Below are 40,562 nucleotides of genomic sequence, written 5' to 3' on the forward strand. Positions count from 1 at the left end.
CGGTGTAGAGCCAGCCGACCGGCAGCGGCCAGGGCAGCCAGACCGGGACCTGGGAGCGGGCGACGGCGACGCCGAGGGCCTCCACACTCGGGGGCAGCACGGGCTGCATCGGGTGCACGGCTCCGTGCCGGTCGCACTGCCAGGTGTCTGAGAACAGACCGGGGGCGCGGACCCGGCCGGCGCACCTCGGGCAGCTTGGCTCGCCCCTCATAGCCGTCAACGCTCCTCCCTCCGGTCCGCCGCGTCAAGGACGATCACCCGTACGGAGGGCTCGGCGGAGCCTGTCGGTGGCGGACGCCCGACCGGCGCCGGGTGGGCACGGTGCGGGCGGTTCCCGTTGGGGGATGTCCCGTCCCGGGCGGCGGCAAACGTCCGGGGCGCCGGCCCCGGACACACTGACGCCCCGTCATCGGCGAATGCGGTGACGGGGCGTCAGTCGGGTATCGGAACGTCCGGATCGGATGCTCCCGGCTCGTCGGCGGCGGGTGAGGGCTCCCGGTGGGAGGCGCCGCGCCGGGTCAGACGGTCGGGCACGGGCGGATGAGCAGGCGCTCGCCGGTGCGGGCGGCGGCCTCGACGACCTCGCGCACGGTGGCGGCGTCGGCGATCAGGCGGTCGGCGGCGGAGCCGTTGGCGTCGTCGAGTCGGACGATCTCGAAGCGCATGGTCTTCGTCATGGGCGTCTCCTTTTCTGACCCCGCGGGGCGGGGCGGTCGCGGCTGAGTCGGTATCAGCACTTTCGGGCTCTTGCGGATCCGGCGGTGCGGCCGGACCGAGCGGGTCGTCGTCGCGCGTGCGGCGGTCTGCTGTGGCAAGGGCTTCCCCCCTGCTTGCCTGATGGGTCCAGTACCTCGTGAACCACGGTGACGTGGCGGTGCTACCGGGCCGTTGCCCGTCCGTAACGTCCAGGTTTCGGGTGGTTGGCACCGGAGTGGAGGCCGGCGATGATTCCCGGACAGAATCAAAGATTACCGTAACTAACGAATTTTGTCCTGCGTTGAAGCCGGTCGAAGTCGAAGAAGTGGTACAGACCACTTCTGGCGGATCGGGGGAACCGGCCCTGCTCGGCGCGGTCCGGTGCGGGCCGGTCAGGCCCAGAACGCGGCCAGCGTCTCGGCCGTGGCGGCCGGCTGCTCGGCGTTGGGGGAGTGGCCGGCGTCCGCGACCACGACCCGGCGGGCGCCCAGGCGCTCGGCCATCGCGGTCTGCTCCGGCACCGGCCAGGCGTAGTCCCGCACCCCGGACAGCACCAGCAGCGGCAGCCCGGCGGTGGCGGCGGCCAGCTCCGCCACCCGGTCCGGCGCAGCCACCAGGTGGCCGCCGGTGACGGACAGCGCCTGCGGCACGTTGGCCAGCCAGCGCCGGTGCAGGAACTCCGCGACGGCCGGCTCCAGGCTCGGCCGCGGCTGCCCGCTCTCCGCCTCCAGCTGCTGCATGACCTGCCAGATCTGCTCCAGGTCCATCATCTGCAGGGCGTCCAGCAGCAGCTTGGTGCGGGCCGCCTCGGCCGGGTCGATCGCGCCCGGGCCGGTGGACATCAGGGTCAGCGACCGCCAGGGCAGCGGGCCCTCGGCGGCCGCGGCGAGCACCGCCTCGCGCACCACCTGGCCGCCGAAGGAGTGCCCCAGCAGGTGCACCGGCCCGCCGTCGGTCGCCAGCGCCTCGGTGAGCGCCCGCACGTCCGCGCCGAGCGCCCCGACGCCGTACGCCGCCGGGTCGTCCGGGCCGCCGGTCTGGTACTGCCCGCGCTGGTCGACGGCCGTCACCCGGTACCCGGCGGCCGCCAGCGGCTCCAGCAGCGCGATGAAGTCCTCCTTGCTGCCGGTGAACCCCGGCACCAGCAGTGCATCGCCGCGCACCGGACCGGCCGGCTCCGCCCGCAGCGCCGCGAACTCCCCGCGCCCGGTCACCACCCGCTCGGCCCGCGCGCACCCGGGAAGTGTCAGAAACGGCGGCGTGCTCATGGGCTGTTCTCCCTGCTGTCCTGCCGGTGACCTGCTGTCCCGCCGGCGACTGCCCGGCTACCCGAGCTTAGAGGGGGCCGCGTCCGCCGTGCGGACGTACCCGGGAACGCCCGAGGGGGCGGGCCACGTGGCCCGGCCCGCCCCCTCGGGGGAGACACCGGGTGTCAGCTCTCCGGGGTGGCCTCCACGGGCGCGGCGGCCTTGCGGGTGCGCTTGCGCGGGGCCGGGACCTCGGCGGCGGCCTCGGCGGCCGGAGCCTCCGGGGCGGTCTCGGCGACGGCCTTCGGCTTGCGGGCCCGGGTGGCCTTCTTGGCCGGGGCGGGAGCCTCAGCGGCCTCGGTGGCCGGGGTCGCCTCGACGGTCTCGGCCTTCGGCTTGCGGGTGCGGGTCCGGGTGGCCTTCTTCGCCGGGGCCGGAGCCTCGGCGACCGCCTCGGCGGCGGCCTCGACGACCACGGGGGCCTCGACGGTCACCGGGGTCGCCTCGACGGTGTCGGCCTTCGGCTTGCGGGTGCGGGTCCGGGTGGCCTTCTTCGCCGGGGCCGGAGCCTCGGCGACGACGGGCTCGGAGGCAACGGCCTCGGCCACGACGGCCTCGGCGGCCGGAGCCGTCTCGACCGCCACCGCGGCCTCGGACGTCGCGGCACCGCCGCGCGAGCGGCGGCGACGACGGCGCGGCGCGGCCTCGCCCTCGGTGCCCTCGACGGCCGGAGCCGCCACGGCGGCCTCGGTCACGGCGGCAGCGGCCTCGCCCTCGGCACCGACCACCGAGCCCCGGCGGGTGCGCCGGCGCTCACGGGTGCGGCGCGGCTTCTGCTCCTCGGTCTCGGCCGGGGCGGCACCGGCGCCCGGACGGCCGGGGCCGCCCTGGCCGCCGCGCCCACCGCGACCGCCGCGGCCCGGGCGGGCGCCGCGTCCGCCGGTCTCGCCGAGGTCCTCGACCTCCTCCGCGTTGAGCCCGGCGCGGGTCCGCTCCGAGCGCGGCAGGATGCCCTTGGTGCCCGGCGCGATCTTCAGCAGCTCGTACAGGTGCGCCGAGGTGGAGTAGGTCTCCTCCGGGTCGTTGAACGGCAGGTCCAGCGCCTTGTTGATCAGCTGCCAGCGCGGGATGTCGTCCCAGTCGACCAGGGTGACGGCGGTGCCGGAGGCGCCGGCCCGGCCGGTGCGGCCGATCCGGTGCAGGTAGGTCTTCTCGTCCTCGGGGCACTGGTAGTTGATGACGTGGGTGACGCCCTCGACGTCGATGCCGCGGGCCGCCACGTCGGTGCAGACCAGCACGTCGACCTTGCCGTTGCGGAAGGCCCGCAGGGCCTGCTCGCGGGCGCCCTGGCCGAGGTCGCCGTGGACCGCGCCGGCCGCGAAGCCGCGCTGGGTCAGCTGGTCGGAGACGTCGGCGGCGGTGCGCTTGGTGCGGCAGAAGATCATCGCCAGCCCGCGGCCCTCGGCCTGCAGGATGCGCGCGACGACCTCGACCTTGTCCAGCGAGTGCGCACGGAAGATGTGCTGCTCGATGTTGGCGACGGTCGAGCCGGTGTCGTCCGGGGCGGTGGCCCGGATGTGGGTCGGCTGGCTCATGTACCGGCGGGCGAGGCTGATCACCTGGCCCGGCATGGTGGCCGAGAACAACAGGGTCTGCCGCTTGGCCGGCAGCATGGTGATGATCTTCTCGACGTCGGGCAGGAAGCCCAGGTCGAGCATCTCGTCGGCCTCGTCCAGGACCAGCGCGCGGACCTTGGACAGGTTCAGCTTCTTCTGCCCGGCCAGGTCGAGCAGCCGGCCCGGGGTGCCGACCACGATGTCGACGCCCTTGGTGAGCGCCTCCACCTGCGGCTCGTACGCCCGGCCGCCGTAGACGGCGAGGACGCGCACGTCGCGCACCTTGCTGGCGGTCTGGAGGTCGTTGGTGACCTGGGTGCACAGCTCGCGGGTCGGGACGACGATCAGCGCCTGCGGGAAGTCGGAGAGCTGTTCCTCGGTGGCCCGGCCGGCGTCCACGTCGGCGCGCACGACGACCCGCTCGATCAGCGGGAGGCCGAAGCCGAGGGTCTTGCCGGTGCCGGTCTTGGCCTGGCCGATGACGTCGTGGCCGGTCAGCGCGACCGGGAGGGTCATCTCCTGGATCGGGAAGGGGTGGACGATGCCGACGGACTCGAGCGCCTCGGCGGTCTCCGGGAGGATTCCCAGCTCTCGGAAGGTCATCTTGATGGGTTCAGTGGTGGTGGACAGGGTGCTGCCTCTTCCGTGTGGAGGGGCCGAGAGCGAGCGGCGGGCGGGCAGCCGCGCGGCTGCCTACGGGCCTGGGCGGCCCTGTTACAGCTGCGCGAACGCACAACCGCGCCGGTCCCTGCGGCCGGCCGGTGCGCGCTGCCCTGGTGCGGGGCGCGTCGCCGGCGGCGTCGGGGAGAGTTCCCGTGAGGGACCTGCGCGGGACCTCCGCCTCGGGGCGTGGTCTCGGCGGCCCTCGCTCGGCCACTGATGCGGTGCCAAGGCTTGAAGTCCAAGCCATGGTCGGAGCCGATCGGCTCTCCGACCGGGCATCCGCGTACGTGAGTACCCGTGCCTCCGGTGCGGACACGTCCGGCTGGACGGCCCCGCTACGGAGGGCTCGCGCGGGTACCGAGACGGCGGTGACACCGTGCGAACACGACGGGCTCCGTACCACCATACAGTCAGCCGACGACTCGAACACGTGACGCGTCCGACATTGCCCCCGGCAACTGCCACCGGACCGGCCGGTCCGGCCGGTCACCCGGGCGTGCCTGGTGGTGGGGGAGCCGGGCGGGCGGGACTAAAGTTGCGGGTCATGGAGACCCATGGTGAGACGCAGGACGCGGCAGCCGGCTCGATCGGGGACTGGGCCGCGTGCTCGGCCGACCCCGGCTACCGGGCGGCCGTGCTCGACCTGCTCGGGGCGCTCGCGTACGGCGAGCTGAGCGCCTTCGAGCGGCTCGCCGAGGACGCCAAGATGGCGCCCGACCTCGCCGACAAGGCGGCGCTGGCCCGGATGGCCTGCGCCGAGTTCCAGCACTACCAGCGGCTGCACGACCGGCTCGCCGAGGTCGGCGCCGACCCGCAGGACGCGATGCGGCCCTTCGTCGAGCCGCTGGAGCTGTTCCACCGGATGACGGCGCCCGCGGACTGGCTGGAGGGCCTGGTCAAGGCCTACGTCGGCGACGCCATCGCGACCGACTTCTACCGCGAGGTGGCCGTCCGGCTGGACGACGACACCCGCGACCTGGTGCTGAGCGTCATGTCCGACACCGGCCACGCCCAGTTCGCCGTCGACAAGGTCCGCCAGGCGATCGAGGCCGACCCGCGGGCCGGCGGCCGGCTCGCCCTGTGGGGCCGGCGGCTGATGGGCGAGGCGCTCAGCCAGGCCCAGCGGGTGGTCGCCGAGCGCGACGCGCTGTCCAACCTGCTGGTCGGCGGCGTCCAGGTGCAGGGCTTCGACCTGGTCGAGGTCGGCAAGATGTTCAACCGGATCACCGAGGCGCACACCAGGCGGATGGCCGCCCTCGGCCTGGCTTCCTAGAGCGGCGCTCAGGCCGCCCGGTGCCGCCGCGAAGCGCGGTGGGCGCCGGGCCGGTGCGGGTGGTGCCGGTGCGCCGGTGCGCGCCCGGCGGCGTGGTCCGGCCGGGCCAGCAGCGAGGTGAGCACGCCCGAGGCCACCGCAGCGGCCGTGACGGACACCGCCGGCTGGCGCCCGTCCACGCCGAAGTGCGCGACCACCCCGCCGACCAGTGCCGCCGCCAGCGCGGTGCCCAGTGTCAGGGCCCGGGCGGCCCGGAAGTACGCGGGCAGGACCAGCAGGGCGGCGCAGCCCGTGACCAGGCCGACGAGGGCGAAGGCGATCGACTCGACCAGCAAGGCTGCCTCCCGGGGGACGGGCGTGCGGCACCGGCGCCGCACCCTCGCCGTACCCCGCCCCACCCGGCCGTACACGCGACGGTGCCCCGCTCCCTCGCGGGAACGGGGCACCGGACGATCCTGTGCGGCGGCGCCTCAGGAGGTGCCGAAGCCGACCTTGCGGGCGGCCTGCTCGCCGATCTCCACGTACGCCAGGCGCTCGGCCGGGACGATGATGCGGCGGCCGTGCTCGTCGGACAGCACGAAGATCTTCTCCGAGCCCTCCAGCGCCTTCGCGATCGCGCTCTGGACCTCATCGGCAGTCTGCGAGCTCTCGATCACGATCTCGCGCGGCGCGTTCTGCACGCCGATCTTGACCTCCACGGCTTCCGTCCCTCCGGGGTTGCAGCCTCCACGCACGGGCACCCGACCGCCTGGACAAGCGTTCGCGGCGACCGCGCCGTACGGCTTCACCATAGAGCACCGGATCACCGGCCAGACGAAGGTCGTCGGATCAGCCCTGGTGGGCGGCGCCCTCGCCGGGCTGCTCGCCGGAGTGCATCGGGAAGCCCTTCAGCCCGCGCCACGACAGGCTGGCGACCAGCCGCACCGCCTCGTCGCGGGGGATCTCCAGGCCCTGCGAGAGCCAGTACCGGGCGGTGATCTGGGCCAGACCGCAGACCCCGGCGGCCAGCAGCTTGGACTCCGCCTCGGGCAGGTCGGTGTCCTCCTGGATCACCTTGCTGACCAGCGTCGCGCTCGCCTCGGACGCCCGCTCGACCCGCTCGCGCACGGCCGGCTCGTTGGTGAGGTCCGACTCGAAGACCAGCCGGAAGGCGCCGGACTCGCTGGAGACGTAGTTGAAGTACGCCTCCATGGTGTTGGCCACCCGCTGCTTGTTGTCGGTGGTCGTCGACAGGGCCTCGCGGGTCGACTCGACCAGGGCGTCGCAGTGCTTGTCCAGCAGCGCCAGGTAGAGCTCCAGCTTCCCCGGGAAGTGCTGGTAGAGCACCGGCTTGCTGACCCCGGCGCGGTCGGCGATGTCGTCCATGGCAGCCGCGTGGTAGCCCTGCGCGACGAACACCTCCTGGGCGGCACCGAGCAGTTGTTCACGGCGGGCGCTTCGCGGCAGGCGGGCACCGCGCGGGCGCTCCTGCGCCTCCTGGATGGCCGTCACGGCGCTCCTCACTTCGGGTCTGTTCGCGGCTGGCAAGATGGCCGATTCTACTTTTCGGTAACCGCGCCCGTGTTCGGCGAAGGCGAGAAAAGACGGTCGGCCTGGTTGTCAGGAGCCCACAATACGGCGCTGACCTCGGCCTCGGCAGTGGTGTGAGGGAGGCGGCCGACGGCCGGACCACCTCGGGGCGGTCGACCGGGGCTCACTACCATCGTCCACCATGAGCAGCGCTGAGCAGCAGGTACGTACGGTCGAGGTCCCCGGTGCGGTGCTCGCGGTGCACCGCCCCGCCGACGACGGCGCCGCCGACGGGCGTGAGCCCGGGCTCTTCGTGCACGGCCTCGGCGGCTCGGCCGCCAACTGGGAGGCCCTGATGGGCCGGCTCTCCGGACAGGTCGACGGCGAGGCCGTGGACCTGCCCGGTTTCGGCCGCTCCAACCCGCCCGCCGACGGCAACCTCACCGTCTCCGGACACGTGCGCGCGGTGATCGGCTACCTGGAGGCCTCCGGCCGCGGCCCGGTCCACCTGTTCGGCAACTCGCTGGGCGGTGCGGTCGCCGTCCGGCTGGCGGCCCTGCGCCCGGACCTGGTGCGCAGCCTCACCTTGGTCTCCCCGGCCCTGCCCGAGCTGCCCCCGCAGCGCTCCGCCTGGCCGACCGGCCTGCTCGCGGTGCCCGGGGTGCCCGCGCTGCTGCGCCGGCTGTCCACGGGCGGGCGCGACGTTGAGGCGGCCACCGAGGACCTGCTGCGGCTGATCTACGGCGACCCGGACGGCCTGAGCCCGGCGACCCGGGCCCGGGCGGTGGCCGAGTACCGGCGCCGGCTGGAAGTGCCGCACGCGATGCAGGCGCTGGTCGGCTCGGCCCGCGGCATCGTCTCGGCGTACACCGAGCGCGGCGACCAGGCGCTGTGGCGGCAGGCCGAGCAGGTCGGGGCGCCGGTGCTGCTGGTCTACGGGCTGCGCGACAAGCTGGTCTCCTACCGCTCGGCCCGCCGTGCCTGCGCGGCCTTCGCGGACGCCCGGCTGCTGGTGCTGCCGGAGTCCGGGCACGTGGCGATGATGGAGCACCCCGAGGAGGTCGCCCGGGCGGTGCGGGAACTGATCGCACGCACCGGGAACTGATCGCACGCACCGGGGGCCGAGCGAGCGCCGCGGCGGGCAGACCGCAGGCCCGTGCGGGGTCGCGCGGGCGACCGCGCACACCGCCCGGTAACGGCCCGGCTCGGGCCGAGGTCACGGCGGTTCACTCGATCAGGTGGCAGGCAGGCATGTGACCGATGGATCGGCCTGGGCCGGTCCTACCTTTCTGCTGTCGGACCGAACAGGTGTGGGGGAGTCGCGGCCGCCGGAGGAACCGGAGGGTGGCCACGGCCGAGGGGCCCGGCGGGTCGGGCCCGACCGCCGGAGCGGGCGGGCGCCCGGGGGACCGGAACGCGGCGCGTCCGCGACCGGGCCGCCGGCGGGCCGCACGGAGGCACCCGCGACGCCGGCCCGGGCCGACCGGGCTCCCCGGCCCCGACCGTCCCCGCCGCCGTGCGGGGGTGCCCCGGGCGACTGCCCGGGCCGTCCGGCAGTCCGTCGATCCGTCCGCGATCCCGCCCAGCGAATCCGCTCTGCCCTGGAGGTCTCCCGTGCGCGTTGCCCTGCTCACCGAGGGTGCCCGTCCGCATCCCCAGCGTGGCACCGGAGGCTGGTGCGACCGGCTGGCCGAGGGCCTGCCGGAGCACGGGTTCGAGCTGTACCTGCTGACTGGCCCGGATGGCGCGGGGCCCGAGCGGCCGTCGCCCGCCTGGCGCGGCGCGCACGAGCTGGCGCTGTGGGGGCGCAGGCCGGACGGCCGGGCGCCGGGCGCGCTGCGCAGACGCCGGTACGCCGGAGCGTACGAACAACTGGTGCGGGCGCTCGTGCTGCCCGGGGAGCGAGCCGGCTTCGGCCCCGGGCTGTACCGGCTGGCGGCGCTCGCCCGGGAGGACGGCGCGCTGCCCGCCTTCCTGGCCTCCGCGCACGCCCGCCGGCTGCTGGAGCGGACCTGGCGGCTGCCCGGCGCGGACACCGCGGCCGGGCAGCCGCCGGTGTGCGACGTGCTGGTCGCGGCGGACCTGCTGGAGCAGTGCCTGCGCCCGCTGTCCGCACCCTGGTACGGCACCGGCCCCGGCGGCCTCGGCGCGGCCGACCTGTGCCACGTGGTCGGCGGCGGCCCGGCCGCGCTGCCCGCCCTGGTGGCCCGGCACCTGCACGGGGTGCCGTTCGTGGTGACCGAGCACGGCCTGCACCTGTGCGAGCAGTACCTCGGCTACCGCGAGGCGCCGTACCGGTGGCCGGTCCGGGCGCTGCTGCTGTCCTTCTTCCGGGCGCTCACCGAGGAGACCTACCGGCAGGCCGCGATACTCACCGCCGGCAGCGCCCACGACCAGCAGTGGCAGCGCCGCTGCGGGGCCGACCCGGCCCGCACCCGGGTGGTGTACGAGGGCACGCCGGCGGTCGACCGCCCGGCCGCCGGGCCGGAGCCCGCGGCGCCGGTCCTGGTGTGGGCGGGCGCGCTGGAGCCGGGGCGGGACCCGGAGCTCGCGCTGCACGCCTTCGCCCGGGTCCGCGCCGCACTGCCCGCCGCCCGGCTGGTGGTGTACGGCGAGGAGGCGGCGCCCGGCTACCGGGCGCACTGCGCGGCGGTGGCCGAACGGTTGGGGGTGGCCGGGGCGGTGGACTTCGCCGGGCGGCCCGGCTCGCTCGCCGGGGTCTGGGAGTCGGGCACGGTGGCGGTCTTCTCGGGGCTCTCCCAGCGCAGCCCCCGGCTGCTCGCGGACGCGATGCTCAGCGGCCGGGCGGTGGTCTCCACCGACGTCGGGGTGGCCCGCGAGGTGGTCGGGCCGACCGGGCTGCTGGTGCCCGCCCGCGATCCTCGCGCCCTGGCCGGCGCCTGCCTGGCGCTGCTGCGCGACGAGGAGCGACGGGGCCGGCTCGGGCTGGCCGGGCGGCTGAGGGCGCAGGAACGCTTCGCCGTGGAGCCGGTGATCGGTGCCTTCCGGGAGATCTACCTGGAGCTGGTCTCGCAGTACCCGGCCTTCCCCGGCGGCGGGGGCGGCGGCGAGGACGGGCCGATGCCGCGCCCGTTCGCCCGCCCCGCCGAGTACTGGCTGGCCGACGGTCCGCGCGGCGGCGCGCAGGAGGCTCCGGCGGACGGTGGAGGCTCCGGCGACGAGCAGTGCGGCGGCACCGTCCGGACCGGGGTGCGGGAGTCGGCCGGGCAGCGGCCGGCCGAACTCGCGGAGGCCCTCTGATGTCCGGCGCCACCCTGCTCGGCAGCAGCGCGGATCCGGTGCGCGAGGTGATGACGGAGCACCGGGAGCTGTGCGAGCGCGCCGTCGACCCGCTGGAGATCGCCGCCGGGCTGGAGGAGGCCGGGCTCGGCCCGGACACCGCCGCCCGCTGCCGGCACGCCGACCTGTTCTCGCTGGCCGAGGAGCTGTACGCCCGGGTGCCCCGCCGGCCGCCGGTGCCCGGGCCGGTGGAGCCGCACCCGGGAGGGGCCCCGCCGGCCCGGGCCGCGCCGGCCGCCGCGCTGGCCGCGCTGCCCTGCGCGGGGGTGGCCGCGCTCGGCCCCCACTGGCCGGTGCTGCTGTCCGCCGCCGTCCCGCTGGTGCTGCTGCCCGCGCTGACCGCGCCGGCCCCGGCCGAGCCCGGCCCGCCGTGCGCCGTGCCCGCCCGAGCGCCGGATGCCCTGTGGCCGGTGCCGGCGCCCCGGCCGCGCCCCGGCTCCCGGCTGCGCCCGGCGGCGCTGGGCCACGGGCTGGGCCTGGCCGCGCTGCTGCTGCTCCCGCCGGCCGCGCCGGGCGGGGACCGCCCGGCGGCCGTCGCGCTGGTGCTGGCGGCGGCGGTGTCGGCCGGGGTGGCCGAGCGGACGGCCCGCTGGTACCGGGAGGTCGGCCGCGGCCACCTGGGCGCGGCGGGCACCCTGGCCGGGTTCCGGGCCCGGATGCGTCCGGTGCTCCCGGTCGCGCTGGCCCTGTACCTGGCGGTGCTCGGGGCGCTGAGCTTCGCCGCGCTGGCCGTGACGGCCGTGGTCGCGCCGCGCCCCGGGCCGGGCCACGGTGACGGGCTGCTGCACCTGGCGGCCGAGCGGGCCGGCCCCGCCCAGTGGGCGGCGCAGGGCGTGCTGGGCCTGTTGCTGGTGCTGTCGGTGCTGCTGGCGCGGTGCGGCCGGACGGCGGCCGCCGCGGCGGGGGCGTGCGCCGGGGCCGCCGCGGTGCTCGGACCGCTCGCCCTGGGGTGCTCCGCCGCGGAGGCCTGGCTGCTGGGCGGCGGGACCGTCGCGGTGGCGCTGCTGGCGTACGCCGGGGCGGTGCTCGGCCGGGCCGGCTCGCACCGTTGAGCACCGTCCACCTCCGTCGCAAACCCCCGTTCGACCGTTGTTGGGGTCCGGTTCGCGGTCCCCGCTGTCGTCCCGTTCGTTGAACTTCGTTGAATTCGGTCCGCCAGGTCGTCCCGAACTGGCTTCGTGGAAGGACACCCCCGATGAGGGTGCTGCTGCTGGGCGCCGACGGCTTCATCGGCCGCCGGGTCACCGATCGTCTGCTGATGGACCAGGAGTTGCAGGTGGCGGTGCTCGGCCGGCGCGACTCGGCCGACATCCGCTTCGACCTGACCACCGGGAGCCCGGGCGCGCTGGCCCGGTTCCTGGACGCGGTCGCGCCGCAGGTGGTGATCAACTGTGCGGGCGCGACCTACGGCAGCTCGCGCACCCTGATCCGGGCGAACACGCTGGCCGTCGCGACGGTCTGCGAGGCCATCCGGCGCAGCCGGGAGCCGGCCCGGCTGGTGCACGTCGGCTCGGCCGCCGAGTACGGGCCGGTGCCCGGCGGGGTGCCGGTCTCCGAGCAGGCCGAGCCGCGGCCGGTCGGCCCGTACGGGGTGTCCAAGCTGGCCGGGACGGAGCTGGTGCTGGCCTCCGGGCTGGACGCGGCGGTGCTGCGGGTGTTCGACGTGGTGGGCCCGGGGGCGCCGACCGCCTCGCTGTTCGGGCGGCTGGCCGAGGGCCTGCGGCGGGCGCTGGAGCGGGACGAGCACCAGGTGCGGATGCCGGACCTGTCCGGATACCGGGATTTCGTGGACGTGCGGGACGTCGCCCGGGCCATCCAGGCGGCCGCGGTGTCGGCCGCCACCGGGGTCATCAACGTCGGCAGCGGGCACGCCGTCCGGGCCCGGGACGCGGCCCAGCTGCTGGTGCGGGCCTCGGGCTTCGAGGGGCAGATCGTCGAGGAGAACCGGCAGGCCCTGCTGCCCGCGCAGCTCGCCGGGGCGGGCGGCGACCACCACCTGCCCGGCCACCACCTGCCCGGGCACCGGCCGGAGGGGCACCGCCCGGAGGGCCGGGCGGTGCCGGGCGAGCCGGTGCCGTGGCGGCAGGCGGACGTGCGCACCGCCCGGGACCGTCTCGGATGGCGGACACAGGTGCCGCTGGAGGAGTCGCTGGGAGACGTCTGGCTGGAGACGGCCTGTCGGGTGTGACGGCGCCGCGCGGCGCCCCGGGCCCGTCAACCACGGGCCCGGGGCGCCTTCCGGGGCCCCCGTCGCCGGTTCCACGATCCGACGCCGCCCGTCTCGCCCATCGGACGGGCTGTCTCGGAATACCGCAGGGGCGTGACACTGTTGGCCTAGAGAGCCACCCGAGTGGCGGAGCAACAACCCAACACCGAGGTTGGCCCTGGCCACCCGAACAAGACCCATCGGAGTCCCCGTGTCGTTGCCACCCCTGGTCGAGCCGGCCGACGAGCTCACCGTTGACGAGGTCCGCCGGTACTCCCGCCACCTGATCATCCCGGACGTGGGCATGGCGGGGCAGAAGCGGCTGAAGAACGCCAAGGTGCTGTGCGTCGGCGCCGGTGGCCTCGGCTCGCCGGCTCTGCTCTACCTGGCCGCCGCCGGTGTCGGCACGCTGGGCATCGTCGAGTTCGACGTGGTGGACGAGTCGAACCTGCAGCGTCAGGTGATCCACGGCCAGTCGGACGTCGGCCGCTCCAAGGCGGAGTCGGCGCGTGACTCGGTCAAGGAGATCAACCCCTACGTCAACGTGGTGCTGCACGAGGAGCGCCTCGACAACTCCAACGTCATGGAGATCTTCTCCGGCTACGACCTGATCGTGGACGGCACCGACAACTTCGCCACCCGCTACCTGGTGAACGACGCCGCGGTGCTGCTCGGCAAGCCGTACGTGTGGGGCTCGATCTACCGCTTCGACGGCCAGGCCAGCGTGTTCTGGGCCGAGCACGGCCCCTGCTACCGCTGCCTCTACCCGGAGGCCCCGCCGCCGGGCATGGTCCCCTCCTGCGCCGAGGGCGGCGTGCTGGGCGTGCTGTGCGCGTCCATCGGCTCGATCCAGGTCAACGAGGCGATCAAGCTGCTGGCCGGCATCGGTGACCCGCTGGTCGGCCGGCTGATGATCTACGACGCCCTGGAGATGAACTACCGCCAGGTGAAGGTCCGCAAGGACCCGAACTGCGCCGTCTGCGGTGAGAACCCGACGGTCACCGAGCTGATCGACTACGAGGCCTTCTGCGGCGTCGTGTCCGAGGAGGCGCAGGCCGCCGCCGCCGGTTCGACCATCACCTCGCAGCAGCTCAAGCAGTGGCAGGACGACGAGGAGGACATCTACCTCATCGACGTCCGCGAGCCCGGCGAGTACGAGATCGTCAACATCCCCGGCGCGGTGCTGATCCCGAAGAACGAGTTCCTGATGGGCGACGCGCTGGAGAAGCTGCCGCAGGACAGGAAGATCGTGCTGCACTGCAAGTCCGGCGTGCGCTCGGCCGAGGTGCTGGCCGTGGTGAAGGCCGCCGGTTTCGCCAACGCCGTCCACCTGGGCGGTGGCGTGCTCGGCTGGGTGAACCAGATCGAGCCGCACAAGCCGGTCTACTGACCGATGCCCCACGTGGAAGGGCCCGCCGTCCGGCGGGCCCTTTCCGTTGGCGCGGGGAGGTCCGGACCGGCCTGGGGGCGGCTCAGAGCGCGTTTTTGCGCTGGAGCACGTTGTAGGCGATCCAGCCCGGCAGCACCGGCAGCCAGAAGGTGAGCGCCCGGTAGAGGAAGACCGCCGGGGTGGCGACCGCGGGGGAGACGTCCGCGACGGTCAGGGCACCGATCAGGGCGACCTCGACCGGGCCGATGCCGCCGGGGGTGGGGATCGCCGAGCCGGCCGCGTTGGCGGTCAGGAAGACCACCGCGACGGCCGAGAAGCTGATGTTGCCGCCGAAGGCCTGCACCGAGAAGTCCAGGCAGGCGGTGAAGGAGAGGGTCAGCAGCAGGATGCCGCCGAAGCCGGTGACCAGCTTGCTGGGCGTCTGCATCAGGTCGAGCATCCGCGGCACCACACCGAAGAACAGCGAGCGCAGCCGGCCCAGCACGAACCGGCGCAGCGGCGCGACGGCGGCCACCACCAGTGCGAGCACGGCGGCGCTCAGCACGCCGATGATCACCGCGCGGGAGGCGGAGAGGTCCCCGTTGGTCTGGCTGCCGGTGATCAGGCCGAAGCTGAACAGCAGCAGCAGGTGCCCGGCCAGGCCCGCCAGCTGGGAGGCGCCGACCGAGGCCACCGCCTGGCCGGAGCGGATGCCGGCCTTCTGCAGGTAGCGGGTGTTGAGCGCGATGCCGCCGATCGCGGCGGGCGCGACCAGCTTGACGAAGGAGCCGGCCAGCTGGGCGGCGACGGTGCGCCGGAACGGCAGCCGCTCGGGGACGAAGCCGGTCAGGCTCATCGCGGCGGCGACGTAGCTGAACGCGGCGGCGAGCAGGGCGGCCGCGGCCCAGGCCCAGTTCATCTGGGAGAGCTTCAGTTGGGCGGGCTTGATGGTGGTCAGGGCCAGGTAGGCGGCGAAGGTGAGCGCGATCACCATGATCAGGCTCTTCGGCTTCAGCCGTTCCAGCTTGGCCGGGGCCATCGGGGCCTCGGGGGCGATCTGGAGGATCTGGCCGCGGATGCGGCTCAGCAGGTCCTCGCCGGCCGCCGCGATGTCCTCCTCGGCCTGCTGCTGGGTGCGCTCGCCGGCCGCGACCTGCTCCAGCGCCTTGGCCCGGGCGGCGGTCTTGCGCTCCTTGGTGAGCTTGGCGAGGTCGACCCGGGTGGAGCGGCTCATCCCGACCGGCTGGAGCAGCGGCAGCGCCTGGGCCACCCGCTCGGCGCCGAGCACCGCGTTGGCGGTGGCGACGGCGCGCTCCGGGCCGATCCGCAGCGCGAAGGTGGTGAGCAGCTGGGCGACGTCGATGCGCAGCGTCAGGTCGGTGGCGGCGATGTCGCCGCCGGAGAGGTTGACGAGGCAGCCGGTCCGCTCGTCCACCACCAGCAGCGACTCGCCGGTGAGCCGGCGGTGGGCGATCCTGCGCTCGTGCAGGGCGGCCACCGACTGCCAGATCGAGGCCATCACCGGGTCGGTGACCTCCTCGTCGGAGAGCTCGTCCAGGGTGCAGCCCTCGACGTTCTCGTACACCAGGATCGCGGCGTCCGGGCCCAGCTCGGAGGTGGCGACCAGCTGCGGCGCGTGGGCGCCCGAGGCGGCCGCCGCGTACGCGATCAGGGCCTCCTGCTCCAGCGCCTGGCGCAGCGACTGGGGGCTGCGGCGCACCGCCACCGAGCGCAGCCGCAGCCGCCGCCAGGCCCGGTAGAAGAAGCCGGAGGCCTGCTGCTCGCGGTCGATGATGTGCACGTCCAGCGGGGGGCCGCCCTGCTGGATGACGTGGTAGCGGCGGGTGCCGCCGGGGGCGTCGGGGGCGCGCACGGCGCCGGCCGGGGTGAAGCCGACCTTGCGCAGGCCGATCATCAGGTGCTGGCCGGTGGGCCGGATGTTGGGGGAGCCGATCGCGTACAGCGTGCCGTAGGCGACGGACCAGCCGATCAGCACGGTGAGCAGCAGCGACAGCGGGGTGGTGTAGCCGCCGAGCAGCTCGGTGATCCCGCTGAAGACCACCACCACCCACAGGGCGACCCGCCAGCGCGGTCTGCTCGACATGCCGACGGCGGTCATGTAGGCGATCACCGGGGCGAGGTAGCCGTGCACCGGGTCGGTGAGGGTGCCGTTGCTGTCCATCGGCAGCCGGGTCAGCGCTTCCCGGATGTTGTCGGAGGCGCCTTCGGCCACCCACCAGTCGATGCCGAGCGAGACTCCGTACGCCAGCACCGAGGCGAGCACGCCGTCGGCGACCCGCAGGCCGTCGCGTTTGATCAGCCGCTCGACGGCGAAGGCCAGCGGCACCGCGAGCACCGCGACGCTGGAGATCAGGCCGGTGATGGTGGAGAACACCACGGAGAAGTGCGGTGCGTTGGTGGCGATGTCCTGCTCGATGCCGGTGGTCGTCGAGGTGGCGATGCCGGCCAGCAGGAAGACGGCGACGATCCCGAGGACGCCGGCCAGGAAGCGGATCAGGTCGGACGGGCGGTGCGCGCGGGCGGCGAGCAGCGGCTCGTCGACGTCCAGGTGCGGGGCGTCGTCCAGCGGGGCGTGGTCGTCGGGCGGGCCGGCGGGAGCCTCCGGGGCCGCGGCCGCGGGTCCCGGGGCGGCGGGTTCCGGGGCCGTGGTGGTCTCGGCCTGCGGCGGGCCGGGCTGTCCGGGGGTCTTCGCGGGTGCGGGGGTCTTGATCGTTCGGTCCTTGATCAGGGAGACTTCCGGCGTCGGCCCCGGTTCGGGCCGGCCTTCGCTCTCGTTCCCGGGTGCCGACGGCACGGCGGCAGCGGACTCGTCGGAGTCCTTGTCCACGCCCACGTCAGCCGTCCCGGTCATCTGGTCTTGTCCTCGTATCACCACTCACCGCCCCGGAAGATGGTGGCATGCCCCGGCCTCCCGTGCGGGACAGGGGGCGGATCAGGCGCGGCGGATCGATCGCACGGTGCCGCGGGTTCGCCCCCATAGGGAAGGATGCCGCAGGTGACGGACGTAACACACGACGGTCTTCCGGATGCCCTGCCACCGTTCGCCGAACTGGTGCTCGACCTGACCGAGCGGATTCCACCCGGCCGGGTGATGACCTACGGCGACGTCGCCGAGTACCTCGGCCAGGGCGGCCCCCGGCAGGTCGGCCGGGTGATGGCACTGTACGGCGGCTCGGTGCCCTGGTGGCGGGTGATCCGCGCGGACGGCCGCCTCCTGCCCGGGCACGAACAGCGCGCCCTCGCCCACTACGGCGAGGAGGGCACCCCGCTGCGCGAACTCGCCGACCCGCCCCGGGTCGACCTCCGGCGGGCCCGCTGGGACGGCGAGGAGAACCCGGCGAAACCGCCACACGAGCGGGATTGACGGGGCAGGATCGTAGGCTCGATGCGGGCGGGCCCGGAGGGTCCGCCCCCGCCATGCCCCAGTTCGACCCCAGGACCACTTCGTGAGCTCCCCCTACCGGCTCGTGCGCAGCCCGCTCGTCCAGCCCGATCCGCCGGTGCTGGACGCCTACCAGCGCGCCGTGGTCGAGCACGCCGGCGGGCCGCTGCTGGTCCTGGCCGGCCCCGGCACGGGCAAGACCACGACGCTGGTCGAGGCGGTCGCCCGGCGGATCGAGGACGGCACCGACCCCGAGCGGATCCTCGTCCTCACCTTCAGCCGCAAGGCCGCGACCGAGCTGCGCGACCGGATGTCCGGCCGGCTCGGCAGCTCGGCCGCCGCCCCGCAGGCCACCACCTTCCACTCCTTCTGCTACGCCCTGCTGCGCGCCCACCAGGACCCGGAGGACTACGCCGAGCCGCTGCGGCTGCTCTCCGGCCCCGAGCAGGACGTCATGGTCCGCGAACTGCTGGCCGGCGGCGCCGAGGACGCCAAGCTCGGCAGCACCCGCATCGAGTGGCCGCTGGACCTGCGGGCCTGCCTGACCACCCGCGGCTTCGCCGACGAGGTCCGCGCGGTCCTCGCCCGCAGCCGCGAACTGGGCCTCGGCGAGGCCGAGCTGGAGCGCTTCGCCCGAGGCGTCCAGCGCCCCGACTGGGCCGCCGCCGCGCACTTCCTGGCCGACTACCTCGACGTGCTCGACCTGCGCGGCGTCCTCGACTACGCCGAACTCGTCCACCGCGCCGTGCTGCTCGCCGAGCGCCCCGAGGTCGGCGAGCAACTGCGGCGGCGCTACGAGGTCGTCTTCGTCGACGAGTACCAGGACACCGACCCCTCCCAGGTCCGGCTGCTGCGCCAGCTGGCCGGCGGCGGGCGCGACCTGGTCGCGGTCGGCGACCCGGACCAGTCGATCTACGCCTTCCGCGGCGCCGACATCAACGGCATCCTCGACTTCCCGCAGACCTTCCGGCAGGCCGACGGCAGCCCCGCCGAGGTCAAGGTGCTGCGGGTCTCGCGCCGCTCCGGCGCCGTGCTGCTCGCCGCCTCCCGGGAGGTCGCCCGCCGGATGCCGATGGGCCGGCTGCCCGCCGACAAGCTCGCCCAGCACCGTGCCCTGCTGCCCTCCCGGGAGGGCGGGAGGGTCGAGGTCTACACCTACCCGACCCCCGGCGCCGAGCTGGACTCGATCGCCGACCTGCTGCGCCGCGCCCACCTGGAGGACGGCGTGCCCTGGGGCGAGATGGCCGTGCTCGTCCGGGCCGGCGCCCGCTCCATCCCCGGCGTGCGGCGGGCGCTCGGCGCGGCCGGCGTCCCGCTGGAGATCGACGGCGACGACCTGCCGCTGCGCGAGGAGCCGGCCGTCGCCCAGCTGCTGCTCGCCCTGCGGGTCTGCGCCGAGCAGGCCGCCCGGGACAAGCAGGGCGATCCGGACGCTCCCGACCCGCTCACCACCGAATTGGCGCACGCCCTGCTCACCGGCCCGCTCGGCGGCCTCGACGGCTCCGACCTGCGCCGCCTCGGCCGGGCCCTGCGCGAGGAGGAGCGCGCCGCGCTGCGCGCCGACGGCCGCCCCGCCACCGTCCCGCGCCCGGCCGGCGAGCTGATCCGCGAGGCCCTCGCCGAACCCGAGCGCCTCGTCGCCCTCGACCCCGCGCACGCCCGCCGGGCCCGCGACCTCGGCACCCTGCTGCGCAAGGTCCGCGAGCTGCTGGCCGGCGGCTGCACCGCCGAGGAGGCGCTCTGGGAGCTGTGGGACGGCAGCCGCCGCTGGCGCGAACGCCTGGAGCGGGCCGCCCTGCGCGGCGGCGCGGCCGGCCGCAACGCCGACCGCGACCTGGACGCGCTGTGCGCCCTCTTCGAGACCGCCGCCCGGGCCGAGGAGCAGGTCACCGGCCACCGCAGCGCCCTGGACCTGCTCGCCGAACTCGAAGCCCAGGACATCGCCGCCGACACCCTCACCGTCCGGGCCGTGCGCCCCGAGGCGGTGCGGCTGATGACCGCCCACCGCTCCAAGGGCCTGGAGTGGCGCCTGGTCGTGGTGGCCGGCGTCCAGGACGGCCTCTGGCCCGACCTGCGCCGCCGCGGCTCCCTCCTCGAAGCCGACCGGATCGGCCGCGACGGCCTCGCCGAACCGCTCTCCCCGGGCGCGCTGCTCGGTGAGGAGCGCCGGCTCTTCTACGTTGCCGCGACCCGGGCCAAGGAGCGGCTGATCGTCACCGCCGTCAAGGCCCCCGCCGACGACGGCGACGAGCCGTCCCGCTTCCTGCGCGAGCTCTACCGCGAGGACATCGACCCCAGGACCGGCAAGGTGGTCCGCCGCACCCCGCCGGTCACCGTCGAGGACGTCACCCACCGCCCGCGCCGCCCGCTGTCGGTGGCCGCGCTGGTCGCCGAACTGCGCGCGGTCACCGTCGACCCCGCCCGCTCGCCCGAACTGCGCCGCGCCGCCGCCGAACGGCTCGCCACCCTCGCCGCCGCCACCGACGAGGACGGGCTGCCGCTGGTGCCCGCCGCCCGCCCCGAGCGCTGGTGGGGCCTGGACGACCCGACCACCGCCCCCGAGCCGCTGCGCAGCGCCGACGCGCCGGTCCGGCTGTCCGGCAGCGGGCTGGAGCAGCTGGAGAGCTGCTCCCTGCAGTGGTTCCTGGACAAGGAGGTCAAGGCGCGCGGCGCGGGCTCGGCCGCCCAGGGCTTCGGCAACGTGGTGCACGCCCTCGCCGACGAGGTCGGCTCCGGCCGCACCCCCGCCGACCTCGCCGTGCTCATGGAGCGGCTGGACACCGTCTGGGACGCGCTGGCCTTCGACGCCCCCTGGAAGTCCCACCAGGAGAAGACCGAGGCCCGAGCCGCCCTGGAGCGCTTCCTCAACTGGCACGTCCTGGAGCGCGGCCGGGACCTCGTCGCCACCGAGCACGGCTTCGACGTCACCCTCGACGTCGGCGGCGTCTCGGTGCGCATCCGGGGCTCGATGGACCGGGTGGAGAAGGACGCGGCCGGGCGCGCCTACGTCGTCGACTTCAAGACCGGCAAGCAGATACCCACCGACAAGTCGCTGCCCGAGCACAAGCAGCTCGCCGTGTACCAGCTCGCCGTCCGGGCCGGCGCCCTCAACGAGCTGCCCGGCTTCACCGCGCACCCGCCGGACACCGGCGGCGCCGAACTGGTCCACCTGCGCGAGCCCGCCGCCAAGGCCGCCCAGGACGCCCCGAAGGTGCAGCGGCAGGAGCCGCCGGAGGGCGAGCCCTGGATCGAGAACCTGCTCGCCGAGGCGGCCGGGAAGGTCCTCGCCGAGCGCTTCGTCCCGCAGACCGGCGGCGGCTGCGACCGCTGCGCCTTCCGCCGCAGCTGCTCCGCCCAGCGCGACGGCGCCCAACTGGTCGAGTGAGGATTGTCCGTCGCTCCGGTTACGGTTGCGGGGTGACCGCCGTGCTCAGCCATCCCGACCAGCTCAAGGAGCTGCTGGGGATCCCGTTCAACCGGGAGCAGATGGCGGCCATCGGCGCCCCCCTGGAGCCGGCCGTGATCGTGGCCGGCGCCGGCTCCGGCAAGACCACGGTGATGGCCGCCCGGGTCGTCTGGCTGGTCGGCTCCGGCGCCGTACGGCCCGAGGAGGTGCTCGGCCTCACCTTCACCAACAAGGCCGCTGGCGAGCTCTCCGAACGGGTGCGCCTGTCCCTCCTGCGGGCCGGGGTCACGGACCGGGGCGTCGAGCCGCTCGGGGACCCGGAGATCTCCACCTACCACGCCTTCGCCGGCCGCCTGCTCAAGGAGCACGGCCTGCGGATCGGCATCGAGCCGGACGTCCGGCTGCTCGCCGACGCCACCCGCTTCCAGCTCGCCGCCAAGGTGCTGCGCACCGCCCGCGGCCCGTTCCCCGCGCTCACCGGCACCTTCGCCAACCTGGTCGCCGACCTGACCGCGCTGGACGGCGAGCTCGCCGAGCACCTGGTCGAGCCGCAGACCCTGCGCGACTTCGACGAGGAGCTGCTGGACACCCTCGCCACCGTCAAGCTGACCAACGACGACCTGCGGGCCGTCCCGGCCACCGCCCGGGCCCGGCTGGAGCTGCTGCGGCTGGTCGAGGACTACCGGCGCCGCAAGCGCTCCGCCGGGCTGATGGACTTCGGCGACCAGATAGCCGCCGCCGCCCGCCTCGCCCAGCAGCGCCCGGAGGTCGGCGGGCTGCTGCGCGGCCAGTTCAAGGTGGTGCTGCTGGACGAGTACCAGGACACCTCGGTCGCCCAGCGGCTGATGCTCGCCGGCCTGTTCGGCGCCGGCCCGGACGGCACCGGCAGCGGCCACCCGGTGACCGCCGTCGGCGACCCCTGCCAGGCGATCTACGGCTGGCGCGGCGCCTCCGTGGCCAACCTGGACGAGTTCCCCCGGCACTTCCCGAAGGCCGACGGCCGCCCCGCCGACCGCTACGCGCTCAGCGAGAACCGCCGCAGCGGCGGACGCCTGCTCGCCTTCGCCAACGAACTCGCCGCCCCGCTGCGGGAGATGCACGAGGGCGTGGAGGCGCTGCGCCCGGCCCCCGGCGCCGAACAGGACGGCTACGTGCGCGCGGCGCTGCTGCCCACCCACGCCGAGGAGATCGACTGGCTCGCCGACTCGATCACCCACCTGGTGCGCACCGGCACCGCGCCGGGCCGGATCGCCGTGCTGTGCCGCGGCGGTGCGGCCTTCCCGGACATCCACGCCGCGCTCGTCGCCCGGGAGGTGCCGGTCGAGGTCGTGGGCCTCGGCGGGCTGCTGCAGCTGCCCGAGGTGGCCGACCTGGTGGCGGTCTGCGAGGTGCTGCAGGACCCGACCGCCAACGCCGCGCTGGTGCGCCTGCTGATCGGACCGCGCTGGCGGATCGGCCCGCGCGACCTCGCGCTGCTCGGCCGCCGGGCCGCCGACCTGGTGCGCACCGACCGGCCCGAGGGCGTCGAGGCGCTGGCCGCGGCGGTCGCCGAGGCCGACCCGACCGAGGTGGTCTCGCTGGCCGACGCGGTGGAGACCTTCCTCGACGCCCCGTCCGGTGAGGAGGGGAAGCCGGACGAGCTGCCGTTCTCCGCCGAGGCGCGGGTGCGTTTCGCCCGGCTCGCCGCCGAGCTGCGCGAACTGCGCCGCTCGCTCGCCGACCCGCTGATGGACGTGCTGCACCGGGTGCTGTCCGTCACCGGCCTGGAAGTCGAACTCGCCGCCTCCCCGCAGGCCCTGGCCGCCCGCCGGCGGGAGACCCTGCACGCCTTCCTGGACGTCGCCGCCTCCTTCGCCGACCTCGACGGCGACCCGGGCCTGTCGGCCTTCCTCGGCTTCCTGCGGGCCGCCCAGGAGTACGAGCGCGGCCTGGACAGCAGCCTGCCCGGCGGCGAGGACACCGTGAAGGTGCTCACCGCGCACAAGTCCAAGGGCCTGGAGTGGGACGTGGTGGCGGTGCCCGGCCTGGTGCGGGGCGCGTTCCCCTCGTCCAGCCCGCGCGAACGCTGGACGAGCACCAAGCGCGTGCTCCCGCACGCCCTGCGCGGCGACGCCGAAACTCTGCCCGACGTGCGCGGAGGGTGGAACGGGAAGTCGATGACCGCGTTCAAGAAGGAGCTGGCCGAGCACTCCGCCACCGAGGAACTGCGCCTGGGCTACGTGGCGTTCACCCGGCCGCGGTCGCTGCTGCTGGCCTCCGGGCACTGGTGGGGGCCGAGCCAGAAGACCGTCCGCGGCCCGTCCGCCTTCCTGGAGCGGTTGCGCGAGCACTGCGAGCGGCCCGGCGCGGGCGAGGTCGAGCACTGGGCCGAGCAGCCGGAGAAGGGCGCCGGGAACCCGGCACTGGCCGCACCCGTCGAGCGCCCCTGGCCGCTGCCGCTGGACCCGGCCGCCCAGCACGCCCGCCGCCGGGTCGCCGAGGTGGTGCGCGCGCGGGTGGCCGGAGCGCCCGCTCCCGAGGCCGAGGAGACGGCCCCCGAGGACCAGCGCCAGATCGCCTCCTGGGACCGCGATCTGACCGCGCTGCTGGGCGAGTTGGAGCGCTCCCGGCGCACCGCGCGGGACGTGCCGCTGCCCGCGGCGCTGTCCGCCACCCAGCTGCTGCGGCTGGCCGCCGACCCGGACGGCTTCGCGCACGACCTGGCCCGCCCGATGCCGCGCCCGCCGCAGCCGGCGGCCCGGCGCGGCACCCGCTTCCACGCCTGGGTCCAGTCCCGGATCGAGCCGCTGCTGCTGGTCGAGCCCGGCGCCCTGCCCGGCGCCGACGACGACGGCATCGAGGACGAGCAGGACCTGGAGCGACTCAAGGAGGCGTTCCTGCGCACCCCGTACGCGCAGCGCAGGCCCCACCGGGTGGAGGTGCCGTTCCAGCTGGTGCTGGCGGGCCGGGTGGTGCGGGGCCGGATCGACGCGGTCTACCGGGAAGATGACGCGTTGTCGGAATCCGTCAGTGCGTCACGCTACGAAGTGGTGGACTGGAAGACCCACCGGGAGGAGACCGCCGACCCGTTGCAGCTCGCGGTCTACCGGCTGGCCTGGGCCGAGCACGCGGGCGTCGATCCCGAGCAGGTCACGGCTTCGTTCCTGTACGTCCGCAGTGGCCGGATCGTGCGTCCGACCGGACTTCCCGACCGAAAAGAGTTGGAACGGCTCCTGATCGGGAACAGTGACTATTGAGTCACGCAGAGCATCCAAGTCATCGCGCCAGTGCCCGAAACCTGTGCGTCGTGCACGTTTCGCGCCTATTGTGGGGTCGGTAACCGGTCAACCCCCGTGCTCCGGCCGCCAGCGAGGCCCGCATTCCCTGACCCTCAGTCATCACCGCAGGTGCCCTTGGGCATCGGCGTCTTCTGCTGGAGAGACCGAAGTTGAGCGCGACCGGATGGATCAGAGAGCGGTTCGCCGGGCCGACACCGGGGCCCGCCCCGCGCGCGACCGGCACCTGGCCGAGGACGGCACTCGCGCTGCCGTTCATCGGCATGGTGCTGATCGTCGCCCTCGACTACCTCAGCGGCACCAAGGTGACGGTCGAACCGGCCCTCACCGCCGTGCCCGCGCTGGCCGCCGTGGTCAGCCGCCGTACCTGGTACCCGCTCGCCATCGGCCTGGGCACCGAGGCGGCGGCCTTCCTGATGGCCTTCCGCAGCGACACCCTCGGCGAGTCCGTGCACGCCGCCAGCGTCTTCGCGATCCTGCTCGTCGCCGCGATCGGCTGGGTCAGCGCCACCCTGAGGCTGCGCCAGGAGCGGGCGCTGGCCGACGCCCAGCTGGTCGCCTCGATCGCCCGCCGGGTCCTGCTGCGGCCCGTCCCCGAGCGGGTCGGCACCGTCCGGGCGGCCGTCCACTACGAGGCCGCCGCCGCGCACGCCCGGATCGGCGGCGACCTCTACGAGGTGGTCAACACCCGGCACGGGGTGCGGGCCGTGGTCGGGGACGTGCGCGGCAAGGGCCTCGGCGCGGTGGAGACGGCCGCCGCCGTGCTCGGGGCCTTCCGCGAGGCCGCCCACCAGGAGGCCGCCCTGGACCGGGTGGCCGGCTGGCTGGCCGTCAGCCTCGACCGCGCCCTGCACGAGAACGACCACCCGGGCGTGGAGGAGGAGTTCGTCACCCTGGTGCTGATCGGCGTCGGGCCCGACGGCGCCGCGGAGATCGTCAACTGCGGCCACCCCGCCCCGCTGCTGCTGCGCGGCGGGGAGGTCAGCCCGCTCGAACTCGCCGAGACCGTACCGCCGCTGGGCGTCCTCGACCCGGCCGACGTGCGCCCGCCGGTGCACCGGCTGCTGCTCCAGGGCGACGACCGGGTGCTGCTGTTCACCGACGGGGTGATCGAGGCCCGCGACCGCACGGGCGTCTTCTACCCGCTCGCCGAACGCTTCCCGCGCTGCGCCGCCGGCCGCCCGGCCGACGTCCTGCAGCGACTGCACGAGGACGTGGTGCGCCACGTCGGGCGCCAGCTCGGCGACGACGCGGCCATGCTGCTGCTCCAGTTCGACCCCCCGTCGGCGCTCGGCGCGGCGGGATCCCAGGTCGTGAGCACCGTTCATCTCCCACAGCAGGCCGGAGTCCTGACGCGCCAGTAGGTGCGTCAGGGCCGGCCCGCCTCTACAGCGACACCTCGACCAGCAGCGGGCGGTGGTCCGACACCGCCGCGCGCGGCGCCGCCGCCGGGCCGACCGCCGTGCGCGGCACGCCGATCGCCAGGACGTGGTCGAACTGCACCGCGGGCCGGTGCGAGGGGTAGGTCGGCGTGCGCGCCAGGTCGTGCCAGCCCTGGAGGCGGGGGCGCGGCCCGCGTGCCCGGCGCCGCTGCGGCTCGGCCAGGGCCGGGCGGGCCCGCCGGGCCGCCCGCAGCTCGCGCACCCGCACCCGGGGCGCGGTGCGCTCCAGCACCGTCGCCCCGCCGAGCACCGTGCGCGGCACCGCGCCGACCAGGTTGAAGTCGCCCAGCACCAGGTACGGCTGGGGAAGGTCGGCGATCCAGCGCCGGATGCCGGCCAGCTGCGCCATGTTCCAGCCGGGGACGAAGGACAGGTGCGCCGCCACCACGGTGAACGGACCCCGCTCGCCGTCCAGGACGGCCGCCAGCGCGGCCCGCGGCTCGTCCGGCACCGGGGTCAGCCCGCGCCGCCCGGCCACTCGCAGCGGCAGCCCGAACGGTGCCGGGGCGAACCGCCGGGCCCGCCAGTGCCGTACCGGAAGCCTCGTCAGCAGCGCCGTCCCGTAGGAGGGCGGGGAGCCGTCGTCCACCTCGTCCGGCCCGTACACCCGCAGGCCGTTCGGGCCGGACGGCTCGGGCACCCAGCCCGCCACCGGCGCCGGGCGGCCGTGCAGCGCGGCGGCGAAGCGCCAGTCCTTGGCGCCCATCGCCGAGGCCGCCACCGCCGCCTGGTCGGTGCCGCCGGAACGCGACTGGTGCCGGTCCACCTCCTGGAGCGCCAGCACGTCGGCGTCCAGGGCGGCCACCGCATCCGCCAGCGGCGTGCCGGCGTCGGAGGGGTAGGGCCGTGGGGCGCCGTCCGGGGCGAGGGGCTGGCCGTGCAACAGGTTGAAGGTGGCGATGCGCAACTGGCTCACACCGCACGACGGTACCCGCTCGCCGGGGGAGGGGTGCTCGGCTTGAGGCGGTAGGGCATACCGGGTATACATACTCGGTATGTCCATCCGTCACGGTCTGCTCGCCCTGCTCGACCAGGGCCCGCGCTACGGCTACCAGCTGCGCACCGAGTTCGAGGCGCGCACCGGCGCCACCTGGCCACTCAACGTCGGGCAGGTCTACACCACGCTGTCGCGGCTTGAGCGCGACGGGCTGGTCGAGCCCGCGGGGGAGGACGACGAGGGCCACCAGTTCTACGCCGCCACCGACGCCGGCCGGGAGGAACTGCGGACCTGGTTCGACACCCCGGTGCCCCGGACCAACCCCCCGCGCGACGAACTGGCGATCAAGCTCGCCATGGCGGTGACCGTCCCCGGGGTGGACGTCTCGGCCGTCGTCCAGGGCCAGCGCCGACACAGCATCAAGGCGCTCCAGGACTACACCCGGCTCAAGGGCCGCGCCCTGTCCGGCGAGGCGCGCCCCGGCGTGGTGCCCTCCGCCGGCCACGACCTGGCCTGGCTGCTCGTCCTCGACCAGCTCATCTTCCAGACCGAAGCGGAGATCCGCTGGCTCGACCACTGCGAGACCCGGCTCGCCCAGCAGGCCGAACTCCTGCAGAACCGCACCGCCGAGGCCGCCCGCGACGGCGCCGCGCCCGCCAAGCGCGGCCGCCGCCTGCGCACCTGAGCCCCCGCAACACCCGAACCACCAGGCCCGGCCCCGACTCCGGGCCCACACCCAGCACAAGGGGGGAATTCGTGTCCCACACCGAAGAGGCCCGGCAGGCGCCGGTGCTCCACCTGGAGAACGTCACCCGCGTCCACGGCCACGGCGCCGCCGAGGTCCAGGCCCTGCGCGGCGTCGACCTCAAGGTCCACCCCGGCGAGTTCGTCGCCGTCATGGGCCCCTCCGGCTCCGGCAAGTCGACCCTGCTCACCCTGGCCGGCGGCCTGGACACCCCGAGCGGCGGCCGGGTCCTGGTCGAGGGCGTCGCCCTCGGCGAGCTCAACCGCAAGAAGCTCGCCCAGGTCCGCCGCCGCTCCGTCGGCTACGTCTTCCAGGACTACAACCTGATCCCGGCGCTCACCGCCGCCGAGAACATCTCGCTGCCGCGCGAACTCGACGGGCTGTCCACCCGCGCCGCCCGCCGCGAGGCCCTCGCCGCCCTGGAGGAACTCGGCATCCCCGAACTCGCCGACCGCTTCCCCGATGACATGTCCGGTGGCCAGCAGCAGCGCGTCGCCATCGCCCGCGCCCTGATCGGCGACCGCCGCCTCGTCCTCGCCGACGAACCCACCGGCGCCCTCGACTCCACCACCGGCGAGGCCGTCCTCGCCGTCCTGCGCGCCCGCTGCGACGCCGGCGCCGCCGCCATGATGGTCACCCACGAGGCCCGGCACGCCGCCTGGGCCGACCGGGTCGTCTTCCTGCGCGACGGCCGCATGGTCGACGAGTCCGTCAGCCAGGACGCCGCCAGCCTGCTCGTCAGCGCCGCCACCAACAGCATGAAGGTGGACGAGTGAAGCTCAGCGCCTGGCGGGTGGCCCTGCGCATGGCCCGCCGCGACGCCCTGCGTTCCAAGGGCCGCAGCGCCCTCGTCATCGCCATGGTCGCCCTGCCCGTCCTCGGCGTCACCGGCGCCGACGTGGTCTTCCGCAGCGCCGACCTCACGCCCGCCGAGAAGGCCGTACGGTACATGGGCCAGGCGACCGGCGAGCTGTACATGACCGAACGCGGCGCCTCCGTCAAGCAGGCGCCCGACCCCGAACAGGGGTACAGCGTCAAGCGCGCCGAGGACGACGTCAAGGAGGGCGAAGCCCCCAAGTACACCCCCGCGCAGCAGCGCGCCCGGGACACCGCACCCGCCGAGCTGGCCCGCCAACTGCTCCCGGCCGGCGCCACCCTGGTGCCCGAGCTCTCGGGCCCGTACACCGCCGCGAGCAGCACCGAGGGCCTGATCAGCACCCGGGTCAGCGAGGCCGACCTGGCCGACCCGGTCTGGCGGGGCCGGATGAACCTGGTCCAGGGCCGCGCACCCGCCGCCGACACCGAGGCCGCCGTCACCCGGGACTTCCTCAAGCGCTCCGGGCTCAAGATCGGGGACAGGACCGCCGTCCGCGGTCTGGAGGCCAGCACCTTCACCATCACCGGCGTCTACGAGTACCCCGGCGACCTGCGTGCCACCGAGCTCACCGCCCGCCCCGGCACCCTGCTCAACCGGCTCCCCAAGCCGTCGGGCGACTCCAACAGCCCGACGGAGGGCCCCGGCGGCGCGACGAAGGGCCCCGACGAGCCCACCCGCTGGCTGGTCAAGCTCCCGGCCGGGGCCTCGATCGACTGGCAGAAGGTCAAGGAGCTCAACGAGTACGGCTTCGTGGTGACCTCGCGCACCGTCCTGGCCGACCCGCCGGCCCGCGACGAGGTCCCGTACTTCGTCGAGATGAAGCAGTACGGGGGCGGCACCAACTACTTCAACCGGACCGACGTCGTCATCCTCGCCACCGTCGTCGGCATGGCCCTGCTGGAGATCGTCCTCCTCGCGGGCCCCGCCTTCGCCGTCGGCGCCCGGCGCTCCCGGCGACAGCTCGGACTGCTCGCCGCCGCCGGCGGTGAACGCGCCAACGTCCGCGCGGTCGTGCTCGGCGGCGGCGTCGTCCTCGGCATCACCGGCGCCGTGGTGGGCCTGGGCCTCGGCACCGGCCTGGTCGCCCTGCTGCGTACCAGCGCCGAGGAGTACTCCGGCCGGCGCTTCGGCCACTTCGCCGTGCTGCCGCTCGACCTGCTCGGCATCCTCCTGGTCGGGCTCGTCACCGGCCTGCTGGCCGCCGTCGTGCCCGCCGTCCAGGCCTCCCGGCAGGACGTCGTCGCCGCGCTCACCGGCCGTGACGCGCTCAAGCCGCCGAGCCGCAAGCTCGCCGTCCTCGGCCTGCTGATGCTCGGCGGCGGCGCGGCCCTCGCCCTGTACGGCGCCACCAGCGGCGTCGGCAACCGCAGCTTCGCCGTCCTCGGCGGCTCGGCCGTCGCCGAGCTCGGCATGGTCGCCCTCGTGCCCTACCTGGTCGGCCTGTTCGGCCGGCTCGGCCGCTGGCTCCCGCTCGGCCCCCGGCTCGCCCTGCGCGACTCGGTGCGCCACCGCGGCCGCACCGCGCCGGCCGTGGCCGCCGTGATGGCCGCCGTCGCCGGCTCCGTGGCCGTCAGCGTCTACATCGCCAGCTACGAGGAGCAGTACCGGCGCGAGTACGTCGCCTCCGGCCCGTCCGGGGCGGTCATCCTCGGCAGCGGCTGGCTGTCCGACGAGAAGATGCTGCCGCAGATGCGCGAGGCCGTCGAACGCAGCATCCCCGACCTCGGCCCGCGCGCCGACGTCCGGCGCGTCCAGCCGAAGGGCGACTGCTCCGAGGGCAGCTACTGCGGCTACGTCAGCGTCGAGCTGCCCAAGGAGGACCGCTGCCCGCTCATGGACTCGGACGAAACCCTCTCCGACGCCGCGCGCAATCAGATCCTGAGCACCGACAAGCGCTGCCAGACCGACCACCGCCGCGGCAGCCCGTTCAACCCGGTGACGGCCGGTGACGCCACCCTGCTGCGCAACCTCTACGGAGTCACCGACGCGGTCGGCGGCCAGGCCCTCGCGGCCGGCAAGGCCGTGGTCTTCGACGCCCGCTACATCAAGGACGGCAAGACGATCCTCCGGTCCAGCGGTCTGGCCACCGGCAACGGGGGCGGCCCGGCCAAGCCCACCCACACCGAGATCGCCGTGGACGCCGTCCTCGCCGCACCCACGGTGCCAGCCCCGGCCCAGGTCGTGGTCAGCCCGGACACCGTCGCCCGGCTCGGCTTCGCCACCACCCCGGCCGGTTCGGTCTGGCTGCCCGGTGGCATGCCCTCGGACAGCGCCCAGCAGAAGGCCGACGGCGCGCTGGCCAAGGTCAGCGACCACGACGTGCTCAAGATCGAACGCGGCTACGAGTCCCCGGCCGGACTGATCCAGCTCGGCCTGAACGTCTTCGCGGGCATCGTCGCCCTCGGCGCGGCCGGCATCGCCACCGGACTGGCCGCAGCCGACTCCCAGCGCGACCTGACCACCCTCGCGGCGGTCGGCGCCGAGCCCCGCATCCGGCGCTCGCTGTCCGGCTTCCAGTGCGGGGTGATCGCCGCCATGGGCGCCCTGCTCGGCGTGGTCTGCGGCGTGGTGCCGGGGGTGGCGCTGCGCAAGGTCGAGGCCGCGGCGAACAGCTACCCCGGCATGAGCCCGGAGGAGCTCGCCAACAAGGCGAGCCTGGTCTTCCCGTGGCCCGCCATCGCCGCCACCGTGCTGCTGCTGCCGGTGCTCGCGGCCGCCCTCGCGGCGCTGATGACCCGCTCGCGGATCACCCTGCTGCGCCGCTCGGGCTGAGCCCGGTGCACCCGTCCGTCACCCCCGTCGCGCGTCACCGCCGCGACGGGGGTGACGGAGGTTACAGCCCCCGGAGCGCCCGGCAGCCGGACGGCCGGGGCGGGCACCCGCACGGGCGAACTACAGTCGTCGGTATGACGAGAACCCCGGACAGCGTCGTCCGCTCCTACATCGATCAGCACCAGGCCGCCTTCCTCGCCGACCTCTCCGAGTGGCTGGCCATCCCCTCGGTCTCCGCCGACCCGGCCCGGTCCGGCGACGTGCGGCGCTCGGCCGAGTGGCTGGTCGCCAAGCTGTGCGAGACCGGCTTCCCGGTGGCCGAGGTGTGGGAGACCGACGGACTGCCGGCGGTGTTCGCCGAGTGGCCCTCCGGGGATCCGTCCGCGCCGACCGTCCTGGTCTACGGGCACCACGACGTGCAGCCCGCGGCCCGGGAGGACGGTTGGGAGACCGAGCCGTTCACCCCGACCGTGGTCGACGGCCGGCTGTACGCGCGCGGCGCCGCCGACGACAAGGGCCAGGTGTTCTTCCACACCCTGGGCGTGCGCGCCCACCTGGCCGCCACCGGCCGCACCGCGCCGGCCGTCAACCTCAAGCTGCTGATCGAGGGTGAGGAGGAGTCCGGCTCGCCGAACTTCGCCGACCTGGTCCGGCGCGAGGCCGGGCGGCTGGCCGCCGACGTGGTCGTCATCTCGGACACCGGCATGTGGTCCGCGACCACGCCGACCGTCTGCACCGGTATGCGCGGCCTGGCCGACGCCCAGGTCGACCTGTACGGGCCGGACACCGACATCCACTCCGGTTCCTTCGGCGGCGCCGTCCCCAACCCGGCCCAGGTCGCGGCGGAGATGGCCGCCGCCCTGCACGACACCGACCGCAGGGTCGCGATCCCCGGCTTCTACGACGGCGTCATCGAGCTGACCGAGCGCGAGCGCGAGCTGTTCGCCGAGCTGCCCTTCGACGAGGAGCAGTGGCTGAAGGTCGCCAAGTCGTACGGCACCCGCGGCGAGGCCGGCTACTCCACCCTGGAGCGGATCTGGGCCCGCCCGACCGCCGAGGTCAACGGCATCTGGGGCGGCTACACCGGCCCCGGCGGCAAGACCATCGTCCCGGCCTCGGCCCACCTCAAGCTGTCCTTCCGGCTGGTCGCCGGACAGGAGGTTGAGAAGGTCCGCGAGGCGGTGCGGGCCTGGGTGGCCGAGCAGGTGCCCGAGGGCATCCGGTACGAGCTGGTCTTCCCGGGTGCGACCCGCCCCTGCCTGACCCCGCTGGACCACCCCGCGCTCCAGTCCACCGTCCGCGCGATGGGGCGGGCCTTCGAGCAGAAGATCCTCTTCACCCGCGAGGGCGGCTCCGGCCCCGCCGCCGACCTCCAGGACGTGTTGGGCGCGCCGGTGCTGTTCCTCGGCATCTCGGTGCCCTCGGACGGCTGGCACTCGGTCAACGAGAAGGTCGAGCTGGACCTGCTGGCCAAGGGCGTGGAGACCGCCGCGTACCTCTGGGGCGACCTGGCCGAGAACTTCCGGCCGGGGGCATGACCCCCGCTGCGTGCACCATGGCAGCCAGATCACTCATCCGGATGATTCACCACGTGGGGATGGAACAGACGTGAGCATCGTGCCTGAGACCGAGCGCCCGCTGCCCCTGGCACTGGCCCGGTCCGGGGTGGACCGGGCGGCCGAGCACCGCTTCGACGAGCCCTGGCTGGCGGCCGCCTGGAGCCACCCGAGCACCCGGGTCCTGCCGATCGCCGGCGGCGAGGCGTTCGTGGTCGACACCGCGCAGGGCACCGAGCTCGTGTTGCTGCCCTCCTTCGAGGCGCCGCAGACCGGCGACCGGTACTTCCTCGGCACCGACCAGGACGGCGTCTCGTACTTCGCGCTGGCCGGCGAGAGCCTGCCCGGGCGCCTGGACGGCGACGCCCGCCCGGCCGGGCTGCGCGAGGTCGGCGGGCTGCTGTCCGACCGGGACGCCGGGCTGCTGGTGCACGCCGTGGCGCTGGAGCACTGGCACCGGCTGCACAGCTTCTGCTCGCGCTGCGGGCACCCGACCGAGAAGGCCGGCGCCGGGCACGTGCGGCGCTGCACCTCCTGCGCGGCCGAGCACTACCCGCGCACCGACCCGGCGGTGATCATGGTGATCACCGACGAGCAGGACCGCTGCCTGCTCGGCCGCCAGGCGCTGTGGCCGGAGGGCCGCTGGTCGACGCTGGCCGGCTTCGTCGAACCGGGGGAGTCGATCGAGCAGGCGGTGGCCCGCGAGGTGCACGAGGAGGCGGGCGTCCAGGTCGGCGAGGTGCGCTACGTCGCCAGCCAGCCCTGGCCGTTCCCGTCCAGCCTGATGCTCGGCTTCACGGGCCGGGCGCTGCCCGGCGGCACCGAGATCACCGTGGACGGCGAGGAGCTGGCCGAGGCGCGCTGGTTCTCCCGCGAGGAGCTGCGGGCCGGGATGGAGGCGGGCGAGATCCTGCCGCCGTCCGGCATCTCGATCGCCCGGCACCTGGTCGAGCTCTGGTACGGGGAGCCGCTGCCCTCGGCGGCGCGCTGGTAGTCCCGTAGGAAAGGGGCCGGCCGGAAAGGGGCCCGCCTGAAGGGGCCCGTACGAAGAGAGGCCATACGAAAGGGGGGCGCGTGGACAATTCCATGCGCCCCCCTTTTTTCGTTCCAACCCCTTCCCGAATTCTCCACGACCAGCTGTTCGTATCAGGACGGGCCAGTTCTGCTACTGGGAGTCGACCGCGCGGGCCCGGGGTCGACCCGCTCGGACGATATTGCCGGAAACGGCTGAAACCGGCTCACCGCGCTCGCTACATTCACGAGGGTGACAATCCCCCGGGGCACCGCCCAATCCCCCAAATACCAGCGCCTCGCCGCCGACCTGCGCCGCCGGATCGCCGAGGGCGAGTTCACCGCCGACGCCGCCCTGCCGGTCGAGAGCGAACTGGAGCGCCAGTACGGCGTCGCCCGCAACACCGTCCGGCTCGCCGTCGACGTCCTGGTCAACGAGGGCCGCCTGGTCCGCCTCCAGGGCAAGGGCACGTACCTGCGCGAACACCCCGTCCTGGACCACCGCGCCTACGGACCCTGCCCGCCCGCCACACCGCGCGACTGCCTCGCCGCACCCTCCGCCGTCTACCTCGGCGAGGCCGACGAAGCCGGGCGGGAACTCGGCACCGACTTCGAGATGATGATCGTCCGGGCCCGGGTGGACATCGCCGAACGGCTCGGACTGCGCCCCGGCGAGGCCATCGTGGTCCGCCGCCAGCTGCGGCTGCTCGACCGCGAGCCGTACTCGATCGAGGAGAGCCACTACCGGGCCGGCCTCGCCGCCGGCACCCCGCTGATGGAACCCGACCCCGTCGAGGGCGGCGACGAGGCGGTGCTCGCCACCCTCGGGCGCGCCGAGATCGGCGCCGTCGACCACCTGGTCGCCCGGATGCCCGGCCCCGAGGAGGCCCAGTGGTTCCAGGGCGGCCCCGGCGTGCCGCTGATGGTGCAGACCCGCGTCACCTACGACCGGCGCGGGCCCGTGCGGGTCATCGAGACCCGCTACTCGGCCGACCGCAGCCGGCTCGTCTACGGCGTCGGCGACCTCGGCGCGCGCACCACCCTGCCCGCCCCCGCCACGCCCGTCGACCCGGCCCGGGCCGACGCGCCGTGACGCGCGCCGGCCCGGCGGCCCGGGCCGGTCGGACTCAGGCCGCCAGGGCCTTCTTGACCTGCAGCAGGCTCGGGTTGGTCATCACGACCTGCTCGCCGCCGCCGGCCGGCGTCACCAGCACCGTCGGGACGGTCTGGTTGCCGTTGTTCACCGACTCGACGAAGGACGCCGACGCCGGGTCCTCCTCGATGTTGATCTCGGTGTAGCCGATGCCTTCACGCTCCAGCTGGCTCTTGAGTCGGTTGCAGTACCCACACCAGGTCGTGCTGTACATCGTCACGGTGCCGGACATCGAGGGGGCTCCTTGGAAAGAGAGGTGCGTACGGTCTCCGGCAGGAACGTCCACCGGGCGGCGGGCATTCCGGCACGCCGTCGACCGTCATGCGGAGCGATCATCCTGCGATCACACCGGGCCTGTGGACAACCCCGCCCGGGTTGTCCCACCGGGCTGAGAGGATGGAACGTATGCAGGAAGACCTCTTGAGCGGCAGCCCGTACGACGGCCCCCACGGCTCCCCCTGGGCCGACCCCGGCGCCGCCACGGGCCCGGACGCCGTGCTCGCCGGGCTCGACCCCGAGCAGCGCGCCGTCGCCACCGCCCTGCACGGCCCCGTCTGCGTCCTCGCCGGCGCCGGTACCGGCAAGACCCGCGCCATCACCCACCGGATCGCCTACGGCGTGCGCAGCGGCGTCTACCACCCCCAGCAGGTCCTCGCCGTCACCTTCACCGCCCGCGCGGCCGGCGAGATGCGTGGCCGGCTGCGCCAACTCGGCGCCGACGGCGTCCAGGCCCGCACCTTCCACGCCGCCGCGCTGCGCCAGCTCCACTACTTCTGGCCGCGCGCCGTCGGCGGCCCCGTTCCCCAGCTCCTGGAACGCAAGGTCCAGCTGGTCGCCGAGGCGGCCGGCCGCTGCGGCCTGCGCGTCCAGCGCACCGAACTGCGCGACCTCACCGCCGAGATCGAATGGGCCAAGGTCACCCAGACCGCCCCCGAGGACTACCCCGCGGCCGTCGCCAAGTCCGGCCGGGAGGCCCCCCGCGACCCGGCCGAGACCGCCCAGGTCTACCGCGTCTACGAGGAGACCAAGAGCCGCCGCGGCACCATCGACTTCGAGGACGTCCTGCTGCTCACCGCCGCGATCCTGGAGGACCGCCCGGACATCGCCGACCAGGTCCGCTCCCAGTACCGGCACTTCACCGTCGACGAGTACCAGGACGTCTCCCCGCTCCAGCAGCGCCTGCTCGACCAGTGGACCGGCCCCGACGGCGGCGCCAGCCTCTGCGTCGTCGGCGACGCCAGCCAGACCATCTACTCCTTCACCGGCGCCACCCCCGACTACCTGCTGAACTTCCGCAGCCGGCACCCCGGGGCGACGGTGGTCAAGCTCGTCCGCGACTACCGCTCCACCCCCCAGGTCGTCCACCTCGCCAACGGACTGCTCGCCCAGGCCCGCGGCGAGGCCGCCCGGCACCGCCTGGAGCTCGTCTCCCAGCGCGAGGCCGGCCCCGAGCCGGTCTACACCGAGTACGAGGACGAGCCCACCGAGGCCGAGACCACCGCCCGCCGGATCAAGGAACTGCTCGCCGCCGGGGTGCGCGCCAGCGAGATCGCGGTGCTGTTCCGCACCAACGGCCAGTCCGAGGTCTACGAGCAGGCCCTCGCCGACCTCGGCGTCCCGTACCAGCTCAAGGGCGCGGAGCGGTTCTTCGAGCGCCCCGAGGTCAGGGACGCCGGCGTGCTGCTGCGCGGCGCCGCCCGGGCCGCCTCCGACCCGCTCACCGACGGCGCCCCCGACCTGGCCGGCCAGGTCCGCGCGGTGCTGGCCGCCCGCGGCTTCACCGCCGAGCCCCCGGCCGGCTCCGGCGCCGTCCGGGACCGCTGGGAGTCCCTGGCCGCCCTGGTCCGGCTGGCCGAGGAGTTCGAGCGCACCCGCACCGCGGCCGGCCAGGGAACCGACCTCGCCGCCTACGTCGCCGAACTGGACGCCCGCGCCGCCGCCCAGCACGCCCCGGCCGTCGAGGGCGTCACGCTGGCCTCGCTGCACGCCGCCAAGGGCCTCGAATGGGACGCCGTCTTCCTGGTCGGCCTCACCGAGGGCACCCTGCCGATCATCTACGCCAAGACCGACGAGCAGGTCGAGGAGGAGCGCCGCCTCCTCTATGTCGGCGTCACCCGGGCCCGCAAGCACCTCAGCCTCTCCTGGTCGCTCTCCCGCTCCCCGGGTGGCCGGGCCGGCCGCAAGCCCAGCCGCTTCCTGGACGGGCTGCGCCCCGGCTCTGCCGCCCCGGGCGCACGCACCGGCGCGCGCGGCGGGCGCGGCGGCGTCGAGCCGGGCGAGCGCTCCGCCGCGCGGCGGGTCCGCGGACCGGTCAAGTGCCGGGTCTGCGACAAGGCGCTCACCGAGGCCGTCGAGCGCAAGCTGCGCCGCTGCGAGAGCTGCCCGTCCACGATGGACGAGGGGCTGTACGAGCGGCTGCGCGAGTGGCGGGCCCGGCAGGCGAAGAAGCAGGGCGCGCCGGCCTACGTGGTGTTCACCGACGCCACGCTGATGGCGATCGCCGAGGACGTGCCCGCCGGCCGCCGGGAGCTGGCAGCCATCTCCGGGGTCGGCGCCATGAAGCTGGACAAGTACGGGGCCGCCGTGCTCTCGTTGTGTGCGGGGGAGGAGCCCGAGGAGGATCCGGACGACGTCGAGGACGGTGGTCCGGCCGATCCCGCCTGAGCCGGTCCGGGCACGGCCCCGAGGGCTGTCCGGGTGGCTTCGGAACCCGTTGTGTGACGTGCCGAAGAACTCGCGTGAAAAATAGTTTGCGCCACGTGCCGGGAGCGCAATAGCCTGCCGGAGCGGTCAAGGGGACGCGGTCGCACGGGGTGAAACCTGTGCCGGCGCCCCTCGCTCGAGAGCTTCACCCAGAGCTTTACCGAGACAGACATCCGAACATTCGGAGCCAGGGAGACCAGGCTCCGCGAGACGCCGAGAGGAGGCGAAGACAGTGGGAAACATCATGATCACCAAAATGACTGGCCAGACCGTTGTCGCTGCCTCCCTGCGTGCCGCCCGTCTGCGGGCGCTCGCCGAGCTCGGTGGAACCGGTCTGGGTCTCGACACCACCGGTGTCTCCGTCGTCCCCGCTGTCAGTGGTCTTGGACACACTGATCTGTGCTTCACGGGCAGCAGGAGCGTCGACGGCACCTTTGTCGAGACCGGTCTGTCCCGTGACTGGGCGTCGTTCGGCACGTCGTGCTCCCTGCGCGACGAGCGACCGATCCAGGCACCGAAGGCGGCTGTAGCCGCCGCCATGCATGGCGGCTATGCGCAGGTCATCGGTGCCGGAAACACCCAGAAGCAGAACGAGCAGCAGATTAACCAGGCCAAGGCCGCCTTCGCGGGCGCCAAGGCCGTCCGGATGTGGGCCTTCCGCGGCCCTGAACCCTGGAGAGAACGAACCTGAGCCAACCTCAGGTCGGCACCTCCAGGGCCGCGGAACCCGTCACCACCGGGATCCGCGGCCCTTCTGTTTTGTCCGGTACGCAAGACCACCCAGGCCCTCCGGGGCCTCCGGCCCAGCACCACCAGTCCCCTGGGCCGGAACCACTGAGAAAAGACGAGGAAGACGCCCACAGTGTCCACGGTCATCACACCGCCCACCCCGTCCGTACCGCCGACAAGCCAGATCACCAAGGCCGACCAGGCCGACCCCCCGGAGGTTCCTTCCATGCAGCTCAGCTCGATCGAGCAGGCCGAGTCCCTCGGTCTCCCCATCCCCTGCCGCGCCTTCGACCCCGAGGTCTTCTTCGCCGAGACGCCGGCCGACGTCGAGTACGCGAAGTCCCTCTGCGGCACCTGCCCGGTGAAGGACGCCTGCCTGGCCGGCGCCCTGGAGCGGCGTGAGCCGTGGGGCGTCTGGGGTGGCGAGCTGTTCGTCCAGGGCGTCGTGGTGGCCCGCAAGCGTCCCCGTGGCCGTCCGCGCAAGACCGAGGTCATGGCGTGAACCCCGCCGTCGAGGCCAGGGCCGTCCGCCGGGGAGAGCAGCCCCCGCTGGACAGCGCCCTCCGCCGATCCGTGCGGATCGCCGCCGCCAAGGCCGATGCCGCAGCCCGCATCCCGTTCCCGAGCAAGCACCACGAGCAGGACCACGACATGAACCCCGCCGCCGTCGATCCCACCGCCCGCGCCGAGCAGGCCACCGAACTTCAGACCCAGAACAGGATCCTCGAGATGCAACTCCTCCACGAATCCCTGGCCCGTGCCCATATGCAAGACAGGCTGCACGAGGCCGAGAACCAACGGCTCATCAGCCGGGTCGTCCGGGCCCGCAAGCTCAGGCAGCGTGCCGAGCGGGCCTCGATGCGCGCCCGCAAGGCGCTCGCCGTCGCGCTGATGTAGGGCTTGCCGGCCCGCAGGCCCGTCGTCGACAGGCCCTCGCCGGCTCCGGTCCCACCCCCGTCGTGCCGCAGGCCGCTCCCCGTCGCCGGGGAGCGGCCTGCGGCCGTTGTCGCGGTGCCGGCGTCAGTCCTTGCGGACCCGGGCGGGCTCGGCGAACTCGGGGGCCGAACGGGCCTGGCGGACCGGCTGAGCGGGCTCGGTGGGCTTCGCCGACGGGTGCTCGGCGAACTCGGGCAGCCACTCCAGCATCTCCGTGCGGAACGGCGCCTTGGCACCCAGCTGGCAGAGCACCCCGATGGTGCTCAGCGTCACCCGGTGGATCAGCAGGTACGCCGGCGGCAGGTTCAGCTGCTTGCCCAGGTTGTAGGCGGGCGAGCGCGGATCGGCGATCCGGGCCGCCTGGGCGCGCATCCAGGGCCGGGTGAAGTGGAAGTTCTCCACCGCGGCCGGCTCGATGATCGGCAGCAGGTAGTCCAGCACCGCGTCCGGATCCAGCCGGATCGAGGGCTTCACGAAGCCCTCCGTGCGCAGCATCTGGAGCACGCCCGTCGCGTCCCCGGCCAGCGCCATCCGCAGCGAGGCCCCGATCGGCGCGGGAAGCCCGCCGGGCAGCCGGTCCACGGTGCCGAAGTCCAGCACGCCCAGCCGCCAGCCCGACACCGGGCCGTCGTCCTTCAGCAGCCGGAAGTTGCCCGGGTGCGGGTCCGCGTGCAGCAGACCGGTCCGGGACGGGCCGGCGAACAGGAACCGGGCCAGCAGCTGCCCGGCGCGGTCGCGCTCCTCCTGGGTGCCGTCCGTGATCACCTCGGCCAGCGGGGTGCCGCCCATCCACTCGGTGACCAGCACCTGGTCGGCCTGCGCCACGACGCCCGGCACCACGATGTCCGGGTCGCCCGTGAACTCCTCGGCGTGCCGGCGCTGGGCCTGTGCCTCCAGTTCGTAGTCCAGCTCCTCCGAGACGCGCTCGCGCAGCTCGGTGATCAGCGGCTTGACGTCCAGCCCGGGGATCAGCGGGCCCAGCAGCCAGGCCACCCGGCTCAGCTGCGAGAGGTCCGAGAGCAACGCGTCGCCCGCGCCCGGGTACTGCACCTTGACGGCGACCGTGCGGCCGTCGTGCCAGACCGCCTTGTGCACCTGGCCGATCGAGGCGGCGGCCGCGGGCCGGTCGTCGAACTCGCGGAACAGCTCGCGCCAGTCGTCGCCGAGCCGCTGGGCGAGTGCCGTGTGCACCTTGGCGGCGGGCATCGGGGGAGCGGCGTCCTGGAGCTTGGTGAGCGCCGCCCGGTACGGCCCGGCGACCTCCTCGGGCAGCGCGGCCTCGAAGACGGACAGCACCTGCCCGAACTTCATCGCCCCGCCCTTGAGTTCACCGAGGACCTTGAACAGCTGGTCGGCGGTGGCCTGTTGGAGCTCGGCGGTGACCACCTCGGCGGAACGGCCGCCGATCCGCTTGCCCAGGCCGAGCGTGGCGCGGCCGGCTATTCCCAGCGGCAGGGCAGCGAGCCGTGCCGTGCGGGTCATTGCCTTGCGCGGAAGATCGCTCACCCGGGGCCTCCATTCCCTGGCCGTCCGGTTCCGGACGGCCGACCATCTCTACGCCATTGTGCCCGCTCCCCGACTCGGGTCGGCCGCTATTTCCCGGGCCCCTCCCCCCCTCCCCCCACCCACCCTCGCCACCCACCACCCGCCCACCTGCCTGCCACCCGCCCGCCTCGTACCCGGAGCGGTGGCTCCCGGTCCCCTGGCGGCCCGCGCTCTGCCCAGGGCAGAGCGCGGG

Annotated in this window: 31 protein-coding genes (1 of these 31 only partly in view); 20 read left to right on the plus strand and 11 right to left on the minus strand. The window is 74.6% G+C overall.

Annotated elements, in window-relative coordinates:
- The 4 genes from ACIRRH_RS04735 to ACIRRH_RS04750 form a co-directional block, all read right to left on the minus strand.
- On the minus strand, positions 1 to 211 hold the beginning of the coding sequence (locus tag ACIRRH_RS04735) for a DUF6758 family protein (protein WP_403061751.1). 428 nt of this gene lie to the left of the window's left edge; the window shows 211 of its 639 coding nt (coding positions 1-211); the start codon lies at positions 209 to 211; its stop codon lies off the left edge, out of view.
- Between the two features lie 307 nt (positions 212 to 518).
- Positions 519 to 677, minus strand: coding sequence for a hypothetical protein (locus ACIRRH_RS04740; RefSeq protein WP_396303922.1), 159 nt, complete (start codon positions 675 to 677; stop codon positions 519 to 521).
- A 411-nt stretch (positions 678 to 1,088) separates the two neighbouring features.
- Positions 1,089 to 1,964, minus strand: a complete 876-nt coding sequence (locus tag ACIRRH_RS04745) for an alpha/beta fold hydrolase (protein WP_403061754.1) — start codon at positions 1,962 to 1,964, stop codon at positions 1,089 to 1,091.
- A gap of 164 nt (positions 1,965 to 2,128) precedes the next feature.
- A complete protein-coding gene (locus ACIRRH_RS04750; RefSeq protein WP_403061757.1) occupies positions 2,129 to 4,162 on the minus strand; it encodes a DEAD/DEAH box helicase in 2,034 nt (677 codons plus the stop codon).
- Between the two features lie 604 nt (positions 4,163 to 4,766).
- On the opposite strand from ACIRRH_RS04750, the gene ACIRRH_RS04755 reads away from it, so the two are divergent.
- Positions 4,767 to 5,495 carry a ferritin-like fold-containing protein gene (locus ACIRRH_RS04755; protein WP_403061760.1) on the plus strand — a complete coding sequence of 243 codons (729 nt, stop codon included), beginning with the start codon at positions 4,767 to 4,769 and terminating at the stop codon, positions 5,493 to 5,495.
- An 8-nt stretch (positions 5,496 to 5,503) separates the two neighbouring features.
- On the opposite strand, the gene ACIRRH_RS04760 is transcribed toward ACIRRH_RS04755, so the two are convergent.
- The 3 genes from ACIRRH_RS04760 to ACIRRH_RS04770 form a co-directional block, all read right to left on the minus strand.
- Positions 5,504 to 5,830 (minus strand): hypothetical protein, encoded by a 327-nt coding sequence (locus ACIRRH_RS04760; protein WP_403061763.1) that lies wholly within the window; start codon positions 5,828 to 5,830, stop codon positions 5,504 to 5,506.
- Between the two features lie 135 nt (positions 5,831 to 5,965).
- On the minus strand, positions 5,966 to 6,193 hold the full coding sequence (locus tag ACIRRH_RS04765; protein WP_403061765.1) for a DUF3107 domain-containing protein: 228 nt from the start codon (positions 6,191 to 6,193) through the stop codon (positions 5,966 to 5,968).
- 130 nt (positions 6,194 to 6,323) lie between these two features.
- Positions 6,324 to 6,986 carry a TetR/AcrR family transcriptional regulator gene (locus ACIRRH_RS04770; RefSeq protein WP_224285173.1) on the minus strand — a complete coding sequence of 221 codons (663 nt, stop codon included), beginning with the start codon at positions 6,984 to 6,986 and terminating at the stop codon, positions 6,324 to 6,326.
- 220 nt (positions 6,987 to 7,206) lie between these two features.
- On the opposite strand from ACIRRH_RS04770, the gene ACIRRH_RS04775 reads away from it, so the two are divergent.
- The 5 genes from ACIRRH_RS04775 (at position 7,207) to moeZ (ending at position 13,900) form a co-directional block, all read left to right on the plus strand.
- A complete protein-coding gene (locus ACIRRH_RS04775; protein ID WP_403061768.1) occupies positions 7,207 to 8,109 on the plus strand; it encodes an alpha/beta fold hydrolase in 903 nt (300 codons plus the stop codon).
- Positions 8,110 to 8,618: 509 nt separating this feature from the next.
- Positions 8,619 to 10,265 carry a DUF3492 domain-containing protein gene (locus tag ACIRRH_RS04780; protein ID WP_403061771.1) on the plus strand — a complete coding sequence of 549 codons (1,647 nt, stop codon included), beginning with the start codon at positions 8,619 to 8,621 and terminating at the stop codon, positions 10,263 to 10,265.
- Positions 10,265 to 11,356, plus strand: coding sequence for a hypothetical protein (locus tag ACIRRH_RS04785; RefSeq protein ID WP_403061774.1), 1,092 nt, complete (start codon positions 10,265 to 10,267; stop codon positions 11,354 to 11,356). Before ACIRRH_RS04780 ends, ACIRRH_RS04785 begins: the two co-directional genes overlap by 1 nt.
- A gap of 143 nt (positions 11,357 to 11,499) precedes the next feature.
- Complete coding sequence (locus ACIRRH_RS04790; RefSeq protein WP_403061777.1) at positions 11,500 to 12,492, plus strand: NAD-dependent epimerase/dehydratase family protein; 993 nt, start codon at positions 11,500 to 11,502, stop codon at positions 12,490 to 12,492.
- Between the two features lie 229 nt (positions 12,493 to 12,721).
- Positions 12,722 to 13,900, plus strand: coding sequence for an adenylyltransferase/sulfurtransferase MoeZ (gene moeZ / locus ACIRRH_RS04795; RefSeq protein ID WP_403061780.1), 1,179 nt, complete (start codon positions 12,722 to 12,724; stop codon positions 13,898 to 13,900).
- 82 nt (positions 13,901 to 13,982) lie between these two features.
- Here moeZ and ACIRRH_RS04800 read toward each other — a convergent pair whose 3' ends face one another.
- Complete coding sequence (locus ACIRRH_RS04800; RefSeq protein WP_403061782.1) at positions 13,983 to 16,751, minus strand: flippase-like domain-containing protein; 2,769 nt, start codon at positions 16,749 to 16,751, stop codon at positions 13,983 to 13,985.
- 135 nt (positions 16,752 to 16,886) lie between these two features.
- Between ACIRRH_RS04800 and ACIRRH_RS04805 the strand changes: the two genes are divergently transcribed.
- The 4 genes from ACIRRH_RS04805 (at position 16,887) to ACIRRH_RS04820 (ending at position 25,327) form a co-directional block, all read left to right on the plus strand.
- Complete coding sequence (locus tag ACIRRH_RS04805; RefSeq protein WP_403061785.1) at positions 16,887 to 17,264, plus strand: MGMT family protein; 378 nt, start codon at positions 16,887 to 16,889, stop codon at positions 17,262 to 17,264.
- An 82-nt stretch (positions 17,265 to 17,346) separates the two neighbouring features.
- Positions 17,347 to 20,667: an ATP-dependent helicase gene (locus tag ACIRRH_RS04810; RefSeq protein ID WP_403061788.1), complete on the plus strand. Its 3,321-nt coding sequence runs from the start codon at positions 17,347 to 17,349 to the stop codon at positions 20,665 to 20,667.
- Positions 20,668 to 20,699: 32 nt separating this feature from the next.
- Positions 20,700 to 23,924 carry a UvrD-helicase domain-containing protein gene (locus ACIRRH_RS04815; protein WP_403061791.1) on the plus strand — a complete coding sequence of 1,075 codons (3,225 nt, stop codon included), beginning with the start codon at positions 20,700 to 20,702 and terminating at the stop codon, positions 23,922 to 23,924.
- Positions 23,925 to 24,115: 191 nt separating this feature from the next.
- A complete protein-coding gene (locus tag ACIRRH_RS04820; RefSeq protein ID WP_403061793.1) occupies positions 24,116 to 25,327 on the plus strand; it encodes a PP2C family protein-serine/threonine phosphatase in 1,212 nt (403 codons plus the stop codon).
- A gap of 22 nt (positions 25,328 to 25,349) precedes the next feature.
- Here ACIRRH_RS04820 and ACIRRH_RS04825 read toward each other — a convergent pair whose 3' ends face one another.
- Entirely contained in the window at positions 25,350 to 26,321 is a 972-nt protein-coding gene (locus ACIRRH_RS04825) for an endonuclease/exonuclease/phosphatase family protein (protein ID WP_403061796.1), read from the minus strand.
- A 79-nt stretch (positions 26,322 to 26,400) separates the two neighbouring features.
- Between ACIRRH_RS04825 and ACIRRH_RS04830 the strand changes: the two genes are divergently transcribed.
- From ACIRRH_RS04830 to ACIRRH_RS04855, 6 genes are all read left to right on the plus strand, one after another.
- Complete coding sequence (locus ACIRRH_RS04830; RefSeq protein ID WP_403061799.1) at positions 26,401 to 27,027, plus strand: PadR family transcriptional regulator; 627 nt, start codon at positions 26,401 to 26,403, stop codon at positions 27,025 to 27,027.
- 71 nt (positions 27,028 to 27,098) lie between these two features.
- Positions 27,099 to 27,863 (plus strand): ABC transporter ATP-binding protein, encoded by a 765-nt coding sequence (locus ACIRRH_RS04835; protein ID WP_403061802.1) that lies wholly within the window; start codon positions 27,099 to 27,101, stop codon positions 27,861 to 27,863.
- Positions 27,860 to 30,736, plus strand: coding sequence for an FtsX-like permease family protein (locus ACIRRH_RS04840; RefSeq protein WP_403061805.1), 2,877 nt, complete (start codon positions 27,860 to 27,862; stop codon positions 30,734 to 30,736). Before ACIRRH_RS04835 ends, ACIRRH_RS04840 begins: the two co-directional genes overlap by 4 nt.
- Positions 30,737 to 30,870: 134 nt before the next feature.
- Entirely contained in the window at positions 30,871 to 32,274 is a 1,404-nt protein-coding gene (locus ACIRRH_RS04845; RefSeq protein WP_403061808.1) for a dipeptidase, read from the plus strand.
- 70 nt (positions 32,275 to 32,344) lie between these two features.
- On the plus strand, positions 32,345 to 33,286 hold the full coding sequence (gene nudC, locus ACIRRH_RS04850) for an NAD(+) diphosphatase (protein WP_403061811.1): 942 nt from the start codon (positions 32,345 to 32,347) through the stop codon (positions 33,284 to 33,286).
- A gap of 270 nt (positions 33,287 to 33,556) precedes the next feature.
- Positions 33,557 to 34,396: a GntR family transcriptional regulator gene (locus ACIRRH_RS04855; protein WP_403061814.1), complete on the plus strand. Its 840-nt coding sequence runs from the start codon at positions 33,557 to 33,559 to the stop codon at positions 34,394 to 34,396.
- Positions 34,397 to 34,430: 34 nt separating this feature from the next.
- Here the strand turns inward: ACIRRH_RS04855 and ACIRRH_RS04860 are convergent, their stop codons facing one another.
- Positions 34,431 to 34,688 (minus strand): mycoredoxin, encoded by a 258-nt coding sequence (locus ACIRRH_RS04860; RefSeq protein WP_224285395.1) that lies wholly within the window; start codon positions 34,686 to 34,688, stop codon positions 34,431 to 34,433.
- Positions 34,689 to 34,852: 164 nt separating this feature from the next.
- On the opposite strand from ACIRRH_RS04860, the gene ACIRRH_RS04865 reads away from it, so the two are divergent.
- The 4 genes from ACIRRH_RS04865 (at position 34,853) to ACIRRH_RS04880 (ending at position 38,785) form a co-directional block, all read left to right on the plus strand.
- Positions 34,853 to 37,120: an ATP-dependent DNA helicase UvrD2 gene (locus ACIRRH_RS04865; protein WP_403061817.1), complete on the plus strand. Its 2,268-nt coding sequence runs from the start codon at positions 34,853 to 34,855 to the stop codon at positions 37,118 to 37,120.
- A gap of 271 nt (positions 37,121 to 37,391) precedes the next feature.
- Entirely contained in the window at positions 37,392 to 37,850 is a 459-nt protein-coding gene (locus ACIRRH_RS04870; protein WP_403061820.1) for a hypothetical protein, read from the plus strand.
- A 171-nt stretch (positions 37,851 to 38,021) separates the two neighbouring features.
- A complete protein-coding gene (locus tag ACIRRH_RS04875; RefSeq protein ID WP_374120130.1) occupies positions 38,022 to 38,390 on the plus strand; it encodes a WhiB family transcriptional regulator in 369 nt (122 codons plus the stop codon).
- On the plus strand, positions 38,387 to 38,785 hold the full coding sequence (locus ACIRRH_RS04880) for a hypothetical protein (RefSeq protein ID WP_403061823.1): 399 nt from the start codon (positions 38,387 to 38,389) through the stop codon (positions 38,783 to 38,785). Before ACIRRH_RS04875 ends, ACIRRH_RS04880 begins: the two co-directional genes overlap by 4 nt.
- A gap of 123 nt (positions 38,786 to 38,908) precedes the next feature.
- Here the strand turns inward: ACIRRH_RS04880 and ACIRRH_RS04885 are convergent, their stop codons facing one another.
- Positions 38,909 to 40,330 (minus strand): ABC1 kinase family protein, encoded by a 1,422-nt coding sequence (locus ACIRRH_RS04885; protein WP_403061826.1) that lies wholly within the window; start codon positions 40,328 to 40,330, stop codon positions 38,909 to 38,911.
- Between the last annotated feature and the right edge of the window lie 232 nt (positions 40,331 to 40,562).

Origin of the sequence: Kitasatospora sp. NPDC101235, from assembly GCF_044767505.1 — a bacterium.
Lineage (GTDB): Bacteria > Actinomycetota > Actinomycetes > Streptomycetales > Streptomycetaceae > Kitasatospora.

Excerpts from the sequence above, each read along its gene's own strand:
- ACIRRH_RS04865 (WP_403061817.1), top strand. The coding sequence starts at position 34,853 with ATGGAACGTATGCAGGAAGACCTCTTGAGCGGCAGCCCGTACGACGGC.
- ACIRRH_RS04755 (WP_403061760.1), top strand. The coding sequence starts at position 4,767 with ATGGAGACCCATGGTGAGACGCAGGACGCGGCAGCCGGCTCGATCGGG.
- ACIRRH_RS04785 (WP_403061774.1), top strand. The coding sequence starts at position 10,265 with ATGTCCGGCGCCACCCTGCTCGGCAGCAGCGCGGATCCGGTGCGCGAG.
- ACIRRH_RS04860 (WP_224285395.1), bottom strand. The coding sequence starts at position 34,688 with ATGTCCGGCACCGTGACGATGTACAGCACGACCTGGTGTGGGTACTGC.
- ACIRRH_RS04775 (WP_403061768.1), top strand. The coding sequence starts at position 7,207 with ATGAGCAGCGCTGAGCAGCAGGTACGTACGGTCGAGGTCCCCGGTGCG.
- ACIRRH_RS04830 (WP_403061799.1), top strand. The coding sequence starts at position 26,401 with ATGTCCATCCGTCACGGTCTGCTCGCCCTGCTCGACCAGGGCCCGCGC.
- ACIRRH_RS04805 (WP_403061785.1), top strand. The coding sequence starts at position 16,887 with ATGCCGCAGGTGACGGACGTAACACACGACGGTCTTCCGGATGCCCTG.
- ACIRRH_RS04790 (WP_403061777.1), top strand. The coding sequence starts at position 11,500 with ATGAGGGTGCTGCTGCTGGGCGCCGACGGCTTCATCGGCCGCCGGGTC.
- ACIRRH_RS04750 (WP_403061757.1), bottom strand. The coding sequence starts at position 4,162 with ATGACCTTCCGAGAGCTGGGAATCCTCCCGGAGACCGCCGAGGCGCTC.
- ACIRRH_RS04740 (WP_396303922.1), bottom strand. The coding sequence starts at position 677 with ATGACGAAGACCATGCGCTTCGAGATCGTCCGACTCGACGACGCCAAC.
- ACIRRH_RS04745 (WP_403061754.1), bottom strand. The coding sequence starts at position 1,964 with ATGAGCACGCCGCCGTTTCTGACACTTCCCGGGTGCGCGCGGGCCGAG.
- ACIRRH_RS04800 (WP_403061782.1), bottom strand. The coding sequence starts at position 16,751 with ATGACCGGGACGGCTGACGTGGGCGTGGACAAGGACTCCGACGAGTCC.
- ACIRRH_RS04845 (WP_403061808.1), top strand. The coding sequence starts at position 30,871 with ATGACGAGAACCCCGGACAGCGTCGTCCGCTCCTACATCGATCAGCAC.